This window comes from Arthrobacter sp. JUb115 (assembly GCF_004365035.1).
Taxonomy (GTDB): domain Bacteria; phylum Actinomycetota; class Actinomycetes; order Actinomycetales; family Micrococcaceae; genus Glutamicibacter.
On record NZ_SOBS01000011.1, the window covers coordinates 1 to 56794 of the forward strand.

Sequence of the window (56794 nt, forward strand, 5' to 3'; positions counted from 1 at the left end):
ACCGGTAACGGTACCGGCTAGCAGCACCGTCAGCACGATGCCCAACCCGAGATAGTGCCCGCGGCGGCGGCCGACCAGTCCAGCTTCGGTGACCAACTTTTTGACGTGGAAGAAACTTTGAGGATCACCGGGTTTAACGGTGGGTGCTGGAGCGTCCAGCAGAGAACTGCGAGGCAAATATAATCCTTGATTGAAAGAGCTCGCTGCGTCGTGAACAATAAATTACCCGACCGAGCCTATTACCCCCATTCTACTCAGGTTCACGGCCGCTCTCGCTGTTCTTCCGCTGTCAGATTCTGCTCTTTCACATATTTCTTTGAGTTCTATCCAGCTTTGAGGGCCAGTGACGCTGCGATGCGTGTGAGCGCTTCCTCGTTGCCGATCTGCAGCAGCTCAGCGATCATCGCGACCATTGCTTCACCTAGCCGTGCAAGGATGGCCACGGCTTGCGTGTTGCCTCCTTCCAGCTCGGAGGCGATGATCAGGAAGGCTTCTCGGTCTTGGCGGACCAGTGATGTCAGTAGTGCGATACCTAGTGCTGCTTCAGGGCTGTTGCCCATGAGATATTCCCATCGATGAAGATAAATTCGGATGTTTCTTCCGTACACGCGGCGCAACGTCGGCAGCATCTTGAGCCTAGCAGGGTATTGAGGGAGCAGCTTCTCGTAATACAGCGCCTGCCAAGCGCCCAGCGCTGGATCCCGAATAATCGATCGCAGTAGGGCCCATGGAGCAACTGTAGTAACTCTGTGAAACTTCCAGTGCCTCTGAAGTGCCCGGGCCCACTGCTTCAAAGCTGTGATATTAGTGGCTTAGGGGCATGACTCTCCTTGATTAGCGAGCACGGACCTGACGACCAGTGCGGCCCTGAAAGTTCGTTATTCGAAAGTGCGAGCGAGTGATTGATGCCAAGTAATTGGTCCTTTGCTGGAGTAGCAGACGGGCCTACTCGATACTAAAGTGGCAACGCGACAGCCCTAGGGAACCTGTTTTTCATCTTGGGGAAATGAACGAGTCGACACCTAGCAGTTGGGTGTGGACATGGAGCAAAAGATTCTGGACCGGGTTTGTTGTCAGAGGTGCGAGCAACTTCTGGGCGCCAGTATTGTCGGCAGTTTTACACGGCATGACCTGCTTACTTGCCAGATTGAATGTGCCAATAAGAGTGGGCGGCGACAGGTGCTCCCTGACGACTCCGGTAAGTTCTGCCTCTAATCGGTTGCCATCATGATCCCAACCCAATCCCGGTCGCAGCTCCCACTGGCTATGGAAAAGCTGGGACAAGACATCATGTCGAGATTGGCCGGCCGACAGCCCTATGTTCCTCAGGGATAAGGTGCTGTCGAGAACATAGCTGGGGAGCACGATCAGGGGCTTACCTTGGCTTTTCCTCCCAATGGTGGTTATATCCCGGGGATGCTGGCACGATCATCCTACTGCCACTATTGCTGACCGTGCGATCAGCGTGAACAAAGGAGCATCATGCATCTGCCCGTACCCCGCGGAGACCTGTCCCAAGCGCTGAACAATGCGTTGCTGTGCAACCCCTCGGAGGAATACGCAGCCTATTTGGCAACGGTCGCAACTGATCGGTTGGCTGCGGCTTCGGATGTGCTGGATGACGGGGACCTGCAGCTGAGCCTTTTCGTGCTCTACGAACTGCACTATCGGGGATTTGAAGAAGTCGATGACCGCTGGGAATGGGACCCCGGGCTCCTTTCGCTTCGGGCCCGGATCGAGGAGGCTTTCGAGCAAGCGCTGCGCGAGGCGGCAGGCTCGATTCCAAGCGTGGAACCCAGCTCCGCGAAAGTGGCCCAAGCCCTGTTCGAGCTTGCTGCTGATGATGCTGGGCCGTCGGTTTCGAAGTTCATCCAGCGCAAGGCCACTGCCGGCCAAGCACGCGAATTCCTGATACTGAAGTCGATTTACCAGCTCAAGGAAGCTGATCCGCATACCTGGGCGATCCCGAAACTCGAAGGCCGTGCAAAAGCCGCCATGGTGGAGATCCAGGCTGATGAATACGGAAATGGGCAGCTGCCGCGAATGCATAGCGAGCTGTTCAGGCAGACCATGAAGGGCGTGGGGTTGCGTGATGATTTCGGCGCGTACGTGGACCGCATACCGGCGGTGACGCTGGCGGCAGTGAACATGATTTCGCTCTTCGGCATGCACCGGCGCCTTCGGGGAGCCATCACTGGCCACCTGGCACTGTACGAGATGACTTCCTCAATACCCCAGGCCGCTTATGCCCGCGGGTTCCGGCGCCTGGGATATGAATCCCCGGTGACCGATTACTTCGATGAGCATGTGGAAGCTGATGCTGTCCATGAGCAAATTGCCGGCCGCGACCTCGCGGGCGGACTGGCTGAAGACGAACCGGATCTGGTGCCCGACATACTCTTCGGAGCCCAAGCCGCGGCAGCGGTTGACGCGTTGGCAGGCGCGAAGTACTTGGACGCGTGGGAAGCTGGAAGGTCGGCGTTGCATGCCGGAGCGGGGGCAGTGGTATGAGCGAGGGGCGCAGCGCTTCGGAAGCGGCCATGATTACTGTTTGCCCGCAGGGCCCATTGCTGCTCAGGGGAGAATTTGAAATCGTGGATGCCGAGGGGCAATCCATCGAGGCCCGGAAAGGGCCGGTCGCGCTATGCCGTTGCGGGGGCTCTGCCATCAAGCCTTTTTGCGATGGCACGCACAAGCTGATGAAGTTCGAGCGCCCGAAGTAGGACACTGGCTCCTGAAACGGGCTATTGCGCATCCGGTCCGCAGCGGGCCGGCACTGCCGGGACCTGCAGCGTTTGATGCCGTTCGCCGAGCTGCCTGCGCGGACGCGGGAATGCGGCTAGTTGGTGGATCCCGGGTGGCGCGATCCCAGCCGCCTGGAATGCAGTTGCGGCAAGCCTGCGTAGGGTTTGGCCGTCAAGCTGGCGCCCAGGGATTCCAAAGCGTCAGGGACGACGGAGCAGTCCTGATCATTGTGGGGCTGGCCCGCTGCATCGCCATGGTGTTCATCTGGAATGATCTGGCCTGCGGGGACCGGGAAGCGGCCGCGGTGCTGGTGGCCATCAACTCGGTCTTCCAGGTCATCGCCTTCGGTGCCCTGGGCTGGTTCTACCTGCAGCTGCTGCCATCGTGGCTGGGGCTGGAAACCACCAGCGCCGAGTTCTCCATTGCCGCGATCACCGCCTCGGTGCTGGTCTTCCTGGGCATTCCGCTGGTGGCCGGCTACCTGACCCGTACCCTGGGCGAAAAGGCCAAGGGCCGCGACTGGTACGAGGGAAAATTCCTGCCGAAAATCGGGCCGTGGGCACTGTACGGGCTGCTGTTCACCATCGTGCTGCTCTTCGCGCTGCAGGGCGATAACATCATCTCCAAGCCCCTGGATGTGCTGCGCATGGCGATCCCGCTGCTGATCTACTTCGTGGTGGTCTTCGGTGCCGGAATGCTCATCGGCCACTGGCTGAAGCTGGGCTACCCGCGCACCACCACCTTGGCGTTCACTGCCGCCGGCAACAACTTCGAGCTGGCCATCGCGGTAGCCATCGCCACCTTCGGTGCCACCAGCGGCCAGGCCTTGGCCGGGGTGGTGGGTCCGCTGATCGAGGTGCCGATCCTGGTTGCCTTGGTCTACGTGGCCCTGTGGTCCCGGAAATTCTTCCCGGCTGTAAGCACTTCGACTACTTCTGCCTAAGGACAACACCCATGACTGCTGCCGAAAAGCCTTCAGTTCTCTTTGTCTGCGTGCACAACGCGGGACGCTCCCAGATGGCCGCGGCCTTCCTCTCCCACCTCTCCGGAGGGCGCATTGAGGTCCGCTCGGCCGGTTCCGCCCCAGCCGACTCGGTCAACCCGGCCGCCGTTGAAGCCATGAAAGAAGTCGGCATCGACATGTCCGCGGAAATCCCCAAGGTGCTGACCACCGAAGCCGTGCAGGACTCCGATGTGGTGATCACTATGGGCTGCGGAGATGCCTGCCCATTCTTCCCGGGCAAAGAATACCTTGACTGGAAAATCGCCGATCCGCAGGATGTGACATTCGAGAAGACCAGCGAGATCTTCAGCGATATCGAGACTCGCGTTAACGATCTGTGGGAGCGTATCAAGGGCACCTAGTCTCGCTCTTGGCGAGGAGCCAGGCAGGCATGGCTTCCATGCTTCCAGTGAGTCCTAGTTCAACGCCAAAAGGCCTGGCGTCTGCCAGGCCTTTTGGTTTGGAAACCGCAGACTCCCTAGTGCGGATAGTAGAAAGCTTTCGCAGAACCCGGCGCGCAGCACCCAGCTAGTTTGCATGGGCTTCAATTGCAGCTCTTACCGCGAATTTCTGCGCTCAGATCGAGTCCGAGGCGCCGCGGGAAAACGGTGAGGCCACCGGCTGGTAAGCGAGAACCTGCGCCAAGAGCGGTTCGAATTCTTCTAACTGGGCCAACTATCGAGGACCAGTTCAAAACCCCCGCCGAGCATTTGCACGGATTTTTATCGGCAGCCTGGCTGCCCGTGCTTGCCTGCGCCCTCTTAGTGCTCGCCGCCGAGCTTTCCGCCTAGGCGTTCGCGCATCTTCAGGCTGGCGGTATTCAGACCCTCGATCTGAACGGTTTTGCCGTATTTCTCGTACTTCTCCGTAATGGCATCCAGCGATGCGATGGTAGAGGCGTCCCACAGGTGCGAGTTGTACATGTCGATGACCACGCGGTCCGGATCCTCGGCGTAGTGGAACTGGGTGTAGAGATCGTTGGAGGAGGCGAAGAAGAGCTCGCCATTGACCTCATACTTGGCGATCTGCTCCCCGAAGTGCTCCGCCAGGCGGCGTTCCACGGTGACCAGATGGGCCACCCGGTTGGCGAAGAGCACCATCGCGGTGAGCACGCCCACCCCGACGCCGATGGCCAGGTTGTGGGTGGCGACCGTGAAAGCCACGGTGATGAGCATGACCGTGGTTTCGCTCTTGGGCATCATGCGCAGCGTGGAAGGGCGGATGCTGTGCCAGTCGAAGGTGGCTATGGAAACGAAGATCATTACCGCGACCAGTGCGGCCATCGGGATCAGCGCCACGATGTCGCCCAGTGCCACGACCAGGATCAGCAGGAAGGTTCCGGCCAGGAAGGTGGAGATGCGGGTGCGTGCCCCGGAGGCCTTGACGTTGATCATGGTCTGCCCGATCATCGCGCAGCCGCCCATGCCGCCGAAGAATCCGGTGATGATATTCGCCGCGCCCTGGCCCCAGGATTCGCGGGTCTTGTTCGAGTGGGTGTCGGTGACGTCATCGACCAGCTTGGCGGTCATCAAGGACTCGAGCAGGCCGACGAAGGCCATGGCCAGTGCGTAGGGGAAGAGCACCTGCAGGGTTTCGAGGTTCAGCGGGATATCCGGGAAGAACAGTGTTGGCAGGGACTCGGGCAGCTGGCCCTTGTCGCCCACGGTGGGTACGGCAACCGAGGCGAATACGGTGATCAGCGTCAGCACCACGATGGCCACCAGCGGGGCGGGGATGGCGGTGGTCAGCTTGGGCAGGCCGAAGACGATCAGCAGGCCCAGGGCCACCAGCGGGTAGACCAGCCAGGGTACGCCGAGCAGCTCGGGGAGTTGGGAGAGGAAGATCAAGATGGCCAGAGCGTTGACGAATCCGACCATGACCTGGCGGGGGATGAAGCGCATCAGCTTGGCCACGCCCAGCAGGGCCAGTACCACCTGGAAGGCGCCTGCCATGATGACTGCGGCGATGAAGTAGTCCACGCCGTGGCTGGCTACCAGCGGTGCGATGACCAGCGCGATGGCGCCGGTGGCCGCGGAGATCATGGCGGGGCGGCCGCCGAAGAACGAGATGGACACCGCCATGGTGAACGAGGCGAACAACCCGATGCGCGGATCGACACCGGCGATGATGGAGAAGGCGATGGCCTCGGGGATCAGGGCCAGGGCCACGACCAGGCCTGCCAGCACCTCTGTTTTCAGCAGCCGCGGTGATTTCAGGGTGCGCAATACCGATTGGCGCTCGGTGGGACTCAGTGCGGAAGGATCCGCTGTGGTGCTGGTGCTCATAGGTGAGCTCCCTTCTTTTCAAGCCAGTAAGCGTGGGGCACGTGCAGTGCGTAGAATTCATGGGATGGGCATCATTGCGCCGCAGACGAGGCAAGAGCTGCCGGAGCGGTCGTAGAACTGATGCCGTCGAATATAACTCTAACCTAACGTAAGGGTAGGGTTGTAATTGGAGGAAACGGAGGACTTCATGGATCAAGCGAAGACCGAAGGTGCGGGCGGTTCGATGCATATCGGTGACATGGTCGAGGCTACCGGCCTGTCGCATCGCACCATCCGCCACTACGACGAGGTGGGGTTGCTGCCGGCGAGCACCCGCAGCGAAGGCGGTTTCCGGATCTATACCGACTCGGATCTGGCCCGCATGCTGGTGATCCGCTCGATGAAGCCGCTGGGCTTCTCGCTGGAGGAAATGGGGGAGCTGCTTGACGCGGTGGACGCGCTCGCGGCAGATCCGCAGGACTCCGTCGCCCGGGCCAAGCTCGATGACTACACCCAGCGTGCCAGCGCCAAGCGCGACAAGCTCGCGCTGAACTTGCAGCGTGCCGAGTCCTTCATCGCGGATCTTCGCACCAAGTAGGCCTGAAGCATGGAGATCCGCTTAGCCGCGATGGCGCAGAACCACTGGGCGGATGTCGCCCGCATCTATGCCAGCGGCATCGAGACCGGCCTGGCCACCTTCGAATCCGAGGTGCCGGCACGCGAGAAGTTCTTCGCGGCGAAAATTCCTGCCTTGTCGCTGGTGGCCATTGCGCCCGATGCCAAGGTTCTCGGCTGGGCTGCGGCCAGCCCGGTTTCGGCCCGCCCGGCCTACCACGGCGTGGTGGAGCACTCGGTGTACATTGATCCGGATCATGCCGGATGCGGCATTGGCACTCGGCTGCTGGCCGAGCTGATCGCCCGGGCAAGGGAAGAAGATTACTGGATGGTGCAGTCGGCAGTCATCGCCGGCAACGAAGCCAGCAGGGTACTGCATGCCAGGGCCGGGTTCCGCGAGGTTGGCCGGCGCGAGCGGATTGCCCGGGGTGCCCGCGGGGCAGTGGCGGGGCAATGGCTGGATACCGTCCTGTATGAGCTCAGGCTCTAGGTAGCGCCCTGCCCAGGTGGGTCTGCGGCCTAGCCCTTGGGTGCCAGGCTGGATCCCAGGGATTCCAGGGCGCCGGGGACCACGGAGAAGTAGGCCCATACTCCGCGCTTTTCGCGGTGCAGGATTCCGGCCTCCACCAGGATTTTCAGGTGGTGCGAGACTGTCGGCTGCTTGAGGCCCAGTGGTTCGGGCAGGTCGCAGACGCACGTCTCGGCCGACTCGCTGGCGGAGACGATGGACAGGATGCGCAGGCGGTTGGGGTCGCCCAGGGCCTTGAAGCGCAGCGCCAGCGCTTCGGCCTGCCCAGCATTGAGGATTGCCTCGCCTTGGGATGGCGTGCAGCAGGCGTCGGCTGCCGGTGCTGGGGAAGTCCCTCCGGCAGGATTCACGGTGGCTGTGCTCACGGGCCTTGGCTCTTTTCTTGGCTGGCGCCAGAGATTGACAAACGTCGATATGTTTCATCATACTCAAAACATCGACAATCGTCGATGCCTATTCTTGGAGTGATGAATCAGTGGCACCCGCGCCTGCGCTAGACACTGCCCCCGTGGCGGCAAAACTTTCCTTCCTGGACCGCTACCTGGCCCTGTGGATCCTGCTGGCCATGGTCGTCGGCTTGGGTCTGGGCCGCATCTTCCCTCAGCTGGGCGAGCTGCTGGACCGCTTCACCGTGGCCGGGGTCTCGGTACCCATCGCCATCGGCCTGCTGGTCATGATGTATCCGGTGCTGGCCAAGGTCCGCTACAACGAAACCGGCCGCGTGCTGGCCGACAAGAAGCTGATGATCACCTCGCTGGTGATCAATTGGGTCCTGGCCCCGGCGTTCATGTTCGTCCTGGCCTGGGTATTCCTGGCAGACCTGCCCGAATACCGCACCGGCCTGATCATTGTGGGCCTGGCCCGCTGCATCGCCATGGTGTTCATCTGGAATGATCTGGCCTGCGGGGACCGGGAAGCGGCCGCGGTGCTGGTGGCCATCAACTCGGTCTTCCAGGTCATCGCCTTCGGTGCCCTGGGCTGGTTCTACCTGCAGCTGCTGCCATCGTGGCTGGGGCTGGAAACCACCAGCGCCGAGTTCTCCATTGCCGCGATCACCGCCTCGGTGCTGGTCTTCCTGGGCATTCCGCTGGTGGCCGGCTACCTGACCCGTACCCTGGGCGAAAAGGCCAAGGGCCGCGACTGGTACGAGGGAAAATTCCTGCCGAAAATCGGGCCGTGGGCACTGTACGGGCTGCTGTTCACCATCGTGCTGCTCTTCGCGCTGCAGGGCGATAACATCATCTCCAAGCCCCTGGATGTGCTGCGCATGGCGATCCCGCTGCTGATCTACTTCGTGGTGGTCTTCGGTGCCGGAATGCTCATCGGCCACTGGCTGAAGCTGGGCTACCCGCGCACCACCACCTTGGCGTTCACTGCCGCCGGCAACAACTTCGAGCTGGCCATCGCGGTAGCCATCGCCACCTTCGGTGCCACCAGCGGCCAGGCCTTGGCCGGGGTGGTGGGTCCGCTGATCGAGGTGCCGATCCTGGTTGCCTTGGTCTACGTGGCCCTGTGGTCCCGGAAATTCTTCCCGGCTGTAAGCACTTCGACTACTTCTGCCTAAGGACAACACCCATGACTGCTGCCGAAAAGCCTTCAGTTCTCTTTGTCTGCGTGCACAACGCGGGACGCTCCCAGATGGCCGCGGCCTTCCTCTCCCACCTCTCCGGAGGGCGCATTGAGGTCCGCTCGGCCGGTTCCGCCCCAGCCGACTCGGTCAACCCGGCCGCCGTTGAAGCCATGAAAGAAGTCGGCATCGACATGTCCGCGGAAATCCCCAAGGTGCTGACCACCGAAGCCGTGCAGGACTCCGATGTGGTGATCACTATGGGCTGCGGAGATGCCTGCCCATTCTTCCCGGGCAAGCGCTATGAAGATTGGAAGCTGGAAGACCCGGCAGGGCAGGGCATTGACGGTGTGCGGCCAATCCGTGATGAAATCCGTGCCCGGATTGAGAACCTCATCGCCGACCTGCTGCCGGCCAGCTAAGCGCAGACCGTCTCCAGAATTCCAGTAGCCAAGGAGAAACCCATGCAGGAGAACCTTCCAGTCATCGTCATCGGCGCCGGCCCCATCGGCCTAGCCACCGCCGCCCACCTGCGCGAACGCGGGCAGGAAGTGCTTGTCCTGGAAGCTGGGGACAGCGCAGGCGCCGCAATAGCCCAGTGGTCCCACATCAAGCTCTTCTCCCCATGGCGCTTCAATATCGATGCGGCCGCCCGCCGGCTGCTGGAAACGCGCAGCGAGGGATACGCCGGAGGCTGGGAAGCACCGCGGATCACCAAGCTTCCCACCGGCGCGGAGTTGGTCAGCGAATATCTCCAACCGCTGGCCGCCCACCCCCAACTGTCACCGCGCATCCGCTACGGCCACCGCGTGGCGAAAATCAGCCGCGTGCTGGCCGACGGCCGCGGTGCCGACAAGGCACGCACCGCGCACCGCGATGAAGCCCCGTTCCTGGTGCGCACCGAAACTCCTGGCGGCCCGGTGGATCTTCTCGGTCGTGCCGTGGTTGATGCCAGTGGCACCTGGAACCAGCCAAGCCCGGTAGGCCGGGCCGGAATCCAGGCCATCGGCGAAGCGCAGGCGCACGAGCGCGGCTTGCTCATCTGCGGGCTGCCTGATCCGCTGGGCGCCGATGAGCAGGAGCTCGCGGGCAAGAAATTGCTGGTGCTTGGCGCCGGGCATTCGGCGGCGAATACCGTCATTGCCCTGGGCCGGTTGCAGAAGAAGTTCCCGGACACCCGGATCCTCTGGGGCCTGCGCGGGGCGGCCAACCCGATCCGGCTCTACGGCGGCGGAGCTGCTGACCAGCTCCCAGCCCGGGGCCAGCTGGGCACGTCGCTGCGCCGGCTGGTGGAGAACGGCAACGTGGAGCTGCTGGAAAATGTCTCCGTCGCTTCGATGAGCGCCGGCGAGCAGCTATCCGTGTCACTGGCTGACGGGCGCGAGCTGGGCGTCGACCGCATTATCGCTGCCACTGGTTTCCGCCCGGACCTGCAGATGCTCTCCGAACTGCGTCTGGACCTGGATGAATGCGTTGAAGCCCCGCGCCAGCTCGGGCCATTGATCGACCCGGAATTCCACAGCTGCGGAACGGTCAGCGCGCACGGCGAAAAGCAATTGGCGCACCCGGAAAAGAACTTCTACATCGTTGGAATGAAGAGCTATGGACGGGCTCCGACGTTCCTGATGGCTACCGGCTACGAGCAGGTGCGCTCCATTGCCGCTGGCTTGTCCGGCGATGCCGACGGGGCGGGCCGGGTTGAACTGGATCTGCCGGAAACCGGGGTCTGCTCCACGGATCTGGGCGGTTCCTGCGATGCCCCCGCGGCCAGCGACACCGCCTGCGGAACCGAGCCCGCCGAAGCTGCCAGCTGCTGCACCTCGCCGCAGCCGGTGAGCCTGGGATTAGCCACGGGAACACTGCACGGCAACAGCGAAGCGGCCGCCCAGTAAGCCAGCTTGGGCAAGGGGCGATCGCCACGGAAACTCGATGGAGCCAAGGGGCAGCGCGGCATAAGTCGCGCTGCCCCTTGGCTCCATTTTTCCCTCCAGGCCCGGGATAGGACCGCGTATCAGCTCACCGGGACCGGTGTGTTCCTGGCCGCCGGATCCTGCTGGGCTGCCGTGCCTCGGGTACCGGCACGCTGCGGGGCCGGCATTCCGGCGAGCGCCACCGCGCACACGGAAGTGAGCACCAGTGCGGTAGCCGGGGCGATGGCAGTCCACGGAGCCCGCTCGACATAGCCGATGCCTTCGGCCAGCAGCAGGCCCCACTCCGGGGTGGGCGGCTGCGCCCCGAGCCCGAGGAATCCGAGGGCAGCCAAAGCCAGTGCCACCCCGGGCAGCCGCAGCATCCCGTGCCTCAGCAGGGCCGGAAGCACCGCGGGCAGCAGATGCTGGACCCAGATCCGGCCGCGCGGCACCCCGGAGAGCGGAAGCCAGCGGATATGCGGCATGGCCCGGGCTTCGTCGAGCAGCGAGGCAGCATGCGTGGCCAGCGGAGGCCAGCTCACCCAGAGCACGGCCAGCGCCGCACCGCCCACCGAGGGGCCCAGCAAGGCCGCGATGACCACCCCGGCCAGAATCGGCGGAGTCGCGTTGGCGATTACCGCCGGCCCGCGCGAGATCTCGCCTGCTGCCGCGAGCAGCAGGCCGATCAGGATTGCGCAGGCCACGATTCCCAGCGCTGGGCCTACCGTGCCCAAGGTTCCGTGGGCCACGCGGGCCAGCAGATCCCGTCCGCTGGAATCGGCGCCGAATGGCAAACCGGCCCCCGGGGCTTGCAGCCTCTGGAAGGCAAGGGTGTAGGGGTCGCGCGGCAGTCCGAAAGCCAGGATGGCCAGCAGCGCGGTGCAGGTGATCGCCGCAGTCCAGCGCTGGATCCTGCCGTTGCCGCGCGCCTCGGGCGGGGCTGGCAGCGACCCGGCGGGCAGGGTGCCGCCGCGCAGAGCGCGCCGGGCCGCTGCGGTGAGCATTCCGATCAGCAGCGCCGATCCCGCCATCAGCAGCAGGCCGGCCTGCAAGGCGGGAATATCCTGCGCATTGGCCGCCCCGAGCAGGTAGCGGCCAAGCCCGGGCACCGCGAAGACCTGTTCTACGGCCACGGCGCCGCCGAGCAAGCCGATGAACACCAAGCCGAGCTGGTCGATGACTGCCGCGGCGGCCCGGCGCAGCACCCCGGAGAGGATGGCCGGCGCCGGAGCTCCGGCCAGGTGCCAGATCCCGGCCCAGCGTTCGGCGGCCACCGAGGCGATGGCATCGGCCAGCAGCCGGCCCAGCAATCCGCCGGCCGGGATGCCCAGGGCCAGTGCGGGCAGGACCGCGGTGTCCAGCCCGGTCCACCCGTAGGGCGGAAGCCATTGCAGCTGCACCGCCACCAGTACCAGCAGCAAGCTGGCCAGCAGGAATTCGGGCAAGGCGGTCAGTGCCACGCCCAGCGGCCCGGAACCGGAATGCGGCCGGTTGCGCAACACGCGCAGCGCGGCGGGCAGCACCAGGGCCAAGGCCACGGCGAGAGCGATGATGGTGGCGAAGGCGGTGAGCGTGGCGGAGACCGACAGCGCCCGCCAGGCGCCGGGAGCGATTTCTGCCCCGCTGACCCAGGAGCTGCCCAGATCCCCGTGCAGCACCCCGGACCACCATTGCAGGCTGGTGGCCAGCGGGCCCTGGTCCAGGCCCAGCTGCGCGCGCACGGAGGCCAACGCCTTCTCGGTGGGTTCCAGTTCGGCATAGCGTGCGCGCAGCACCGCGGCGGCCGGGTCCGTGCGCGAAAGCCAGGGCAGCGCGCCGGCTACCAGCAGCAGGGCCAGCGCGCTGAGCAGGCAGGATGCGAAGGACGGCCAGGAGAGGCGCCGCGCCTTCAGGGCGAACCAGTTCATCAGCGTTGCGGCTCCTGGTCGCTGTCCAGGCGGGTCTGCGCAGTGATCAGCTCGCGTTCGCGCGGATCCTGCGCGGCATCGCGCACGGCGGGACCCTCGCCCTGGATCACGCGTTCGTGCAGCAGCGCGATGGCCGCGTCGGTGCCCAGGATCCGGGCTTCGGCCAGCATGATCTGCTGCTGGCGCTGTTCCCCGGCTTCGGTTTCCGAGGCCCGGGCGATGGCCTGGTCCACGTCCTTGTCGCAGAGCTGGGCGATGGCGAAGCCGCCTTCGCAGGTGAAGTCGGAGGCGAAGTACGCAACCGGGTCCCCGGAATCAAGCACGGTGGCGCGCGAGAGGATGAAGGCATCGAAAGCGCCGTCCAGTGCGTCGGCCTCGATGTACTGGTATTCGCGCACATCCTGCTTCACGATGAATCCGGCCGCTTCCAGCTGCTGCTCCAGGATCACCGCGACTTCTGGCAGTTCGGCGCGGTCGGTGAAGGTGCCCAGGGTGATTTCCACGTCCTTGACCTTGGCTGGTTCGGCACGCTGGGCCAGCAGCTGCCGGTATTCTCCAGAATCGCGCAGCCTGGCGGCGTAGGGCAGGGCCGGGCCGAGCAGGCCCTCGGCTATATCGGCGCGGTTCTCGTACACCGACTCCACGATGGCCGTCCGGTCGATGGCTTCGCGGGCCGCGGCGCGCACCGCCGGGTCGGCGAACGGGCCCTTTTCGGTGTTCAGGTACAGCGTGTTGGTGCGCGGCATCGGTACTTCGGTGAGCAGTTCCTGGTCCACCGTGGCGGCCTGCCCGGCGGGGATGGCCTCGATGACATCTGCTTCCGAGGTGCGCAGCGCGGCGGCGCGGGCGGTGCCATCGGGCACGAACTTCACGTCGATGCCCGAGGCTGCGGCCTTTTCGCCCCAGTAGCCCTCGTACCGGTCCAGGGTGGCCCCCGAGATCCCGTCCACGTCCACGATCTGGAAGGGGCCGGTGCCGTGGCCGGCTGGATCCACCCCGTTGGCGGTGTAGGCTTCGGCGGCGAAGATGGCCAGCTGCGGGCTGGATAGCCGCTGGGGCAGCAGCGGGTCGGGATCCTCGGTGGCGATCCGCAGTCTGTGCTCCCCGCGCACCGCGACCTTCAATGCGGTTCCGTTCAGGATGCGCGGCACCGGGGTGGCGTCGATGGCCCGCTGCAAGGAGTTCGCCACGGTGTCGGCGGTCAGTGGCTGCCCGTTGTGGAAGCTGACTCCTTCGCGGATCTCGAAGTCCCAGGCAAGCTCGCCGCTGCGCTCCCAGCTGGTAGCCAATGCCGGCTGGGCGTCCCCGGACGCGTCGAGATTGACCAGGGTTTCGGCGGTGGACCAGCGCGAGAGCTTGAACGCGTCGTCGCTGAGCGGGCTGAGCCCGGAGCGGGGCGGCTGCATGTGGGCTACGGAGATGCGGCCGGTGCTTCCGGCCTGCTCGGCGGCCGCGGAGAAGCAGCCGCTGAGGGCAAGTGCCCCGGCCAGCGGGATGGTGAGCAAAGCCAGGGTCTTGGGGCGGGGTCGATTCATGGGTGCGAGGTCCTTGGGGATGGGTGATCGGTGATGGGTGATCAGCTGGTGGGCGGGTTATCGGGACGGTGGGCGGATGGCGATGGTGCGCGAGCATTGCGCGGCCAGCTGCGGGTCATGGGTGATCAGCAGCAAGGCAATGCCCGAGTTGGCGGCGGTGGAGAGCAGCTGGCCGGCGACTGCCTGGGCGGTGTCCGGATCCAGGGCGCTGGTCGGCTCGTCCGCCACCAGCACCGAGGGGTTCACCGCCACGGCGCGGGCCAGCGCGGCCCGCTGCAACTGTCCTCCGGAGAGCTGGTGCGGGCACCGATCCAGCAGCGCCGTGTCGAATTGCGCCAGCTCGGCAGCCCGGTCGATGCCCGTTCCGGGGCCGGCTGGGGGAGCCAACCGGTGGATGGCCTGCTGCAGCGAGGTGCGGATGCTCCAGCGCGGCACGAAGGCGGCGGCAGGATCCTGGGGCACGCCCTGGACCAGCCGGCGGCGTGCTGGCGCGTGGCTGCGCTTCGGTGCGCTCCAGTGCTGGCCCAGCACGCGGATTTCTCCGGAGTCCGGCAGTTCCAGGCCCAGCACGATGTCGGCCAGGGTGGATTTGCCGGCGCCGGACGGCCCGGTGACGGCCACCGATTCGCCCGGGGCCAGCGTGAAGCCAAGGGGCTCCAGGACCAGTCGGCGGGCTGCGCCGTGCCCGCGCAGTGCGCTGAGCGCGGATACTTCCAATGCGGGGATGCTCAAGCCGGTACCCGTTCCAGCCGGGGCGCGCGGGTGCTGGCGATCTTCCCGGAGTCCAGGACTAGGTGCCGGGTGGCCAGCGCCTGGGCAACTGCTGCGTCGTGGGTGACCAGCACCAGGGCCTGCTGCTGGCCCAGCAGGGTGCCCAGCAGTTCCAGGATGAGGTCCCGGGCGGTGTGGTCCAGGGCGCTGGTCGGTTCATCGGCAAGGATCACCGGGGCCTGGCTGAGCACGGCCAGGGCTATGGCGGCGCGCTGTGCTTGCCCTCCGGAGAGTTCTGCGGGACGTCGTGCGAGCAGTTGCGGATCGCCCAGCCCGGCGTCTTGCAGGATGCCGCGGACTTGCTGCGCGCTGGCGCCGGTGGCCTTGCGCAGTTGCCGTCCCAGCGGCAGCAGCGGATGCAGGGCGTCCTGGCCGCGCTGCGGGATGTAGCCGATGCGCGTTGATCCGGGAGTGCGGGTTCCGGTGAATTCCAGTCCGGGTGCCCAGTTCCCGGTGATCATCGACAGCAGCAGCGACTTGCCAGCACCCGACGGGCCGGTGATGACCACGCGCTCGCCGGGAAGAAGCATAAACTCCTCGACGTCGAGCAGCGGGCTGGCGGCGCCGGGCAGTCCCAGGCGCGCGTTACGCAGGCACAAGGCCGGGCTGGGCGGCAGTGGGGCGCGGGGCTGGCGGGCGAGCCCGGGCTCTTCAAGAGTCATAATGAGAATCATTATCACTTAAGTTTTCTCGGCAGCGCAAATCAGCCTGCGGGATCGGCAAGGCGGCCGTGGCGGGCCGCGGCTGCTGGCCAAGCTGGGTGAATTCGCCTAATTTTTCGTGGCCGTACCGAACCTCGGCGCTTGTGCATACCGTGGAATCAGGGTGCGGCAGCAAACTGAGCAAGAGGAGAAAGCGATGATGGAGTCGTTATGGCAGGCGAAGCGTTCTTCCGGTGGCACCGGCCAATTCCAGCCGGGCGCAACCCATGACGCCATCGTCGTGTGCCCTGGGCTCACCGGGTCCGCTACGCAGGACCTCGCTGCCATTGACTCGAGGACTGGCACCGGAGGGGACTAGGTGTCTGGAAAAGCAATTCGACGCCCACGGCGCCCGCCGAGTATTCATCGGCTGTAACCAAGGAATGATTTCGGAAAGTGCAGGGATGATGATTCACTGGAATTTCAAGTTCATCCGCCGTTCACCTTGGACCCCAGGAGAAGTTTTGCGAACCACCGGACCTGCCCGGCCACCTCTGCCTCGAACCGCCGCTTTCACCGCGATTGCCAGTATGGGCCTGGTCCTGCTGCTTTCGGGCTGCGGGTCGGACTACCCGCTGGGAGAAGAGCAGCGCAAGGCCGCTGAATCGAATACCTCTAGCCTCCAAGGCACGCTGACCGGTGGCGGATCCACCGCGCAGAATTCCGCCATGAACGCTTGGACCACCGAATTCTCCACCATGCATCCCCAGGTCCAGGTGCAGTACGCCTCGGTGGGCTCCGGCGCCGGACGTGCCGGGCTCTTGGCAGGCGGCACCGAATTCGCCGGATCCGACGCTTACCTGAAGGAAGAGGAAGTCCAGCGCTCCATCGAGACCTGCGGCCCGCAGGGTGCGATCAATATCCCGGCGTATATTTCCCCGATCAGCATCGCCTTCAACCTGCCGGGCATCAAGGAATTGAACATGGATGCCCCAACGATCGCCAGGATCTTCTCCGGTGAGATCCGCTCCTGGCAGGACCCGGCCATCGCCCAGCTGAACCCGCAGGTCCAGCTGCCCGACCTGCCGATCACCGGGGTGGCGCGCGCCGACGATTCGGGCACGACCGAGAACTTCACCGAGTACCTGCATGCGGTTGCTCCCGAAGCCTGGCCGCACGAGCCGGATGGCGGCTGGCCGGATGCCACCGGCCTGGAGAAGGCCCAGGGCAATGCCGGTGTGGTGACCACCGTGACCCGCGCCGTGGGCGCGGTCACCTATGCCGATGACTCCCTGGTGGATAAGTCGCTGGGCAAGGTGAAGCTGAAGGTCGGCGAGGAATTCGTGGCAGTCAGCGGGGAATCAGCGGCCAAGGCAGTGGCCGAATCGGAACGGGTCCACGGCCGCGGTGAGCACGATATCGCTCTGGAGCTGGACCGCAAGACCACCGCCGCCGGCGCGTACCCGATGGTGCTGGTCTCCTACCTGCTGTTCTGCAGCGGCTACGAGGATCCGCAGACCGTGGAACTGGCCAAGACCTTCGGCCAGTACGTCGTCAGCGACCAGGGGCAGAAGACCGCAGCCGACTCGGCCAAGAGCGCGCCAATGCCGCAGCAGCTGGCCGAAGATGCCCGCGAAGCCATCGATTCGATCTCCGCGCGCTCCTGATTCGGGCGAACAGCCTTGCTGCATCCATCCGCAGGATGGATGCAGCAAGGCTAGCTATGCAGCAGCCTTGGCTGCCGCGCGGTACGCGCGATTTCGCGACCCGAGCAGCGCCGCGCCGATGACCGCGGCTAGCAGCGAGCCGCACAGCACCCCGACCTTCACGTACTGCGCTTCCTCGCCGCCCTGGCCGAAGGCCAGCTCGCCGACCAGCAGGGAGACGGTGAAGCCGATGCCTGCCACGAAGGACAGCCCCAGCACATCAGGCCATTTGATGCTGCCATCCAGCTTGATTCCCGGGAGCCTGGTGACCAGGAAGGTGGCGGCGGTGATGCCCATCGACTTGCCCAGCACCAGGCCGGCAATGATGCCCAGCGCCACCGGGCTGGCCAGCGCTTCTCCCAGTCCGGACAGGCCGCCGACCGGAACACCGGCGGCGAAGAAGGCGAACACCGGAATGGCGATGATGGAGGAGGGAATGGACCACCGGTCCGCGAAGTGGGCGGCCAGGCCTTCGTGGATCGCTTCGCCCTGCTCGGTGCTCCCGGTGCGCACATGCGCCCGCTGGGTGGCAATCACCGGAACCATGAAGCCCAGCAGCACGCCGGCCACCGTGGCGTGGATTCCCGAGGCATGCACCAATGCCCAGACGGTGGCGCCGAGCGGGATCAGGACCCACCAGGCGCGGACCCCGCGCTGCACTGCCAGCGCGAATGCCGCCAGTGGCAGCAGCGCGAGGAGCAGCGGCAGCCAGGCCAGGTCATCGGTGTAGAAAATGGCGATGATGGAAATGGCCAGCAGGTCATCGACCACCGCCAGCGTGAGCAGGAAGGTGCGCAGGGCAGGGGGCAAGAACTTGCCCACCACTGCGATCACGGCGATCGCGAAGGCGATATCAGTGGCTGCGGGGATTGCCCAGCCGTTGATGGCGGAGCTTCCCGATGCGGAGATGACAAGGACGTAGAACAGTGCCGGCAGCGCGACGCCGCCTACGGCTGCGGCCACCGGAACGATCGCCGTGCGCGGATTGCGCAATTTGCCGACAACGAATTCTTCCTTGAGTTCCAAGCCGACAACGAAGAAGAAGATGGCGAGCAGGCCGTCAGCGGCCCAGGCTCCGACCGAGAGATTCAAGTGCAGGGACTCGGGGCCGAAACGGAAGTCGCGCAACCCCTCGTACCATGGGGCTGCAGGGGAATTGGCCAGGACCAAGGCGGCGAGGGTGGCGCAGAGCAGCAGCAGCCCGCCCATCGAGTCCTGCTTGAGGGTTTGGCGGATTCCACGCCACAGGGCGTGGGGTGCTTGGCGGGATACGCCAGTTGAGGGGTATGGCAAAGTAACGGGTCTTTCTGGGATCCGGGAAAAGGGCACGAGGGCGCGCGGAATCCACAGGAGAAAAACCAGGAATCGGGACCGCGCAACTAGTGGCGCGGTGGCGGGCAGCCGGCGATCTCGCCGTGGGCGTTGGTTCCCCAGGAACTCAACCACCCATTGGTGCCGCTGGCTAGCTTGGTCAGCAGTTTTCCCTTGGGGAAAACGGCAGCGAGAAGCCGCTGCGCATGCGTTGAGACAACCAGAGCCATGCTTCCAGTCTACAGACCAGCGATGCATTGGCCTAACTCGAGACGTCCCGGCTGCCGTGGGCCCGACGCTAATGCATCAGGCTGGCGAACATCTTCAAGCGCACCGCCTTGGCGGTGGCCATGTGCGCCTGGATGAGTCCGCTGGCCTTGGCGCTGTCGCGCTCGCGGATGTTCTCCACGATGCGCTGGTGCTCCTCCAGCGCTTCGGTCCACCGCGAGCCAACCGAGAGCGTGGATGTAGGGGCATGGATCTGGTGGGTGGCCAGGCGCTCCAGCAGATCCTCCAGCACCGGGTTGTGCGCGGCGCGCCAGAGCGCGCGGTGGAACTCGATGTTGGTGGCCAAGCGGGTGGCGTCATCTGGTTCGGACAGTGCGCGGTCCCGGTCAACCAGGGCCTGCAGACGCATGAGGTCCACTTCGGTGCGCACCGAGGCGGCTTCCTGGGCGGCCTGGCCCTCGAGCAGGATGCGCAGGTCGTAGACCTGCATGATCTGCTCGGGGTCGATTTCCTTGACGAAAAGACCGCGGGCGCGGCGTTCCAGCAACCCTTCATGCAGCAGGCGGGTCAGGGCTTCGCGCACCGGGGTGCGGGAAACTCCAAAGCGTTCTGCCAGGGCGACCTCGCGCAGGGCATCCCCGGGCTGGAATGCGCCTTGCAGCAAGTCGTCCTTGAGCTGGGCATGGATTGAATCCGAATCGAGCTTGGCCATGATCCCCATTCTCGTCTAAGGCTGGATGGCGGGTAAAACCATTGTTCCGCCAGTACAGGCGTACTGGCGGAACAAGGGGATTTAGTACTTAGGCAAGGTTACCGGCACGCCGGCCGAAGACCACACCGGCAGCCAGGCCGGAACCGCCCGGGTAGTTGGCCGAGAACAGGCCGCCGAGCATTTCGCCGCAGACGTACAGGCCTTGGATGATCTCGCCGTTCTCGTCCAGCACCTGGCCGTCGGTGTTGCCCTTCAGGCCACCGAAGGTGAACGTGATGCCGCAGGTGACCGGGTAGGCGTAGAACGGGCCGGTCTCCAGCGGGTTGGCCCAGTTGCTCTTGGGGGGAGTTACCTTCGCGGCGCGCCCATCGAGCACGTTCGGGTCGTAGGCGATGGAGGTGTCGATGGAAGCATTGAATTCCGAGACGGTCTTGGACAGCGCCGCTGGATCCACGCCGATCTTCTGCGCCAATTCCTCAACGGTGTCGGCGATGACCTCGGAGATCTCCGGCATCTCGTACTCTTCGGCGCGCAGCATCGGACGCAGCGACGCGTCGAAGACCTGGTAGGCGATGGAGTCCGGCTGCTGCAAGATGACCTTGCCGTACTTGGCGTAGGTCAGGTTGCGGAAGTCCGCGCCCTCGTCCAGGAAGCGCTCGCCGCGGTTGTTCACGATGATCCCCAGCGGGTAGGACTGGCGGGTCAGGCGGTTGGTCAGCTCGCGGTTGGATTCGTTCTTCGGGGTCAGCGCGTCCCATTGGACCGAGTGGCAGGTGCTCCAGTCCCCGCCCTTGGCGGCGCCGATTTCCAGGCCGGCGGCCAGCATCTCGCCATTGTTGAATGGGGTGCCGCGGACCTTGGCGTTCTGCCAGCCTTCGCCCAGGTGCTCCTGGCGCCATTGCGGGCTGGATTCGAAGCCGCCAGCGCCGAGGATGACCGACTCGGCGCGCAGTTCCTGCTCTTCGCCGTTGGCGCGGACCTTGACGCCCACCACCTTGCCCTCTTCCACGATCAGGCCGTAGACGTCCTGCTCGAAACGGACTTCGGTGCCCAGCTTCTGGGCTACTTCCAGGTGGTCCTTCATCAGGCCTTCGCCGCCGTCGACGTTGCCCACGTGCAGGCCGCCCCAGAACAGGTAGCCGCCCTCGGGGGTCTTGTAGGCCTGGCGTTCGTACATCAGCCGGTACTTCAGGCCCAGGGATTTGAGCCAGCGCAGGCCGGGTGCTGCTTCCTTGACCAGGACTTCGGTCATTTCCTTGTCGTTGCGGCCTTCGGTTACCTTGGCGATGTCGCCGGCGTAGTCGGCCTTGGAGTAGGGCGGAACTTCGGAGAGCGGGTGGCGCTCATCGAATTCGACCAGGTCCTGCAGGTCTTCCAGGCCGTTGTGCGCGATGCGGGTTGCGCCTGCGGTGTAGTAGCTGTTGCCACCGAACTGGTCGCGGGGTGCCTTCTCCAGGAGCAGTACCTTGCGGCCGCGGGTCACTGCCGCGTGCGCTGCGGTGAAGGCAGCGTTGCCGCCGCCGACCACGATGACGTCTGCGACGTTGGCAGCGGTTTCCTGAGCATGGGTTGTCATGAGATGGCCTTTCGGAAATGAAGACGTGGGAAAACGTGGATCCGAAATTAGTGTATACACTAATGTGCATTAAAAGCCAGTGGAGTGCAGGAAATATAGCCGACCCACGAATACCGGTGCTCGGGACGGCCTGCCGAACCGTAGCGCGGACGCAGCTGGGCCTTGCCCGCCGTGACCAGGAAGTCCAGGTAGCGCCGGGCACTGACCCGGGAGATCCCGCAAATTTCGGCAACCTCCAAGGAAGACAAGGTGCCATCCGGCTGGCCAGGTGCGCTGCGCAAGGCTTCTCCGACCAGTGCCATGGTGGGCGCGGTGAAGCCCTTGGGCAATCGTTCGGTCTGGGCGCCGGTGACGGCCCCGGGGGCCAGTTCGAGGACTTCGGGGATCCTGGCATCCCCTCGTCCACTGGCGGCCTGGAGCAGCTGGTCGATCTCGGCCTGGCCCAGCTCGTCGATCTGCTCCTCTGGCTGCGCCACCGCTTCGGGCTGCGCCGAAACGCGCTGGGCATAGAGCGCCAGACGCTGCTTGAACTCGTCCACGGTGAAGGGCTTGACCAGGTAATCCTCGACGCCGTGGCCCACTGCTTGGCGCACCGCATCGCGTTCATTGTTGGCGGTAATCATGATGACGTGCGCGTCGGACCCAGCTGCGCGCAGCTGGGCCAATACTTCCAGCCCGGTCAGATCCGGCAGGTGCACATCGAGCAAGACCAGATCCACCTGCCCGGATTGCACAAAGGGAACCACGCCGGAACCGCGCTCCAGCACGCCGACCACTTCAAAATGCTCCATGCCCTGCAGGTAGCGGCGATGCAGCCCGGCCACTGCGAAGTCGTCATCGACCACGAGTGTCTTAATCATTGAAGTAATCTCCTTGCGCGGGAACGGGAATGCTCTGCTTAACCATAGGTCGCTTCGACGGAGGCCAGGCGACGATGACCTCGGCTCCGCCCAGATCACTGGACCCGAACTTCAGCACGCCACCGCGCCGGGTCCGGATGCGGTCCACCAGGGCCAGGCCGATGCCCCGTCCGTGGACTGCTCCCGGCGCCCCGGTTTTGCTGCTGTAGCCAAGCTGCACCAGGCGGGCCGCGTCGCCTTCCTTGATGCCCGGGCCGGAATCACTGACCGCGATGCGCATGCCGGTGGGCCCGGCGTTCAAGTGCAATGACACCACGCCGCCATCATCGGCGGCCTCGATGGCGTTGGCCAGCAGGTTCGAGGCGACGGTGATGGCATCGTCGTCAATCGCGGTTCCGGGCACCACCGCGGAGAACGGGTGCAGTTCCAGCCGGACCCCGGCTTCGCTGGCCACGGCCTGCTTGGCAACGAAGAGCGCTGACAGGGTGGGGTCGCCCAGGTGCGTTTCCGGATGCTCGCCGCGAGCGCCGGAGAAACGCTGGATATGCTCCTTGGCTTCTTCGTATTCGCCGATGGACATCAGCCCCGAGAGCAGGTGCAAGCGGTTGGTGAATTCGTGGGCCTGGGCGCGCAGCGTATCGGCCAAGGACCTCTGGCCGCGCAACTCGCGCAAGGTCTCTTCCAGCTCGGTATGGTCGGTCAAGGTCAGGGTGCGTCCATAGTGCTTGGGTCCCAGCATCGCCTCGCGGCGGGTGGCGATCAGCACACGCTCTCCGGAGAGCACGTTCTGCACCGATTCGGCCTCGGGGGAGTCGCTGCGCAGCAGGTCTACCAGGCTCTGGTCCAGGACCTCTTCGGCTTGCTGGCCCACAGTGTCTTCGGGAAGATCCAGCAGCCGGCGCGCTTCTCCGTTGACCAAGGTGAGCCGGCCATTGCCATCCACGCCCAGTACGCCATCGCTGACTCCGTAGAGCACGGCCTGCTGCGCCTGCTTCAGCGAATCCACCTCTTCGGGGTCAACCCGGTAGATCCTGCGGATGGCCCGTTCGACCAGCGCGGCCGCGAGGCTGCCGATGGCCACGGCCAGGATAATCCACGGCGCGAACGCCCAGACGATATCAACCAGGCTGGCGCGCACCTTGCTTTGCAGGATGCCCACGGAGATGGTGCCAACGATCTTCCCCTCCTCGAAGACCGGTTGCTTCACCCGCAGGGTGACGCCCAGGGGGCCTTCCTCCACGCCCCTGAAGGTTTCGCCGTTGCGGATGGATTCATGATCCGAGGAAACCGGCTGGCCGATGGACTCGGGTTCGGGGTGGGCCACGCGAATGCCGTTCAAATCGGCAATGGTCACATAGTCCACTCCGGAGGCCGACTCGGCCAGGTGGGCCAGCGGGGCGACGACTTCGGCTGCGTTTCCGGGATCCTCGGCCAGCGCGTGGCCAATCGGGGCCAGCTGGGCCGTTTCCTCGGCCACCAGGGCGACGCGGCTGAAAGCGCTGTCCTCCACCCGGTTGATCTCGAAGCGCATCACGATCACCGAAACTGCCAGCAGCGTGATCAGCACGATGGCTAATTGCAGGAACAGGATGCGAACCCGGAAGCGCTGGCTGTTCTTTATCCATTGCATGGTGGACCCGCTTGCTCCCGTTGTTTTTATTTTCTTAATTGCCCGTTATGACCAGAACCGCATTCCCGGTGTGTTTCGGCTCACTTTGACTGCACACTGGGAAAGGCCGCACCGGGAATCGGTGAGGTGAATCACTAACAATGAGGTTACGGAAAATGGTGAGCAAACGCATCTTGAGCCGGTCCCTGTACGGCGTTGTCGTCGTGGCGGTAGCGGGACTCGCATTCACCAACGCGGCAGCGTCGGGCGGAGAGTCCTCGGCGCGGAACAAGTTGGTCATCATGGCCCCTGCCTCGCCCGGCGGCGGCTGGGACGGCTTCGCCCGTGAAGCCCAGCAGGCACTGAAGTCCATCGGCGCAGTGAACAACGTGCAGGTCACGAACATCCCGGGAGCTGGCGGCACCATCGGCTTGAGCCAATTCGTGCAGATGACCGGGCGCCACGACATGCTCATGGCCACCGGCGGGGTGATGATCGGCGCAATCGAGCTGGCCAACTCCGAAGCCACCATGAAGGACGTGGAGCTGGTCGCGCGCATGTCTGATGACTACGCGGTGCTGGTAGTGCCGGCCAAGTCCGATATCAAGACCCTGGACGAGTTCATCGCGGCCTGGAAGAAGGACCCGGGGAAAACCTCGATTGCCGGCGGTTCGCTGGGTTCGATTGACCACCTGCTCACCGGTGCGGTGGCCCAGGAAGTGGGCATCGACCCGTCCAAGGCCAACTACATCGCCTACTCCGGCGGCGGCGAGGCACTGACCTCGATGCTGGCAGGCACCACCGTTGGCGGCATGTCCGGCTATAACGAAGTAGCTGACCAGATCGAAGCCGGAAACCTGCGGGCGCTGGCCATCTCCTCCGAAGAACGGCTGCCGGGGGTCGACGTCCCGACCTTCAAGGAACAGGGAGTTGACGCGGTCATGGCCAACTGGCGCGGCTTCGTCGGTGCCCCGGGCATCACCGAAGAGGACAAGCAGGTCTTCGTGGACATGGTCCACGAAATCCATGAATCCGAGCAGTGGAAAGATGCGCTGGAGCGCAATAACTGGACCGACAGCTTCATGATCGGCAAGGAATTCGAAGACTACGTGGACAGCGAAATCGAAGTCACGGAACAAATCGTCAAGGGACTGGGACTATGAGCATTCAAGCACCCCAAGCAACAGAAGGCACCGGCAACGGCACCGGCACCCGCCGTAACGCCGCCCCTGCCCAGAACTTCTTCAGCGGGCGCAGCGAACTGATCGTCCCGGCTCTGGTACTGGCCCTGGCGCTCTTCCTGACTTGGCAGACCGCCACCATGGAGGTACTGGGCAAGTCGGTCCCCGGCCCGCAGTTCTTCCCGACCATTGTGTGCGTGCTGCTCTACGGTGTGGTCATCGCCCACACCATCCAGATTTTCCGCTCCCCGCGCGGCGGCGCAGCCGCGCCGGCCGCGGAAGAAAAGCAGTACAAGACCCAGTCGGACTGGAAGACCATGGGCATGGTGGTTGCCGGCGTCATCGGCTTCATCCTGATCCTGCCCTACGCCGGCTGGATCCTCAGCGCGGCAGCCCTGTTCTGGGTCGTTGCCCGCGCACTGGGCAGCAAGAAGGCGCTCTTCGACGTGAGCATTGCACTGCTCTTCTCCTGCGTGATCCAGTTGGCTTTCAACGCCGGACTGGGATTGAACCTGCCTGCGGGATTCCTGGAAGGACTGCTCTAGATGGAACAGCTCAATCTGCTGCTTGAGGGATTCTCAAACGCACTGACCCCAATGAACTTGCTGTGGGTGCTGCTTGGTGCCCTGCTGGGCACCGCCGTAGGCGTGCTTCCCGGCCTGGGCTCGGCGATGGCCGTGGCGCTGCTGCTGCCTATTACCTTCTCGCTGGATCCCACCGCGGCATTCATCATGTTCGCCGGCGTCTACTACGGCGGGCTGTTCGGCGACTCCACCTCCGGCATCCTGCTCAATACGCCGGGCAATTCCTCGGCGATCGCCTCGACCTTCGAAGGCCACCGGATGGCCCGCAGCGGCCTGGCCGCCAAGGCCCTGGCAACTGCGGCCATGGGCGCCTTCATTGGCGGCCTGCTGGCCACCACCGTCGTGGTGTTCTTCGCCCCGACCCTGGTCAAGCTGGCCACCGCTTTCGGTCCGGCTGAATACTTCGCGCTGGCGGTCTTCGCCTTCCTTGCAATCTCTTCGGTGGTTTCCGACTCGATCGTCAAGGGCCTGGTGGCCCTGGGTATCGGATTGGTCTTGGCCATGGTCGGGGTGGATGGGCCTTCGGGAACCATCCGCTACACCCTGGGCCTGCCTCAGCTCTTTGACGGCATCTCCATTGTGGTGATCACCGTGGGCCTGCTGGCCCTGGGCGAAGTGCTGCACATTGCCTCGCGCATCCACCGCGATCCGGAAGCCGTGAAGATCAAGCCAAGCGGCCGTCCGCGCCTGCACCGCCACGACATCAAGAAGGCCCTGCCGGCATGGCTGCGCGGTACCGCTTTCGGCCTGCCTTTCGGCATCATCCCTGCTGGCGGTTCCGAGGTGCCGACCTTCTTGGCCTACGGCACCGAAAAGCGCCTGGCCAAGCGCCGCGGCGATATCGAATTCGGCCAGATCGGTTCCATCCGAGGCGTGGCTGCTCCGGAAGCCGCTGGCAATGCCACCGCCGGCACCGCCATGGGCGCCTTGCTGGCCCTGGGCCTGCCCACCAGTGCTACCGCGGCCATCATGATCGCCGCCTTCCAGCAGTACGGCATGCAGCCAGGCCCGCTGCTGTTCGAACGCAGCGGCCCCATGGTGTGGACCCTGCTGGCCTCGCTGTTCATCGGACTAGTGATCCTGCTGGTCATGAACATGCAGTTCGCGGTGCTGTGGGCCAAGCTGCTGCTGGTCCCGCGCCACTACCTGTACGCAGGCATTACCGTGCTCTCGGTCCTCGGCGTCTACGCCATCAGCGCCGCGCTGCTGGATCTGTGGATCCTGCTGGGTGTGGGACTGGTTGGATTCGTGATGCGTCGCTACGAGATCCCCTTGGCTCCGGTTCTGATTGCAGTGATCCTCGGCCCGCTGGCCGAAACAGAACTGCGCCGTGCACTGACCGTCTCGGAAGGCGACGCGGGCATCCTGGTTTCCAGCGGAATCACGATTACCCTGTACTCGATCCTCGCATTGACGCTGGCATTCACCGCCTACAAGCACGTGCGTGCTAGCAAGAAGGCCAAGGAAGATGCCCAGCTGATCAACGCCTGATCATCTCCTTTACAGCAAAGCACAGCACAGCACAGCAGGCCTTGCCGCCTCTACCGCGGCAAGGCCTGCTGTGCGCGTTCAAGGCGCGTGGCAGCTCGGCGACGTCCCGATCCGAAGCCGGCGGCTGGACGCTTCCTGACTGCGGCTTGCCTGCGGTAGCTGCCCAGAGCACAGTGGGCTGTGGACGATGAAAGGAGCATGAATATGCCAGACCTAGCAGGCAAGAAAGTTCTTGTGGCAGTTTCCAACCGCGGAGTCGAGCAGGATGAGCTGAAGAAGCCAGTGGAGCACTTGCGCCAAGCCGGTGCGGAAGTGGTGATCGCGGCCCCGGAGGCCGGCCAGGTCAAGTCGCTGGTCGGCGATTGGGATCTGGGGGAGGTCTTCGAAGCCGGTGAAGCGCTGGCGGCAGTGAACGAACAGGATTTCGACCTGCTGCTGATCCCCGGCGGGACGCTGAATGCCGACAATCTCCGCTTGGATGCCGATGCCCAGCGCATTGCCAAGTCCTTTGCCGGTTCGGGCCGGCCGATCGCTTCCATCTGCCATGGGCCATGGCTGCTGGTGGAAACCGGATTGGCCAAGGGCAAGACCTTGACCTCGTACACCTCGATCAAGACCGATGTCGTCAATGCCGGCGGCACCTGGAAGGACGAACAGGTTTTCCGCTGCCCGGCAAACGGCTTCGTGCTGATTACCTCGCGCAATCCAGGCGACCTCGATGCGTTCAACAGCGCCATTGCCGCGGAGCTCAGCTCCTAGCAATTGGCCGCCAGCCGGCCAAGCCGCCGTCGAAGCCAGTCTTCCGGACGGCGGCTTCGCTGCGCTGGACCGGAGCCCGCCATCCAGGGCTTTGGCGGTCGAAGGGCACGCCACCAAGATGTGGTTGTCGCGTATTCTCCCACCTGTGGAGGCAGGAACATGGCTGCAGATTATGACGAGGTTCGTCCGGATTTCGCCGCGGCGTCCGAGAAGACGCTCAAGGACGTGCAACAAGCCGATGCCCCCGACGCGAAGAGCGTTGTGGCCGAGCTTGAAGAAACCGACCTTTCCGATGGCGTGGAGCTCCCTGGCGCCATCGTCGAGGAAGAGCTGAGCGTTGAAGTCCCCCCGCAAGCAGCGGATGAGTTCCACTGCGCCAGTTGCTTCACTATCCGCCATCGCAGCCAAGCCGTGCAGAAGACTGGCCTAGGCGTCATCTGCCGCGACTGCGCCAGCGAACTCGCCTAGATTCCTGGGATTCCAAGAATCCCGGCGTTCGGCCATCCAGGCGTTCCAAGGAATTGGGTATGGCGATGACGCTGAGGACTTTGCCATGGACTGCATGGAAAAGCGGACACCCCGGCATGCCAGGGTGCCCGCCTCAGCAATTCAGCATCTGGTCACGCCGCTTGCGGGTCCCGATGCTGTCCGGTCGCCTTGCGGGAGAGGAGCAATCCCAAGATGATCATGAGCGCACCGAGCCCCAGATGCAGCCAGTTATCGGCATCGTTCAGCGGGATGAAGTTGGCGGCGCTGTCGAAATCAATGACTAGCCCGTAGACCCACAGGGCCAGGTAGATGATTCCGCCGCCAATGAGGTAGCTGCGGGCAGCAGGCACGGTTCGCGCCATCAGGTAGCCGGCAACACCGAAGAGCAGATGCACGGCATTGTGCAGGTACGAGACCTGGAAGATGCCCAGCAGCTTGGCTTCAGAGTGGTGGCCGGCACCAGAGAGCGATTCGTAGTTGGTGGTGATTCCCGGAATGAATCCGAGGACACCGACCAGAAAGAACACGATGCCGACCGCCAGGGCGGCCTTCTGCACCAGCGGACGTGTTGCTATGACAGGATCTTTTGGATGTTCCATGATCTTGCTCCTTCATTCTGGCTGTTGCGATCGGAAGGAAACGTTGGCCCGGTATGCCGGCCGCCGTCATGCTAGCCACGCTAGGGGATTGCCGGCTGGATGGCACGGGAATCTTCCAGTACCTAGGGAACGTCCAGCAACGGAGGTGCGTGGATCGGGGCGGAACCCGGCACCCGCCGGATTCCACCCCGATCACCGCTGCGTGCAGGTTCAGCTCCTGCGCTAAGCCAGCGCGCCGGCGCTAGCGGGTTTGCCGGCCGCCTTCCCAGCCCTCGGCCTGAACCTGTTCCTTGCGCAACTGCGCTTCGAGGCGTTCTTCCTCGATGACTGTTTCCTTTTCCAGGCTGACCCGCTCAACTGGCTCAACAGTCTTCTCTACGACGGGGCGCTCCTCGTGCAAGGTCACCTCCTGCTCGTCTTCAGCCAGTTCTCCGCTGGTGCCAGCGGCTTCGGCATCCGTGATGGGCTCGCGCTCAAGCCTCACTTCCTCATGGCTCACCGGCACCGTGGTAGCCACATCCTCGGTGACCACGTGCTTGCGCAGGCGTACCTTGCCGGTATCCACGCTTTCGGTTCCCACATGCAGCCGCTCCTCGGAACGGATGGCAGAGGCCTGGGAAGTGCCGGCCCCCGGATCACGCACGTCTTCCCGCGCATACTCGGCGCGGGTATCGGTCTCCGGGACGCCGGGCTGCACGGCGGCCTGGTCAGCTTCCTGGTAGGACAGGCTGTAGTAGTGGTAGAGCTCCTGCTCCTGCTCTGGGGTGAGCTGGCCCTCCGGATCGATGTTCGGGGCGTCCTTGACGGTCTGCTTGTTATAGGGCACCGAGAGCGTATCGCCGGCGACGGTTGCCTGGCTGAGCGGAACGAAGCTCTCGGAGAGGCCGAAGAGGCCCGTGCGGACGGTCGCCCATTCCGGCTGCCCGCTGCGGTCGTCAAGGAAAATCTGGCCGAATTTGCCGATCTTCTGGCCGTCGGGGCCAATGACGGTGCCGCCAATTGCGCTGAGTTCCTGAAGTTGTTCTGTGCTGATCATGGGTCTGTCCTCCTGCTGCGTTCGACTTCGGATCAATCCAGTAATTCCAGTCCGGCTGGCCAGTGGCCGGCCGGCTGAAGCTGCGCCTCCAAGTGGGCGTGACGGCCCGCAGCTTGGCTTCTTGCAGTGCATTGACAAGCCGCGGTGATTAGAGCGTGGCACACTTTGCAAGCCCTTGCACTCGGGCTTGTGCTTGCATGGCCGCAAGCTCAGTAGCAGCTGTGAAAAGCAGTCAGCAAGTGCCCGGGGGAGCTATCGGGCGTAGGGCGAGGCGGGTGAACGGGTGACTGAGAACAGCCGCGTCCGCAGCTGCGGCGAAGCTGGAAAATCGCTGGGTTTCCTGCCGGGAACGGCCGTCCCTGGCCAGCTGCCGTCTAATGTTCAGTTCGTATTGCTGCCCAGGGAAGGCGAACCAGCATCCATGACCAGGACCTTTGGGATCGAAGAGGAATTCTTCCTCGTGGATCCGGAAACTGCCGCCCCGGTGCCGATGGCCGATGAGCTCAGCGCCCAGCTGCTTGGCCTCGATCTGCAGGGCACCACGGTCCACCGCGAACTTCTGGCCAGCCAGCTGGAAATCGTCACCGGAATCTGCACCTCTGCGCAAGAAGCCGTGGAAGCGCTGGTGCTGCGGCGCGCCGCCATTGAGCGGATCTGCCGCGAACACCAGGTGCTTCCGCTTGCTTCGGGAACGGCGCTGGGGCTTCCGAGCTCTACGGAGTTCACCAAGGGCCAGCGCTACGCAACCATCCACGAGTTCGTCCCGGGGATCGCCCGCGAGCATTTCATCAACGGACTGCACATCCATGTGCATGTCCCGGATGCCGCCGCCGGAGTCCGGGCGCTGAATGCCTTGCGCGGCTGGTTGCCGCTGATTGCGGGAATGGGCGCGAACTCTCCCATCTGGAACGGGGAGCCGACCGGCTTCGCGTCGTGGCGGACGGTGCACTACCGCAGATGGTCTGCGGCAGGCATCCCGCCGGCGTTTGCGACGGCGCAGGAATACCAGCAGCGCATTGAGGACATGATCACCTCCGGGGCGTTGCTTGATCCGGGACATATCGGCTGGTTTGCCCGCTTATCGGTGAACCATCCGACCATTGAAGTGCGGGCGGCGGACACGCAGATGGCAGCCGGCGAATCCGTGGCCCTGGCTTTGCTCATCCGGGCCATCGTGGATACTGCCTCGGCAACACAGAACCCCGCCAGCACGGCAGCGTCCGAGGTTCTCGACCTGGGCCTGTGGCAAGCGGCGAAGTCGGGGGTGGAAGGCACCTATTTCGATAGCGAAGCCAGGACTCCTGTGCCTGCCAAGGCCATGATGAAGCGGGTGCTCGATTACGCGGGCCGTCAATTGCAGCGCAATGGCGATGAACAGTTCGTGGCCGATTACCTCGACTCGCTCGCGAATCTCGGCAATGGTGCCACGCGCCAACTCGAGAGCTGGAACCAGGGCGGAGCGAAGCAGGTCGTGGCTGATGCCGCCAAGCTGTTCGCGCAAGCCTGACAGGTTTTTGCAGGAGCAACGCGAACAACCAGGGGAGCGGCGCGCATGGAGAAATACCGCTTGTAGCGGGTTCGGCAGAGGCCTACTATCAAGGCAGGGAGTCGATCCTGCATGAACGGCCAGCACTGGGGTGTTGGGGCGGAGGAAAGTGATTCCTGCATACTCGCAACAACGAGGGGGAATCATGAGCACTCCAGCTGCAGTACCCGGGCGCATGACCAAGGAGCAGAAACGCGTCGCGGGAGCGACCATGGTGGGCACCACCGTGGAGTGGTACGACTACTTCATCTACGCCAATGCGGCGGCCCTGGTCCTGGCCCCGCAATTCTTCACTCCCGCCGAAGCGTCGCTGGGCTCCATCATCGCTTTCGCCACCGTCGGCATCAGCTTCCTCTTCCGCCCGTTGGGCGCGATCGTGATGGGCCGGGTGGGCGACAAGTACGGCCGCCGAGCGGTGCTGATCATTACCCTGGTCCTGATGGGCGTCGGCACCACATTGGTGGGCTTGCTGCCCACCTATGCGAGCATCGGCATCTGGGCTCCGATTCTCCTGATCTTCCTGCGCATCGTCCAGGGCTTCTCCGCCGGCGGCGAGTGGGGAGGCGCGGCACTGATGGCAGTGGAGCACGCGCCGGATCATGCCCGCGGCAAATTCGGCGCCTTCCCGCAGCTCGGTGTACCGGCCGGCATGCTGCTGGCCTCCGCGGTCAGCGCCATTATCGCCGCCGTTCTCTCCCCGGAGCAGTTCATGGCCTGGGGCTGGCGCATCCCATTCCTGCTCAGCTTCGTGCTGATCCTCATCGGCTACTACATCCGCCAGCGCGTGGAGGAATCCCCGGTCTTCGAGGAAATGGCCCGGACCAAGCAGACCGAGTCGGCCCCGCTGTCCACACTGTTCAGCAAGCACCCAAAGAAGGTCATCCAGGCGACGTTGGTATTCATGGGCAACAACACTGCCGGGTACATGCTCACCGGCGGCTTCATCCTGGGCTATGCAACGAACAAGCTGGAACTGCAGGCTGGCGACATCCTGAACATCATCACCATCGGCTCGCTGGCCTGGCTGATCTCCACCTGGATCGGCGGAGTGGTCTCGGACCGCATTGGCCGCAAGAAGATGTTCATCATCGGCTGGGTGCTGTTGCTGGCCTGGCTCTTCCCGCTGTTCCTGCTCATCGAGACACGAAACCTGGCCTGGGTCACCGTGTCCCTGGTGGTCTTCGGCGCTTTCATGGGCTTCTCCTACGGTCCGTTGCCGGCGCTGTATGCCGAGCTGTTCCCGGCCCGCATCCGCCTGAGCGGTTCCTCGATCAGCTACGCCCTGGGCTCGGTGATCGGTGGCGCGTTCGCCCCGACCATTGCCGCGGCGCTGGTGGGCCAGTTCAATACCACCGTGGCGGTCTCGACTTACCTGTTCATCTGGGTGGGCGCTTCGCTGATCGCAACCCTGACCTTGAAGGATCGCACCGGAGCTGATTTGTATCCGCAGGAGGGCGCAACCGGAGAATCGGGAGGCCGCACAGAGGTAGCCGGGCCCGAGCATTTGTGAGCAGTGGCGGTGAACGGGCAACTAGCTGCCCGTAACATCTGCGATACAAACTGCTGATATCTTGTCGCTCATGACGTTGCCCATTGAACCCGCAGACTTCCAGGATCCCTCCCTGGGAGCCTTCCTCGAAGCCCACCTTGCTGACATGGCGCCGCAGTCGCCGCTGGAGTCCCAGCATGCCTTGGACTTGGCTGCGCTGCGCCAGCCAACCGTCCGGCTCTGGGCAGCGCGGAAGGACCAGCGCATAGTGGGCACTTGCGCGTTGGCGGTCTTGGAGCCGGGCCACGAGGAGCTCAAGAGCATGCGGACGGACCCGGACTTCCGCGGGCAAGGCGTCGCTTCCCGGTTGCTGCTCCATGCGCTGGAGGATGCAGCAGAGCGCAAGCTATCGCGCATATCCCTTGAAACGGGAGCGATGGAGTTCTTCGCACCTGCACGCGCGCTGTACCGAAAGCACGGCTTCCAGCAATGCCAGCCCTTCGGTTCCTATCTGGAGGACCCTAACAGCATCTACATGACCCGGATCCTCGAACTGGACTAACTCTTGGGCATGGCGATGCCAGGAATTCTTGCGCCCATCGCGGCAAAGGCCATGAAGGACACCAAATTCGGTCGTTTCCGGGCAAGGCTGGAGCGCTGGCGAGGACTGGCTGAATCTAACTTGCTTGCCGACTGTCCATCAGCCCGCCACTTCCGGAGGGTTCCTAGCAGTGGTGGGCTGATGGATTGCTTAATATGATCGCCAGGAGACAGCTGGCTCGGGGTGGCTGGTCGGGGTGTGGACGATATCGAAGTAGACATCGGTCTTTTCAGGATCTGGGAAGACGCGGTAGGTGAATTCTTCGCCGGCGAGCGTGACGATCTGCGAATCGCGGGTGAACAGCACCTTGCCAGCGTCATCCTTGGCGACGATGCTGCGGGTCTTGCCATCGTCGCTGACGGTCCAATCGCCCTGCATCTTGGGAGAGTCATCCAGGTTGTACATGTCGAAGGTGCCATCGGCGCGGAAGTAGGCGTTGCCCACGAAGTTGCTGACATCCTTGTCGGAGAGCTCCACTGCTTCGCCCTGGGCATCCGTGGCACCGGTGGTTTCCCAGGCGGTGGAGGACAGGATCTCGGACGGGGTCATGGTGCCGGTGGCTGCTGCTGCGCCCTGCGTGGCTTCGGCGGTGCTGCCTGCGATGGCCTGCCCGGCCTCGGCGCCGGCGGTGCACCCGGCCAGCAGCCCGATGGCCAAGGATGCGCCGCCCAGCGACATGAGCAGCTTGGAGGTGTTAACGTGCTTCTTCATGGGTTCTGCCTCGATTCACAAAAGATGATGTCCACTAAGGCCCGGTGGGGCTTGGTGATAAATCAATCTTGTCGTTTCAAGCCAGCAAAGACATCGGCCATCAAGCTGGGACTGGCGGCCTGGTGGATGAGTCTTCCAGCGCCTTGCGGTACCTAGCGCATGCCCTCCCGGCGGAGGGCGGTGGTGATCGCCTCGACGCGTGTTTCCACGCCCAGCTTGGCATAGATATGGGCCAGGTGGGTCTTGACCGTAGCTTCCGAGATGAACAGCCGCTGGCTCAGCTCCTTGTTGCCAAGCCCCTCGACCAGCAGGCTGAGCAATTCCGCCTCGCGGGGAGTCAGAGCCTCGTCGGGGTTGCGCAGCCGGCGGAAGAGCTTGGAGGCCACTGGGGCGCTCATCACGCTCTTTCCGTTGGAGGCACCGCGCACGGCGCTGAAGATCTCCTCCGGAGCGGCATCCTTGAGCAGGTAGCCCATGGCGCCGGCATCCACGGCCCGCACGATATCCGCATCCGAATCATAGGTGGTGAACACCAGCACCGCCTGCTTGGCGTTGCGCTGGTGGATTTCCTTGATCGCGTCGATGCCGTCCATGCCCGCGCCCATGGCCAGATCCATGACAACGACATCGGGGGAAAGATTTTCAAGGATCCGCAGGGCGGCCTCGCCGGAGTCGGCCTCGGCGATGACCTCGATATCCGGCTGGGTATCAAGCAGCGCCTTCAGCCCGCTGCGGACCACGAGATGGTCATCGACCAGAAGCACTGAAATTGTTGTCATGAGTTGTTCTCCTCGCTGGGGATCAGCGCGGCGATGATGGTCCCGGAGCGCGGGGTGCTTTCCACCGAGAATTCCCCGCCGAGTTGTTCCACGCGCTGCCTCATGGCGCGTAGCCCGTAGCCGCCGGACTGGGATGGGGCCTGGAGCTTTTCCGGGGTGAAGCCCCGGCCGTTGTCATGGATGTCCAAGGTGACGGTGTCCTGGAGGAAACCGATGGTGACGGTGGCCTGCTCCGCGCCGGAGTGCAGCTTCACGTTGGCAGCGGCGCTTTGCACCACGCGCAGCAGGGCATGGCGGACCTCGGGCGATACCGGGCGCTCGGTGCCAACGACATGCATCTGGAGATCCGGGAGGTAGGCGGACGCGGCTTCGCGGAGCACCTCGGGCAGAGGACCGGTATCCGTCGCCGGCGAGGCCAGGTCGTGGACCAGCCGCCGGGTTTCCATGAGGTTGTGCCTGAGCAATTCGCTGGCCTGGCGGACCTCATCCTGCGAGGAGGTTGTTGGCCAATTCCGGTTGGCGGCTTCCAGCAGCAGCAGGCTGCTGGCCAAGCCCTGGGTTACCGTGTCATGGATTTCCCGGGAGACTCGTGCCCGTTCGGTGATGATCCCGGCGCGGCGCTCGCTGGCCGCGAGCTGCAGCTGCGCACTGGAGATCTCTTCGTTCAGCCGGCGCTGCTCTGCCGCGTCCTGTTCCATCCTGTCGAAGATCAGGGTCAGCATCGCGCCGATGGCGATGGGCCCGAGAAGCATCACGATGTCCCTGTCATCGCTGAACATGAACCAGCTCAACGCCGCGGCCAGGACGGTCAGCCCGCCTGCCAGATACCCGGCCAATCCTCGCAGCGTCCTGCGGCACAGGAAGAAGAGCCCGAAGGAGCACCAAGCAAAGCTCGGGGCGAGGAGCACCAGGACCGAGGAGGTGGCTACCAGCACGATGACCCAAGGTGCCTGCTTGTACTTCCTGTTCACCAAGAACGCGGTGACCAGGTAGAGCGCGCAGACCACGCCGGCGAGCACCATAATCCAGAGATTTTCCACCGGATCATGGCGCAGGACGTAGCGGATGAGTGCGGTGAACATGAGCACGGCAAAGCCGACATGCACCAGGGTGTCGATGTTGGCTCGAGGCGCAAGCATGAATTTAGGGGGAGCAGTAGCGGTAGGAATGGCAAGACCTTTGTCGTGATGTAGATGCTTTCCCCATGGTAGGACCTGGGACAGGTTTTGTGCTCCGCCTTCTGGATGGTTTTCATCGCCTATCGGACGATGCCCGCAGCAGCCGTGGTGTTGGATGATGGGAGGAAGCCCGTTTTCCGGACTACGGGAGATCCCCAGCAAGGAGCGCTCATGAGCAAGAACCAGAACCCGTCAACTGCCACGGAGATCAGGGCTACTGGGCATGGAAGAAGGGCCTTGGGCATCGGGGCGCTGTCTCTTGCGGGTTTGGCTGTTCTCTCGGGGTGCTCCATGGCAGCGTCTGAAGCCAAACTCGTTGGTACTCCGGAACCGTCCAGTACCGAATTCGCATCTCCAGAAACCACGGCACCGGAAGCGAGCCTCACCGCCGTGGAGCAGGATGAATTGGATCAGCGGCTGATCCGCGCGGCCAAAGACAATGACGTGGAACTGGTGCAGGAACTGATCTCCGGGGGTGGGGACGTCAACGCCAAGGATGATCTTGAGGATTCGGCCTTTCTCTATGCCGGGGCCGAGGGGTTCAACGAGGTTCTGGAACTAGCGCTGGAGAATGGGGCGGACGTCGAAAGCCTCAACCGCTATGGAGGGACCGCGCTTATTCCGGCCAGCGAGCACGGATATGTGGAGACCGTGAAGATGCTCATCGAGGCTGGTGTTCCGCTTGACCATGTGAACAATCCCGGATGGACCGCGCTGCAAGAAGCCGTCCTGCTTGGAGATGGAGGACCAAACCAGCAACAGGTCGCCAGGCTGCTGCTGGCCGCCGGGGCAGATCCGGGGATCACCGACCCGCAGGGCCGCACCGCCCTGGAGAATGCGCGCCGGCTCGGATTCGACGAGCTGGCCAAAACCATCGCCGCGCATCAGTAGTTCCCCGGCGCAGGATTGAGCTGATCGCAGGGCTGCCTGGCGGGGTGGTTCCACTCATATTTCTGAAGAGCCAGATTAGTCCGCGATAAGTTCCCGCCCGATTCGCTCAGAAGCATGAACAACGGATATGGGGTCGATGAGGCGCTGCTGGAATTAAGAGGATCTTGCGGCGATCAATCCCGGCTGCCCGAAGTCTCATCTTGCTCGGAATCAAAGTCATCGATTGACTGAAATTCGCTGACGCCGAATCCCGGGCTCGTGGCGATGCCTGGGCGGTATCCCTCCACATAGCCGAAGTAGCTACCGCCGTCCTCATCGGTATCCGTTTCGGATTCTGGATCGCTGGTGCCGCCGAGGAAACTGCGGGTCAGGGCGGCTGAATCATCCATCAACTCGCCCGCGGCTACGCGCAGGTGATGTCCTGTCGGAGTGGCGTCCTGCAAGGCCGCTAGAAGCACCGACCGACGGATCAGTTCGCGGGCAAGAGATGCGGTGGTCCCCTCGATAGTTCCCGCTACCTCGTCCAGGGTTTTGGAATCCAGCCCGATCTTGGAACCATAGAGTTCCAGCAGCTTGCGGCGTCCGGCTAAATCAGGCCGGGGAATCTCCACTGCTAAATCTATGCGCCCGGGACGCTGAACCAGAGCTCGTTCCAGCGACTCAACGCGGTTGGTGGTCAGCAGGAATACAACATCAGCATCAGAATCCAGCCCGTCCATTGCATCGAGCACCTCGAAAAGCAGCGGCTGCGGGCCGTGGCCGAAGGAACGGTCCTCGGCGATCAGATCGCAGTCCTCCAGCACCACCACGGCCGGTTGCAGGGCGCGTGCCATGCGGGCGGCCTCGCTAATGAATTGCAAGGTATTGCCCGAGAGTAGCACCACCGTGTGGTCGGTGGCTTCGGAAACCAGATGCCTGACCGTGTGGGTCTTGCCCGTGCCTGGCGGACCGTAGAGCAGTACCCCGCGCTTCAGATGTGCGCCGTGGCGCAGTAACACCTCGCGCCGGTCTCCGATGCTGGTGACCTGTGTACTGATGCGTTCCAACGTGCCTTCCGGGAGGATCACCTGGTCGGCGGTGACCTGTGGGCGCGGATGGAAGCTGACGCCGGCCACCGACGCCGAGTATTCATCGTTGGAGAAAGAGATGACCTGGCCGCGGAATATGCTGCTGGAACGCAGTCCTTCGCGGAAGCCAGAAAGGAAGCGATCGATGGTTGTGCCGTCGGCGCAGACGATTTCCAAGGTGGCAGCACTGCGTCCGTACTGCGGATTGGCCTGACGCAGCAACAAAACCGTAGGATGCCCGCCCAATGTGAACAGAAAGACGCCAAGGCTCACGAAGCGTTGGTGTTCACCTGGGCCTATGGGTAGCAGAACATAGCCAGGTTCGCCCAACAGGCCCTGTTCGTAGCCCTGTGTGAGCAACTCGGAGAGATCTGAATGGTGTCTTGAATTGCCGGACAGGCCGAGCAACTGGACGTCAGTGGCTGCAGCGAGCAGTCCGTCAATTACATTGTTGGCGTCAGCCAGCCGGTGCGGTCCGAAGGATTCGGTGACCACGGAAAGCGTGGAGGGATCGATGCTCAGATATTCGGCCACTGCCGGGCGTAGCCGGCGGCCAGAAGCCTGCGGCAGTGACTGCTCGGCTAATTTAGCAAGAGATGCAAAGTGCGTGATGAAATCGCTCAGCTGTGGATCCATGTCCTGAAGGCTATCAGTCTAACTGTCCTTTAATCCGTGGGTCACCGAAAGTTTCTTCAAGCTAAGCAGGAGATGCTCTTGCTCGCTCTTAGCTGATCGGAGGGTGCGAAGCCTATGTAGGCGACTCACCATCCAATCGCCATGTTCAGGTTCTTCGCCGAGGCATGCATCCGGCCCCGGTCTGGTCCTGTTACAGCGGCTAGGAGGACGCGGGTATCTTCGATGATTCGGGTTGCCAGCAACATGCTGGCGTTCGGTGCGACCCCTGGAATCGGATCACATGACCGACCAGACGGTCCTGATCGATGGCGGGATCAACTTCTCCTGAGACGCAAATAGGGTAAGGATTCCACCGTGGGGCACCGTTACTCCAGGGTGGAATCCTTGGCTTCATTCGATTGGCGGCCTCGAAACTAAGACAAGGTATGGGCGCTAGGCGTCCGCGGGTCTGAGCCACGACCGGAATTCAGGGTCCAGATTCAGCGTCCGTCAGGGGCATTGCACAATGGTGCTGGTCAGGCGGTTAGACAGGGGATTGGCATGATTATGGGACGCCTCCAGTTAGGTCGGACAGGGTAAGTAACAGATCAGTGTCTCGTGCGGAGCCATAATCCAAAGTACAAGGTCCTGATCGCTTCTCGCACGCTAATGGCCGGTGTGCTTAACTTGCTCATCGATTTCCCTTCATGAGGGTGAAGGTGAACCATGAATGGCATAAAAACAACGTCGGGGGATTCGCCCGGCTACCGGGCTCAGGATCAGATGCGGAATAGGATGGCCTGATGAATCCATCCCCGTATCTGCAAACCCGCCGCCGCCTCGTTGCCGCCGCGCCTTCAGAGATCTTCGAACTGCTCAGGGATCCGGTCATGCACCCGGTCATCGACGGCTCCGGAACGGTGCGGGCCTCGAACGCCGAGGGGAGCAAACTCACGCTGGGCAGCGAGTTCGGCATGCAGATGCGTCTGGGGGTCCCTTACCGGATCAGCAATACGGTGGTGGAATTCGAGCAGGACCGGCAGATCGCCTGGCGGCACTTCAGCGGGCATCGGTGGCGCTACGAGCTGGAAGCTGTCGGGTCGGGGACGCTGGTCAGCGAAACCTGGGATGCGAGCCGGGTGCGGCACCAATGGCTGCTGCGGCTGATGGGCTTCACCCGGAGCACCGGGCCGAATATGGAACGCACCCTGGAACGGCTGGCCGCGCAGTTCCCCGACGCCTCCGAGTAGGGGGCTCTCTGCCCTGAGTAGCTCGTCGATGACAAGGCAAAACACCGTGCAGTGCCACGCGTCACCGTGCGCATCGGCGGTCCGCTGGGAAAACACAGCAATCCGGGGTGGATCAACCCGGACTTCTTCACCATCGAGCGAGTGCTGATGCTCCTCACCGTTGTTGCACCTGTTGTCCGTCCCCTCCAAGAACGCCTACGCCTGAGCCTGCTATTCGGACTGGGTCGCGCTCTTCGGCGCTCGCGGGTTCGCGCCCTTCGCTGCTGGCGCCGAATTCGAATACCCGGTGCTGATGTCCGTTGTCGCCTCGCTGACGGCAGCACTGATCCCGGTCGGCGAATTCGACAGGGCGCTGGTATTCTTCGACCGGAACTTCTTGTTGGTGGTGGGCCTGTGGATCATGGTGGTCGTGGTGACGGCCCGGATCGCCGGGCGCTGGCTCTGGGATGCGGCCATGATGGCGCTAGCCCTCGGGACCATCCTGGCGGCGACAATAAACTGGGACATGTTGGCGGTGACGTTCCTGGCCGGGGTGCTCATCGGCCTGGGGACCACATTGAAGGTCTTTACGCTGCTTTTCTTGGGGGCGGTGATCGTGCTGGCCATCGTTTCCGGCCGGTAGTGGTGTCCGTAGCCGATGCAGACCTCACCGTGGTATTCGGCTACGGAGGTCGTGGTTCCGTCCATTTTCACGGTGGGAATGGCGTTGATGTTCATACCAGATTCAGCAATCTGCGGTCCTATTACATTCCTAGCCGTCTAGATTGTTCGGTGCCTCCGGTCGGAAGCAGAGACGTTTTCTGCGGGTAGGAAGGCAAACTCTTCGTTCCTAGGCGTCTCCCGGGTTTCCGTACTTTTACCAGGGTTTTTTGGGCGCAGAACAGTGAGCGCTTTGTCGCGTCTACCCGGCTAGTCAATGTGCCCCAAATACCATGGTCGATAGACGAGGCCAAGACGGCATACTCCAGCCGCCGTAAAACATGAATCTGTCGGTCGTCGCATTAGGGGTTGATTAACACGCGGGCGTGCCCGAAGAATTTCGCCGGGGGCTCTTTAAAAATGCCTCGCAACTAATGCTGCTGACACTATTCAAGGATCTTAGTTGCAACGCATAGTTGCAAGAATTTTCTACCATCGAGTTTCCAAGGAATTTCAGCTGGGGGACTGAGGTCTGATGAGACGTCTTGCAACCCTTCGGTTGCAAGACGTCTCAGCATGTCATTCATGAGCGTCCAATTCGTCTGGTCACTTCCTGAATGTTGTCAGCTGGGGTTCACCCTTCAGGTTCAAGATACCAAGGTTGGCTGGTACAGCTAGCGGTTCTCAGCACTAGCTCATTTGACTGACGCGCTCTTCCTGACCAAACTCGGGCAGTATCCTCAAACAACGCCAGGAACAAATTTCGGCCAGATTAATTACATTGATCATTCAGGCGAGCGCGGAACATTTGATGCAGAGGCCAGCCAGAAATCTTAGTGTAGGAAAGATGGTGCCACTAGCAGACAATGAGAATGCAGCCGAAGGGTGGAGAGAAAACAAGAAACCGCCGGCTAAGGCTAGCAACCCAATCGCTGCCTCTCTATTTATGGGTAATATCTGGGTGTAAGTATCATTAATTAAAATCAGTAATAGCGGAGAGAACCTTCCACTTCATTCTGAATATTTTTTTAGAGGACGATAGAGTGGTTTTTATGCGTTGCGAATCGAGCGCGGTTCTGTTCTTTATCCATGTCCTTTCTTCCTTCACAACCACCGAGTAGGCAACTTGCTCTCCGACGAAAAATTTGCACATGCGCTTAAGAACATGGCGCGCTATAACCCTGGCCTGCTCGACTCAACTCTTCACCACGGCGAACCCACAATCCTATCGGGAACAAAAACTACGGTGCGAACGCATTATGTTCTCAGCGACGCCAACGGGAACGTTAGGCTATCTCAGCTGGCGGAGGTGCTCGCGGACCAAATCATCTTCTTTTGCATTCCCCGATCAGATATCAAACGTCTCTCCGATCTCCCGGAACATCAGCGGATAGCTGCGAGTAGCAGACTCTACCGACGAGCTAAGGAGACTTTCGCCCAAGCTCAGCCCATGACTGGAGAGGGTTCAGAACTACTTCTGTTTACTCTCCTTGAAAATGTTCTCGAAGTACCTCAACTTATGACAAAGATGTCGCTGAAAACATCTGAGAACGTCCACGTGCACGGCGCTGATGCGGTACATGCTGTCCTCGAAGAAGAAAGTGGCAACCTAGCGCTTTACTGGGGCGAGGCAAAGATGTATGCGGATGTTGGAGATGCCTTGAGCGCGTGCTTTAAGAGCTTGGAACCTTTCCTCAGAATGGACTGGGAGGTCATCCGACGCGACCAGTGGCTTGTCATGCACTATCTAGACACTGCGGATGAAGAAGTAAAGCTTCGTCTTCTCCGTTTTTTTGATCAGGACAATACAGAGTCAGTAAAGGTGGAAGCACGAGGTGCCTGCGTTATAGGATTCGACCACAAAAACTATCCCAAGCTTCCCCACGACATTGTGGCGATCCAAGAGAAAATTGAAGCCAATCTTGCCAGCTGGATTAAGAAGATAAATAGACGACTCAACTCTAGAAAACTGCAGGAGATCGCGATTGAGATTTTCCTTGTTCCCGTTCCTTCCGCGCAGGAATTCCGAAACGCAATCATGACAACGCTTGATATTCCCATTCCGGAGATCCAACCCAAGAAAGCTACAAACGCATGACTGCCAAGATTGATTTCGTCAATGAGGTTCTGGAACTCCCCGGGTTTAAGAAATCACTATCTAATGCAACTGTTATGAATCTTCGGAAAGAATTCGGAATATTCACGCCTGAGTCGGACGTTCCTGACATCGACTGGAACTTCGCCCTAATGTGTGCCAGTGCGTTGACATCCTACGACTCAGAGTCCGCCAATGAAGCAGTGCTGCGCATCGCCCAGTCATGCCTTTTGTCTGGAGAAGTAACGACGAGTGAACAAAAGGCTGCCGCGTTACTTCTTCTACAGCGCGAAGGCAACGTAAGGGCTGCTGCTCTTGCGCAGGCAAAAGGAATTATAGATATTAACGCTATGGGCAGAGCTCCCGTCGAGCTGCGCTTGGACGCTGGTACTCGAGTATCCGAATTGACGATCGACTTAGTCGGAGTGTCTTTTGTCCTTAACACATTCCAAAAAGAGTTCTGGGATGCAGCGCAACAGCTCGGTTGGTTGAGTATCTCTGCACCCACGTCGGCCGGGAAATCTTTTATTGTTCAGGCCTGGATAAAAGAACGCTTGGCGCAGGACCCCGAAATAAAAATTGTTTATTTGGCGCCCACGCGGGCACTCATTGAAGAAGTTGGCACGGGGTTGCGCACAGAATTAGGCTTTAGTGTGTCCATCCAGACCCTTCCCTGGAGTCTTGAGCAAGAGAATGCACCCGAATCTTCCGTTTACATTTTTACTCAGGAACGGTTGCATATCCACCTTACTAGCAATCCAGATTTCCTACCTGATTTCGTTTTTATCGATGAGGCTCAGAATATCGGTAATAGCTCGCGGGGAATCCTTATGTCCCAAGTGATTTCTGAATGTGCTAGTAGGAATGCTGCTGCTCAAATTATTTTCGCTAGTCCGCTTTCTGCAAATCCTGAAATCCTTGTTCAGTCGGCATCAAATGGTGATCCAGGCAGACATATAATTGGCGAGTCCGTTACAGTCAGTCAGAATCTGATTTATGTGAACCAGGTCCACAGAAAACCGCGCGAGTTCGAACTGCGCAATCGGTATAGAGGTGAAGAACAGCACATAGGGACGGTCAAACTCAAAGACGTACCGTCAACGGGTCAACGCTTACCGCGTATCGCCCATGCTCTCGGCGATGCAGGGGGAAATCTGATTTACGCTAACGGGGCGGCAGACGCTGAGAAGTATGCCCGTGAGATCTATAACCTGCTAGGACACGAGGCCGAAAGTAACCTGGATGAGCTTGTCGATCTAGCTGAGTTTATTAGGGAAACTATTCATGAGAAATATTTACTCGCAGACTACGTACTTCGAGGCGTAGCCTTCCACTATGGTGACATACCTCTCAGCCTTAAACTTCGCGTTGAGGATGAATTTAAGAAAGGCAATATTAAGTATCTTGCCTGCACCTCCACCTTGTTGGAGGGCGTAAATCTTCCATGCAGAAACATTTTTGTCCGTGCTCCGAAGAAGGGCGCCCGGAATAACATGACCATTTCTGACTTCTGGAACCTGGCTGGGCGTGCTGGCCGGTGGGGCACAGAGTTTGAAGGCAACATCTTTTGCATCGATACTGATAAGGCTAATGTTTGGAAGAACATCCCTACCGACCGAGTTCGTATGCCAATCACCATCTCAGCCAAGTCCGCACTCGACGCCCCGGACACGCTCCTTGGATATATGCAAGACGGTGCGCCCAAGACAAGCGCCACGACGAAGTACGCGCCAGAAACTGAAGCAGCTTTGAGCTTCATTACGGCAGAGGCTATCGGGGGCCGCTCTGTCGCTTCCATCCCTGGCTTAACAAGCGACGCAACTGTCGCGCATCAAATCGACACACAAGTGGCGTCCATGCTGAAGAGAATTTCTGTAGACCATAGTGTGGTTGCTCGGCATTTTGGCGTCAGTCCTCTATCAATTGAGAGACTAAGGGCGGCTATATCAGAAACGGATCTCGATGCGATCCACCTTGTCGATCCTCGTGCCGACGATGCATTGGACTCCTTCAAAGATGCTTTGGGAATTATAGATGAGCATCTTGGGGGGCCTTTCGGTAATGGTCAGTACAGACTGTTGGTCGCAAACCTCCTAATCAATTGGATGACCGGACGACCTTTGCGAGTAATTATTGAAAATAAGGCAAAATACCGCCGTAGTCGCAATGAAGAAGTCGACTACCCGGGTCTAATAAGGGAGGTTCTCAGCCAAGTCGAACGAGTGGCGCGATATGAAGCTCCAAAATTTCTGTCTTGCTACACTGATGTCCTGAAATCTGAGGCCGCGCGCCGGGGAACGGATATCCCGGATTTGATGGAAGATATTAGGTTGATGCTCGAGCTGGGAGTCACTCGTCGAACCGATATGTCATTGATCGCGAACGGCCTGTCGCGAGCATCCGCTATCCATGTAGGCAATCTCTTCACCGAGCCTGGCCTAGACGAGTCAAGCGTGCGGGACAAGCTCTTGGCGCATGATTTTGACAGGGAGATCCTCCCGTCATTCGTGAGAAAAGAGATTCGAGCTTTGGTAGACCGCATGCGTAGCCGAGCTGCTGAAGCTCAAGAAGCTGACGAGCGGAAAATCTGAACACTATGCTCCATTGCGAAAATCGCTATCCGTTTCCTCCATATCTGGCCTCCACTACTGACTCCGTGAGGCACCGGCGGATCTGCACCTAAAGACGGCGATGCCTATCGGAACTTTTTAGGTGATGAGATCGCTCCGGGTTATGACAATCAGGGTCCGTCGGTGCAGTAGTTCTACGCTTAGCGTTATACCTTTGATCTAGCGCTACGCCATGATTCTGAGACTGGACCAAGTAGTGCCGCTGTATAGTGCTTAGCCCTAAGTTCTGGGCCAAGTTTTGACGTTTCCACACGTCCAAGACTTGGCCCAGAAACTGCTCTTGGTCTGGTGCCATAGCCAAAGGCAAACAGATCAATTCACCGTTTCCTTTGCTCACGCCAGGGCTTTCATGGATGCAAATATCGCAGACTGAATGCATAAAATGCAATGGCTTACTCGAAAAGCCCTAGTCGAAACCCCACTGTAAGTTTATAAGAGATACCCAAACTCCATCGAACTGAATCGTCCCATGGTTCCCGCTTCCATGAATCGATAATCCATGGCTCTTGTGGAGCAGAATGTGATTCCGTCTGGACAGACCGATAGGATCGCAACTATCGGAAGTCGCGATTCGAGATTGACGTCAGAGGAGAATCAGTTTGAAGAAGCAAATCAATGTTGTTGGTGCCGTTATCGTCAGGAACGATGAAATCCTCTGCGCTCAACGAGGCCTAAACGGAAGTCTCGGCGGCATGTGGGAATTCCCTGGTGGCAAAATCGAAGAAGAAGAAACACCTCGTAAAGCCTTAGAGCGCGAGATCCGAGAAGAACTTCTCTGTACGGTCAAAGTAGATTCTGAAGTCACGAGTACCACCTATGAATATGACTTCGGAATTGTCACACTGACAACCTTCTATTGCGAGTTAGTCGAAGGAGAACCGCAGCTAACAGAGCATGAAGATGCAAAGTGGCTCAAACGCGATGAACTCATGTCCCTGGAGTGGGCGCCAGCGGACATTCCCGCGGTGGAAATCATCCAGGCGGCGTAGTGAAGACAAACGCTGATCTCGTTCTTGGTAGCGGTCTCTCTAGAGACGTCACTTTTGGATTCTTAGACGGGAAACAGCAATCTCGCCGCCATCACCACCCTCGTGTCGTATTGAACGCTGACGGAAATACAGTTCTGCGCATCCTTCGCGAAGAGCTTGCCCGTTGTGATGAATTCATTTTCTCCGTCGCTTTTGTAACCCCGAATGCGATTGCTTTACTTAAACAGGAGCTCGTGGAATTTTCGGGTCGAGGAACGATTGTCACCTCCGACTATTTGGGCTTTAATTCGCCATCGGCTTTTAGCGAGTTACTGAACCTTGAAACTCTAGGGATCAACGTTCGAATTCACAAAGCGGGAGCCTTTCACCCGAAGGGTTATATTTTCAAAACCGAGAATATGGTTACGGCCATGATCGGAAGTTCAAATTTGACCGGTAACGCCATCGTGAAAAATTATGAATGGAACTTGAAAGTTTCTGCATCCGAGGGCAGCGATCTAGCTGACCAGCTATCTTTGTTGACCCAGAACCAGCTTGAAGAATCCGAAGCACTGAGCCAACGGTGGATAGATGCGTATGCGGAACAGTACACGCCTCCTCCGATACGTCGGAAAGTAGCAACTGCCCCTCGAACTGACGTTGATGAGCATCTTCTGCCGATAGCGGCTGAACAAGATCTTGAAGTGAGCGGCCAGTCGCCGGATAGTGCTGTGTCGTCCGAGTTGCTCATGCCGATCCTCCCGAATCAGATGCAAACGGAGGCGCTCAAAGCGCTGGAACAGGTTCGGACGAGCGGGGCGTCGAAGGCCATCGTTATTTCGGCTACCGGTACGGGAAAGACGATCCTCTCGGCATTGGAAGTACGGGCAGCTCATCCTGGCCGGTTCTTATTTATCGTTCACCGCGAGCAGATCCTCGATAAAACCATCCAAGAGTACCGCCGCGTCATCGGTAGCGACTACAACGATTTTGGCAAACTTGCGGGTGTCTCCAAACAAAGCGACCGCAAGTTTGTTTTCGCAACGGTGCAGACATTGTCCCAAGATAGTGTGCTGCACGAAATTCAGCCAGACACTTTTGACTACATCATCGTTGACGAGGCGCATCGCGTTGGTTCTCCAACATACAAGAAGGTCCTTGGATACCTCGAACCTACTTTCCTGCTTGGCCTGACAGCCACACCAGAACGTAGCGATGGATTCAATGTTTTTGAGTTTTTCGACTACAACGTGCCGTATGAGATTCGCTTGAATCACGCGTTGGAAGAGAACATGCTGAGCCCATTTCATTACTACGGGATAGCCGACGTAACGCTTGATGACCAGACGATCCTAGACAGCACAGATGATCTGGGACATCTAGTGACGGCGGACCGTGTTCACCACATTATTGACGCGCTGGCTAAATATGGGCAGGCGGGTGTTGCCCCGAAGGGGCTTATTTTCTGTTCTCGTAAAATGGAAGCTGCTGCTCTATCTGCAGCGCTGAACCAGCAGCAACTGCGTGGGAAAACTTTGCGGACGGTGAGTCTCAGCGGTGACGATTCCGTGGAACAGCGAGAACGAGTAGTTGGGCAGCTGGAACGCGGAGAACTCGACTACATCCTCACCGTCGACATCTTCAATGAGGGGGTGGATATCCCCACAGTGAATCAGGTTGTGATGCTTCGCCAAACGCAATCGGCCATAGTGTTCGTGCAGCAGCTTGGACGCGGTTTGCGTAAAGCACCGATGAAGGACTACTTGGTGGTGATCGACTTCATTGGCAACTACGCGAACAACTACATGATCCCGATCGCGCTTTTCGGCGATGAATCGCTGAACAAAGAGTCGCTGAAAGAGAAGCTTATTTCCACCGAACAGGCGGGCGTACTTGCAGGGTTATCGAGTGTTCGATTCGATAAGGTCTCGCAGCAGCGTGTACTTGATTCCATCCGTACAACTGCTCTGGACAGCATTCAAAAGCTCCGCGGTGCGATGCAGTCGATGCAGAACCGCGTCGGACGCGCACCGAAGCTCTTTGATTTTTATCGATTTGAATCGGTCGATCCGGTATTGCTGGCAACGAAGAAGGAAAACTATCCAGCGTTGGTCAAGAGTCTTTTGCGGATTGATCATGAGCTTAGCCAGGATGAGCTCAATGCGTTGTCACTACTATCGCATGAAGTCCTGACGTCGAAGAGAATTCATGAGTTCGTGCTTGTCCGTGAGTTGCTTTCACACGGGTCGGTAACCTTGCCCCAATTCCAAGCAGCGCTCCTCAACGAAGGAATCGACGCGGCCCATCGCGAATTGATGAGCACCGTAGAAACTCTGAATCTTGCTAATCACGGACAAGTTGATCAAAGTCGATATGGAATTCGCTTGGCGAACATCGATGGAGAGTCCATATCGGCTGATCCTGGTTTTCTCAGTTCATATCGTTCACACCGTGCATTCACCAACGAAGTGGACGACATCATACAAACGGGCATGGCCCTAGTGCGAGACCGGTATGTTGCTGGAGATCCGTTTATCGTTGGAGGACAGTATTCCCGAAAGGAAGTGACACGTCTTCTGGGACTGCCACGAAAATGGACGTCGACGCTTTACGGGTACAAAGTCGACCCAGAATCGAAGACCTGCCCGATTTTTGTGACGCTGCACAAATCTGACGATATCTCGGCTAGTACCGCGTACCAGGATGAACTGGTTGATCCTTCCCATCTGCGATGGTTCACGCGATCAAGGCGAACGCTACAGAGCGATGAAGTCCGGCGAATAGTGGATAACGAGGTTGATCTGTACGTCTTCGTTAAGAAAGACGATGCGGAAGGTACCGAATTCTTTTACTTAGGCCAGGCCGATTCACGTAATGCCGAGCAGACTCACATGTCTGGAAAGAACCAAGAGCAGCTTGACGTTGTCACGATGAACCTGCATTTTGAGAAAGCGATCGACAACGCTCTGTACGACTATTTGAGCCCGAATGTAAACCTGACGTAGTCTGGCCGATGATTTTCTAGAGCTTCTAGGAGTGCGATTGAATGCAGTACGATCCGATGCGGAACGGGATGAAGGCGAACCACAGGTTCATCTGCTCATTGATAACGACACAGGTATCGACGATGCCTTGGCGCTCGCGTTCCTGTGCGCCTGCGACCACGTAAAGATAGAGGCCCTCACCAGCACGCCTGGAAATGTCGACGTCGAACAAGTCGCTGCGAATAATCGAGCTCTGCTGGCGCTCTGCGGTCGCCCCGAAGTTCCGGTACTCATTGGTGCACGGGAGCCTCTGCAGATTCCGCTGGTGACCACACCGGAAACTCACGGTACGCAAGGTGTTGGTTACGCGACTCTTCCAGATTCAGAATCCGAATCTTCAACAGATGTTGGCGCAGTGGACTACTGGATTGAAGCAGCCCGAGCTAACCCGGGAGAGCTGACGGTCCTGCTCAGCGCCCCGTTGACTAACTTCGCACTAGCGCTACGCGAAGAACCTAGACTTCCCTGGTTGCTGCGCAAGGTAGTGATCATGGGCGGTGCTTTCTACTACCAAGGGAATACAACACCGACGGCCGAGTGGAACACCCACGTAGACCCGCACGCCGCAAAGGAAGTTTTTGCTGCCTACTCTGCTGCCGCTGAACAAGGATTGGACTCCTCGAAACTGCCGATTGTCTGCTCCCTGGACACCACGGAGAACTTCGAAATGCAGCCGGACTTCCTTACTAGGCTCTCCATTGAAGCTGGATGCGCTGAACCGGAAATAGTCCAGGCCAGCGACCCTGAAGGGACGTTGAGCAAGTCCTCCAATCCGCTGGTGCGATATCTCTCCGATGCACTGCGGTTCTACTTCGAATTCCACCGGCAATACGACCAGGGTTACATCGCCCACGTGCACGACTTCTTTGCCGCCGGTGTTGCCGCCGGGACGCTGGACTACGAGACCCGTCCCGCAACGGTGGACGTCGAGACAGAATCGCCGTTGCTCTTCGGTACCACCGTGGCTGACTTCCGCGGGCTGTGGGGCAAGCCGGCGAATGCCCACGTGGTTGTATCAAACGACCCTGAGGCAGGGTTCGCCGAGCTGGTCCAGCGCCTTGGTGCGCTGGCAAGGAAACTCAACGGGAATTCCTGAGCACAGGCAGGTGGGCTAGAATCGTCTACCGGGTCGAGGTGACATAGACCCGCCATTCGCGCGTTGCGGGAGCAATCCTGCGCGCAATTAACTCGTATCCCCAGGATTGCCTCATCATGTCACCGAATCTTCTTTTGCCTGAAGCATCAGCAGCCCAGCTCCTGCGGCGCAGGGTGCTCGGCGCAGCTGGAACCCTGCTGCTCGTTGGAACCTACCTGTTCCTGGTCATTACCCAACCCACGGGAATCGTCGAAGGCCTGGGCCAGGGTGTCGCCTTGGCAACTTTCGCCGCCTACCTGATCGCTGCCGTCCTGCTGCTGCTCGCAGTCTTGCCAGACCTGCCGGTCTCCGCCCTGACGCTGATCCCAGTCGCCCTGGCACTGAACATCATCCTCGGCCAATTCGTCGGGTCCGTCATGGTCCCGCTCTACCTGGACTCCATCGGCACTGTGCTTGTGGGCTTCCTGGCCGGACGCCGTGCCGGCGCCGCCACCGGTGTGCTCAGCACGCTGATCTGGTCGCTATTTGCTCCCACCGTCTTGCCATTCGCTGCCGGAGCCGCACTGGTTGGCTTCCTCGCGGGAACCGCCGCTCGCTACGGCGCCCTGCGCCGGCCATACCTTGCCCCAATCGCAGGCTTAGTTGCCGGTGTACTGGTTGGCGTAGTGTCCTCCCCGGTGGCTGCCTTCGTCTACGGCGGCACCTCGGGAGTCGGTACCGGCGCAGTAGTTGCGGCCTTCCGCTCCATGGGTGATTCGCTGCTCTCCGCGGTCACCAAGCAGGCCCTGATCTCTGACCCGGGAGACAAGGCAATTGTCTTCCTCATCGCGGCGTTACTGGTCTTCGCCTTGCCGAAGCGCTTGAGCGGTTCTTTCGAATTCATCCGCCGCTACAAGGTGCTGGGCAAGAGCGGAAACAAGTAGGCCACCTATGAAGCGCCGCATCGCTGAGTTGCATCCTTTTACCGTGCTTTGCCTAGCCGTGCTCACCGTTTCGGTGGCCACGGCTGCCAGCCGCTGGTGGCTGAGCTGCGCGGTAATAGCGCTTTGCCTGGCCATTGGCGCGGTTGCGGGCAAGGCCCGCAAACTCGCGGCGCTCAGCGGTGCCATCATGCTCCCGACCCTCCTGTCCTTGCTGATGATCCATGGACTGGCTTCACAGGATTCGTCGGCGGTGATCGCCGCATGGGGGCCAGTCAGCCTGACGCTTGGGGGAGCGGAGATCGCCATGGCCCTGGCCTTGCGCACCGCCGTGCTGGTGGTGGCGGGTTTGCTTTGCGGTCTGCTGATCGACAAGCACCAGCTGGTGGCAGCTATCGACTTGTCTCCGGCTCCGCCGCAGGCGGGATACCTGTTGGCATCCACGCTGTTCCTTCTTCCGCAGATGATGGAAAAGCAGCATGCCATCGGCCAAGCCCAGGCCTTGCGGAAAGCAGGAACCGGCCGGGGTTTGGCCGGGTGGCTGCAGCGCCTGAGGCTGCGATCCGTTCCGCTGGTGCTCTCCTCGGTGCAAGATGCCCATGACCGTTCGGTGCATCTGGCCGCGCGCGGTTTCCCTGCCCGCGGTGAGCACAGCAGATTGCGCCGTGTCGCAGACTCGCAGATCCAGAGGGGCGTCCGCTGGGTTGCCCTGCTGTGTTCGGTGCTGGTGCCGGTAGCGATTCTGGTGCCTCTCGGGGGAGCCTCATGATGGATATGGTTCACCGTGCACCTGCCGGAACCACGGCGGCGCTGCACCTCAGGCTGGGAAGCTTCCGCTACTCCGAGGCGCACGCCGAGGCCTTGCGCGAGATCGAGTTGGAATTCTCCCCGGGTTCCCTGACTGTCATTGCCGGCGACTCTGGATCCGGAAAGTCCACGCTGGGCGGAGTACTCGCTGGCATGCTTCCGCGGCCAGGAGCAGACCAATGCGAGGGAACGGTCAGCCTGGCGGGGCAACGGATCGATTTTTCTCCGGAGCGTTCGCCACGAATCGACGTCGCCGGCTGGGCCAGGCACGTAGGACTGCTGCCCCAGGATGCCGGGCTCTACCTCTCGGGGATTCGCCAGACGGTTGCAGAAGAGCTGGTCTTCGCGCGGGAGAATGAAGGAATGCCCCGTGAAGAGATGGCAGACCTCATTGACGAGCTATCCACGCGGCTTTCCCTGGAACATCTGCTGGAACGCGATCCCGCCAAGCTTTCAGGAGGCCAAGAACGCCTGGTCGCACTGGCCGCGTTGTCCGCAGCCAAACCGTCCATCATTGTGCTCGATGAACCGTTGGCCGGGTTGGATTCCAAGGCAACTCAGGCCGTGACTTCGATGATCACCAGGTTGCGTGCCGAAGGCACTGCACTTGTGGTGCTGAGCCGGACGGCAGAAGCATGGGAGGCCGAAGCGGATTCACTGTGGAACTTGGCGGAAGGAACTTTGCAGCGAGCAACTGCAGGCGCTGCAACCAGTGCGTTGCCTTCCAAATCAAATAGACCATCTGTCCCCGCCGCATCCGCAAAGCCTTTGCTGGACTTTGCCGGCGTGCAACTCGGATACAAAGGCGCCAGCGCCCCGGTCATCTCCAACCTTGACCTCGAAGTCCGTGCCGGTGAATGCGTGGGGCTGGCCGGCGCCAACGGTACGGGCAAGACGACACTGCTCAAAGCCGCAGCAGGGCTAATCAAGCCAACTGCCGGAAAAGTGCTGGTGGCAGGTGATGCTGGGATGCTCCTGCAGAACCCTTCGGACCAGCTTTTCGAGCGTGCAGTTGCCCGGGAGGTCTCCTTTGGCCTTCCCAAGAAGAGCATCCAACGTGACCGCGTGCCGTTGGTGCTTGCACAGCTGGGTCTGGAATCCTTTGCGCAGACCCATCCTTATGAGCTGCCGGCTTCGGCCCGCCGGCTCGTTGCCTTGGCCACCGTTTTGGTGCGCGAACCGCAGCTGCTCCTCCTTGACGAGCCAACCGAAGCGCTGGACTCGGCGGGGCTTCACTGCCTGCACGGGGCCATCGATTCCGTACTCGAACGCGGGGGAGCGGTGCTGTTCTCCTCCCACGATGAGCGGTTCATGTCGTCCACCGCGCACAGGGTGCACCAGCTGTCGTAGCAATTTTTCTGCTGCGGGATAGGCGCCCGCGTCTGGGCCAAGCCTATTCCCGGTGCGCTCCAAGGTAATCAAGTCTCTGCGCCATGCACGCCGTACGGTGAATTCACACCCTTCTGCCCCGGTGGATTGTGGGTACTCGTCTATTCGGTCAGCCATTATTGCACCTCGCGAGCTGAGTCATCATTCCGGCCGTGCAAGGAATTGGTCCCCAAACCAAGGTAAAAACGCAGTCGTAGGTCAGCTCATCGAGAGAACTGCTCCGACTGCTCCGACTGCTCCGCTGGCTCCTCCTCGCACCAACATTCTCTTGGCGTCACCAGATTTCATGCCTTCAATCCCTCGCCTACGCGAAGTGACGTGGAGGAATCCGAAGCGGCTGGCTTTTGCTGCAAAGCCCACCTGCGAGCTTGCTTGTCACAATTGCCGATCCATGTGAAATAGAACTCCTTTACCGCTTGACGGTGTGGCCTTCGACACCCTAGTCTGTGATCACTGAATAAACACATAGTTCATCTAGTGAACACATTGAAGGGATTCAACATGACAAAGGAGATGCGCGTTTTCGCGTTCGACTTCAACGGCCCGGCGCATCTTTCCGCTGGCACATGGCGCCATCCGAAGGACCGGGGTGGTGAATACAAGTCGCTCGGCTACTGGGTCGAGTACGGGAAACTCCTCGAAGCTGCCTGCTTTGACGGGATTTTCTTTGCCGACAACGACGGCTATCACGAGACCTACAAGGGCTCGGTGAATGATTCCCTGAAGGACGGCGCGCAGATCCCGGCCAATGATCCTTCATACCTTATTCCGGCCATGGCCGCGGTAACCAAGCACCTGAGCTTCGGCGTCACCTCCTCCACCGCCTACGACGCCCCGTACAAGCTGGCCCGCAAGTTCTCCACTCTGGATCACCTGACCGATGGCCGAGTGGGATGGAACGTCGTCACCTCTTATACCAACAGCGCAGCGCGGAACATCGCCGGACTCGAAGCCGCCGAAGCCCATGACGACCGCTACGCCCGCGCCGAGGAATTCATCACCGTGGCCATGAAGCTCTGGGAGACTTCGTGGGACGAAGACGCAGTGCTGCGCGATGCCGCGACCTCCACCTACGTGGACCCCAGTCGCGTGCACAATATCGAACACCAGGGCGAGCACTTCAGCGTTCCGGGCATCCACCTTTGCGAACCCTCGCCGCAGCGCACCCCGGTGATCTTCCAAGCCGGCGGATCCCCGCGCGGCGTGGCCCTGGCCGCCAAGACAGCCGAGGCTGTCTTCCTGAACGCGATGACCAAGGAAGCGCTGAAGAAGCAGGTCGACGGGCTGAAGGCCAAGGCGCTGGAATTCGGGCGCAACCCGGAGAACATCGCCACCTTGCAGATGATCACCGTCATCAGCGCTGCCACCGATGAAGAAGCGCAGGCCAAATACGAGGAGTACCTCAAGCTGGTCTCCTACGACGGGGCCATGGCCCGCTACAGCAGCTGGGCCGGGGTGGACTTGTCGGCCTTCGACCCGGATGTCCCGCTGAAGAACATCGATACGAACGCCGGGCAGACCATGCTGAACTTCTTCCTGAAAATGGACCCGTCCAAGGACTGGACCACCCGTGACATCGCCGAGTACATCGGCATCGGCGGCACCTCGCCGGTCATCGTGGGCGGACCGGAAACCTGCGCGGATGAGCTGATTTCCTGGATGGAGCAGACCGGGGCCAGCGGCTTCAACCTGGCCAATGCCATCAAGTTCCAGGACATCAAGGACTTCGCAGAATTCGTCGTTCCCGAACTGCAGCGCCGAGGCGCCATGCGCACCTCCTTCGCCGGGTCCACCCTGCGCGAGACGCTCTTCGGAGAAGGCAACGCCCGGCTGCCCCTGGACCACCCAGGCGCAGCACTGAACCAGCAGACCACCGCACAAGCCAGCTAGGAGTTCCCCATGTCCATCATTGTGACCCCGCAGAACACGGGGATTGATCCGGCCGAATACCGCAAGGTCTTCGGCGCCCTGCCCACCGGCGTCACCGCCATCACCGGCATGACCGCCGCCGGCAAGCCCATGGGCTTCGTCGTGGGAACCTTCATGTCCCTGTCGCTGGAACCGCCACTGGTCACCTTCTGCGTCGACAAGGGTTCGAGCACCTGGCCGACCCTGCGCTCCCTGGGCCGCTTCACCGCGAACATCCTGTCCACCGAGCAGCTTCCGGTCAGCCGGGCGCTCTCCCGCAAGGGCGTGGACAAGTTCGAGGGCATCGACTACGAGATCGGTGCCAACGGCACCCCGCGCATCGCCGGGGCCTCGGCCTGGATCGACTGCGAAGTGCTTTCGGAAGTCGTCGCCGGAGACCACTACATGATTGTCGGCGGAGTGGAAACCATGGAAGCCACAGAGCGCGAAGCGCTGCTCTTCCGCGGCGGAAAATTCGGAGATTTCAACCTTTGGCCGGCACCGGCCCCAACTGCAAAGGCCTAGCATCATGGCATCAATCCTGGAACGCATCACCTCCGCCTGGACCGAGGCGTGGAGCAAGGGCAATACCGCGGCTTTTGCGGATCTGGTATCCGAAGACTACGTGCGCTACTCCAAGACCGGCGAAGAGCGCATCGATGACCTGTTGAACCAGATCACCGAATCCCACCAGGCCTTCAGCGACTTCAACATGGAAATCCTGCGGGCCATCGAGGACGACAACCTGGCAGCAATCCACTGGCGCAGCACCGGGGTGCACACCGGCGAATTCATGGGCGTCCCGCCGACCGGCCGCACGGTGACCGTGACCGGCGCGACCTTCATCAGCCACTGCGATGGCAGGGTCACCGAAGAATCGGTGGTCTGGGATCCACGCGAAATGCTTTCGGCCATGAGCATCTGGCACCTGGGCGACCAGCGGATCAAGAAGTAGCAAGCAGCAGCGACGGGGCGGCAGGCAAGCCGCCGCCCCGTCTGCCCAAGACATTCCGGCGGTCCGCGCCGCCCGAGGTGAGGATGGAGATCCCTTTGCCAATCAACATTACCCAGACTGCCCAGCGCCTGATTTCCGCCAAGGAATCACGCCAGCCATTGGAAAGCCTGATCGATCATTCCGCAGGCCCCACGGTGGCCGATGCCTTCCGCGTGCAGCAGGAGATCATCCGGCTGAATGTCGAAGCGGGAGACAGCATCTCCGGCTTCAAGCTGGGCAACATCGCCAAGGCCATGCAGAGCAAGTTCGGGGTGGATGAACCGGACTACGGCTACCTGCTGGCCAGCCAGTTCTACCCGGAGAACCTGCCGATCAGCGCCGCCGACTTCATCGAGCCTTTCATTGAGCTTGAACCTGGCTTCGTGCTGAAGAAGGACCTGGGCGGCAAGCATGTCACCGCAGCGGACGTCATGGCCGCCACCGACTTCGTGGTGCCCGCACTGGAAATCATCGACTCCCGGATTAAGGACTGGAAGATTGGCCTGTTCGACACCCTGGCCGATAACGGTTCGGTGGGAGGGGTGATTC

General features: G+C 61.4%; 52 protein-coding genes and 1 pseudogene (1 of these 53 cut by a window edge). 34 read left to right on the plus strand and 19 right to left on the minus strand.

The genetic code is table 11. The annotated features are described in order from the left end of the window. Nucleotides 1–323: 323 nt before the first annotated feature. Nucleotides 324–560 (minus strand): hypothetical protein, encoded by a 237-nt coding sequence (locus tag EDF61_RS15880; protein ID WP_105658704.1) that lies wholly within the window; start codon nt 558–560, stop codon nt 324–326. Nucleotides 561–1482: 922 nt separating this feature from the next. On the opposite strand from EDF61_RS15880, the gene EDF61_RS15885 reads away from it, so the two are divergent. The 4 genes and pseudogenes from EDF61_RS15885 to EDF61_RS15900 all read left to right on the plus strand — a co-directional run bounded on the left by EDF61_RS15885 (nt 1483) and on the right by EDF61_RS15900 (nt 4110). After that, entirely contained in the window at nt 1483–2511 is a 1029-nt protein-coding gene (locus EDF61_RS15885) for an iron-containing redox enzyme family protein (RefSeq protein ID WP_166650851.1), read from the plus strand. After that, on the plus strand, nt 2508–2723 hold the full coding sequence (locus EDF61_RS15890) for a CDGSH iron-sulfur domain-containing protein (protein ID WP_133834746.1): 216 nt from the start codon (nt 2508–2510) through the stop codon (nt 2721–2723). Before EDF61_RS15885 ends, EDF61_RS15890 begins: the two co-directional genes overlap by 4 nt. Nucleotides 2724–2965: 242 nt before the next feature. Then, nucleotides 2966–3688, plus strand: a pseudogene (gene arsB, locus EDF61_RS15895) (ACR3 family arsenite efflux transporter); the annotation flags it as partial. 11 nt (nt 3689–3699) lie between these two features. Next, a complete protein-coding gene (locus tag EDF61_RS15900) occupies nt 3700–4110 on the plus strand; it encodes an arsenate reductase ArsC (RefSeq protein ID WP_133834747.1) in 411 nt (136 codons plus the stop codon). A gap of 399 nt (nt 4111–4509) precedes the next feature. Here the strand turns inward: EDF61_RS15900 and EDF61_RS15905 are convergent, their stop codons facing one another. Continuing rightward, nucleotides 4510–6033: a SulP family inorganic anion transporter gene (locus tag EDF61_RS15905; RefSeq protein WP_133834748.1), complete on the minus strand. Its 1524-nt coding sequence runs from the start codon at nt 6031–6033 to the stop codon at nt 4510–4512. 187 nt (nt 6034–6220) lie between these two features. Between EDF61_RS15905 and EDF61_RS15910 the strand changes: the two genes are divergently transcribed. Together EDF61_RS15910 and EDF61_RS15915 are read left to right on the plus strand one after the other, a co-directional pair. Further along, nucleotides 6221–6610: a MerR family transcriptional regulator gene (locus tag EDF61_RS15910; protein ID WP_286172296.1), complete on the plus strand. Its 390-nt coding sequence runs from the start codon at nt 6221–6223 to the stop codon at nt 6608–6610. 9 nt (nt 6611–6619) lie between these two features. Next, on the plus strand, nt 6620–7117 hold the full coding sequence (locus tag EDF61_RS15915; RefSeq protein WP_286172297.1) for a GNAT family N-acetyltransferase: 498 nt from the start codon (nt 6620–6622) through the stop codon (nt 7115–7117). Nucleotides 7118–7146: 29 nt separating this feature from the next. Here EDF61_RS15915 and EDF61_RS15920 read toward each other — a convergent pair whose 3' ends face one another. Further along, nucleotides 7147–7521, minus strand: a complete 375-nt coding sequence (locus EDF61_RS15920; RefSeq protein ID WP_133834749.1) for an ArsR/SmtB family transcription factor — start codon at nt 7519–7521, stop codon at nt 7147–7149. 143 nt (nt 7522–7664) lie between these two features. Here EDF61_RS15920 and arsB (EDF61_RS15925) point away from each other — a divergent pair, with 143 nt between their 5' ends. Genes arsB (EDF61_RS15925) through EDF61_RS15935 form a run of 3 tightly spaced genes read left to right on the plus strand, consistent with a single transcriptional unit; the run spans nt 7665 to nt 10615 of the window. Further along, nucleotides 7665–8720, plus strand: a complete 1056-nt coding sequence (gene arsB, locus EDF61_RS15925; protein WP_502699080.1) for an ACR3 family arsenite efflux transporter — start codon at nt 7665–7667, stop codon at nt 8718–8720. A gap of 11 nt (nt 8721–8731) precedes the next feature. After that, entirely contained in the window at nt 8732–9145 is a 414-nt protein-coding gene (locus EDF61_RS15930; protein WP_133834751.1) for an arsenate reductase ArsC, read from the plus strand. A gap of 42 nt (nt 9146–9187) precedes the next feature. Continuing rightward, complete coding sequence (locus EDF61_RS15935; RefSeq protein WP_133834752.1) at nt 9188–10615, plus strand: FAD-dependent oxidoreductase; 1428 nt, start codon at nt 9188–9190, stop codon at nt 10613–10615. A 119-nt stretch (nt 10616–10734) separates the two neighbouring features. On the opposite strand, the gene EDF61_RS15940 is transcribed toward EDF61_RS15935, so the two are convergent. From EDF61_RS15940 to EDF61_RS15955, 4 genes are read right to left on the minus strand one after another with little or no spacing between them, the layout of a single operon-like run. After that, nucleotides 10735–12540 carry an ABC transporter permease subunit gene (locus EDF61_RS15940; protein WP_133834753.1) on the minus strand — a complete coding sequence of 602 codons (1806 nt, stop codon included), beginning with the start codon at nt 12538–12540 and terminating at the stop codon, nt 10735–10737. Continuing rightward, nucleotides 12540–14075: an ABC transporter substrate-binding protein gene (locus EDF61_RS15945; RefSeq protein ID WP_133834754.1), complete on the minus strand. Its 1536-nt coding sequence runs from the start codon at nt 14073–14075 to the stop codon at nt 12540–12542. The genes EDF61_RS15940 and EDF61_RS15945 overlap by 1 nt, the downstream gene beginning before the upstream one ends. Nucleotides 14076–14132: 57 nt before the next feature. Further along, a complete protein-coding gene (locus tag EDF61_RS15950; protein WP_133834755.1) occupies nt 14133–14807 on the minus strand; it encodes an ATP-binding cassette domain-containing protein in 675 nt (224 codons plus the stop codon). Then, on the minus strand, nt 14804–15508 hold the full coding sequence (locus tag EDF61_RS15955; RefSeq protein WP_105662163.1) for an ATP-binding cassette domain-containing protein: 705 nt from the start codon (nt 15506–15508) through the stop codon (nt 14804–14806). Before EDF61_RS15955 ends, EDF61_RS15950 begins: the two co-directional genes overlap by 4 nt. Before the next feature lie 196 nt (nt 15509–15704). On the opposite strand from EDF61_RS15955, the gene EDF61_RS18850 reads away from it, so the two are divergent. Then, nucleotides 15705–15866 carry a hypothetical protein gene (locus EDF61_RS18850; protein ID WP_166650852.1) on the plus strand — a complete coding sequence of 54 codons (162 nt, stop codon included), beginning with the start codon at nt 15705–15707 and terminating at the stop codon, nt 15864–15866. A gap of 211 nt (nt 15867–16077) precedes the next feature. Then, nucleotides 16078–17154: a phosphate ABC transporter substrate-binding protein PstS gene (gene pstS / locus EDF61_RS15960; protein WP_286172312.1), complete on the plus strand. Its 1077-nt coding sequence runs from the start codon at nt 16078–16080 to the stop codon at nt 17152–17154. 54 nt (nt 17155–17208) lie between these two features. On the opposite strand, the gene nhaA is transcribed toward pstS, so the two are convergent. From nhaA to EDF61_RS15985, 6 genes are all read right to left on the minus strand, one after another. Continuing rightward, nucleotides 17209–18486 carry a Na+/H+ antiporter NhaA gene (nhaA, locus tag EDF61_RS15965; protein ID WP_133834756.1) on the minus strand — a complete coding sequence of 426 codons (1278 nt, stop codon included), beginning with the start codon at nt 18484–18486 and terminating at the stop codon, nt 17209–17211. Between the two features lie 86 nt (nt 18487–18572). Beyond that, nucleotides 18573–18734 (minus strand): hypothetical protein, encoded by a 162-nt coding sequence (locus EDF61_RS18855; protein ID WP_166650850.1) that lies wholly within the window; start codon nt 18732–18734, stop codon nt 18573–18575. Nucleotides 18735–18802: 68 nt separating this feature from the next. Further along, nucleotides 18803–19444 carry a GntR family transcriptional regulator gene (locus tag EDF61_RS15970; protein ID WP_286172299.1) on the minus strand — a complete coding sequence of 214 codons (642 nt, stop codon included), beginning with the start codon at nt 19442–19444 and terminating at the stop codon, nt 18803–18805. Nucleotides 19445–19532: 88 nt separating this feature from the next. Continuing rightward, nucleotides 19533–21020: an FAD-dependent tricarballylate dehydrogenase TcuA gene (gene tcuA, locus EDF61_RS15975; protein ID WP_133834757.1), complete on the minus strand. Its 1488-nt coding sequence runs from the start codon at nt 21018–21020 to the stop codon at nt 19533–19535. A gap of 59 nt (nt 21021–21079) precedes the next feature. After that, entirely contained in the window at nt 21080–21880 is an 801-nt protein-coding gene (locus EDF61_RS15980; RefSeq protein WP_133834758.1) for a response regulator, read from the minus strand. Next, the gene (locus EDF61_RS15985) at nt 21873–23510 is read right to left on the minus strand and encodes a sensor histidine kinase (RefSeq protein ID WP_133834759.1); all 1638 of its coding nucleotides are present in this window, start codon (nt 23508–23510) and stop codon (nt 21873–21875) included. The genes EDF61_RS15980 and EDF61_RS15985 overlap by 8 nt, the downstream gene beginning before the upstream one ends. Before the next feature lie 155 nt (nt 23511–23665). On the opposite strand from EDF61_RS15985, the gene EDF61_RS15990 reads away from it, so the two are divergent. The 5 genes from EDF61_RS15990 (at nt 23666) to EDF61_RS16010 (ending at nt 27972) form a co-directional block, all read left to right on the plus strand. Next, nucleotides 23666–24652, plus strand: a complete 987-nt coding sequence (locus tag EDF61_RS15990) for a Bug family tripartite tricarboxylate transporter substrate binding protein (RefSeq protein WP_105662135.1) — start codon at nt 23666–23668, stop codon at nt 24650–24652. Continuing rightward, nucleotides 24649–25215 carry a tripartite tricarboxylate transporter TctB family protein gene (locus EDF61_RS15995; RefSeq protein ID WP_105662134.1) on the plus strand — a complete coding sequence of 189 codons (567 nt, stop codon included), beginning with the start codon at nt 24649–24651 and terminating at the stop codon, nt 25213–25215. The genes EDF61_RS15990 and EDF61_RS15995 overlap by 4 nt, the downstream gene beginning before the upstream one ends. Next, the gene (locus EDF61_RS16000; RefSeq protein ID WP_133834760.1) at nt 25216–26745 is read left to right on the plus strand and encodes a tripartite tricarboxylate transporter permease; all 1530 of its coding nucleotides are present in this window, start codon (nt 25216–25218) and stop codon (nt 26743–26745) included. Between the two features lie 204 nt (nt 26746–26949). Beyond that, nucleotides 26950–27504, plus strand: a complete 555-nt coding sequence (locus EDF61_RS16005) for a type 1 glutamine amidotransferase domain-containing protein (RefSeq protein WP_133834761.1) — start codon at nt 26950–26952, stop codon at nt 27502–27504. 159 nt (nt 27505–27663) lie between these two features. Continuing rightward, entirely contained in the window at nt 27664–27972 is a 309-nt protein-coding gene (locus tag EDF61_RS16010) for a DUF4193 family protein (protein WP_133834762.1), read from the plus strand. A gap of 152 nt (nt 27973–28124) precedes the next feature. Here EDF61_RS16010 and EDF61_RS16015 read toward each other — a convergent pair whose 3' ends face one another. Both EDF61_RS16015 and EDF61_RS16020 read right to left on the minus strand, forming a co-directional pair. After that, nucleotides 28125–28592: a DUF4383 domain-containing protein gene (locus tag EDF61_RS16015; RefSeq protein WP_133834763.1), complete on the minus strand. Its 468-nt coding sequence runs from the start codon at nt 28590–28592 to the stop codon at nt 28125–28127. A gap of 241 nt (nt 28593–28833) precedes the next feature. Further along, complete coding sequence (locus EDF61_RS16020) at nt 28834–29628, minus strand: YsnF/AvaK domain-containing protein (RefSeq protein WP_133834764.1); 795 nt, start codon at nt 29626–29628, stop codon at nt 28834–28836. A gap of 283 nt (nt 29629–29911) precedes the next feature. Here EDF61_RS16020 and EDF61_RS16025 point away from each other — a divergent pair, with 283 nt between their 5' ends. From EDF61_RS16025 to EDF61_RS16035, 3 genes are all read left to right on the plus strand, one after another. Then, nucleotides 29912–31135, plus strand: a complete 1224-nt coding sequence (locus EDF61_RS16025; RefSeq protein ID WP_133834765.1) for a carboxylate-amine ligase — start codon at nt 29912–29914, stop codon at nt 31133–31135. Between the two features lie 184 nt (nt 31136–31319). Next, nucleotides 31320–32684, plus strand: a complete 1365-nt coding sequence (locus EDF61_RS16030) for an MFS transporter (RefSeq protein WP_208294289.1) — start codon at nt 31320–31322, stop codon at nt 32682–32684. Between the two features lie 70 nt (nt 32685–32754). Beyond that, nucleotides 32755–33225, plus strand: coding sequence for a GNAT family N-acetyltransferase (locus EDF61_RS16035; RefSeq protein WP_133834766.1), 471 nt, complete (start codon nt 32755–32757; stop codon nt 33223–33225). 189 nt (nt 33226–33414) lie between these two features. On the opposite strand, the gene EDF61_RS16040 is transcribed toward EDF61_RS16035, so the two are convergent. From EDF61_RS16040 to EDF61_RS16050, 3 genes are all read right to left on the minus strand, one after another. Continuing rightward, nucleotides 33415–33975, minus strand: coding sequence for a DUF4822 domain-containing protein (locus EDF61_RS16040; RefSeq protein WP_208294290.1), 561 nt, complete (start codon nt 33973–33975; stop codon nt 33415–33417). A gap of 152 nt (nt 33976–34127) precedes the next feature. Then, a complete protein-coding gene (locus tag EDF61_RS16045) occupies nt 34128–34754 on the minus strand; it encodes a response regulator (RefSeq protein WP_133834767.1) in 627 nt (208 codons plus the stop codon). Next, a complete protein-coding gene (locus EDF61_RS16050; protein ID WP_133834768.1) occupies nt 34751–35893 on the minus strand; it encodes a sensor histidine kinase in 1143 nt (380 codons plus the stop codon). The genes EDF61_RS16045 and EDF61_RS16050 overlap by 4 nt, the downstream gene beginning before the upstream one ends. A gap of 210 nt (nt 35894–36103) precedes the next feature. Here EDF61_RS16050 and EDF61_RS16055 point away from each other — a divergent pair, with 210 nt between their 5' ends. Beyond that, on the plus strand, nt 36104–36823 hold the full coding sequence (locus EDF61_RS16055) for an ankyrin repeat domain-containing protein (protein WP_286172300.1): 720 nt from the start codon (nt 36104–36106) through the stop codon (nt 36821–36823). 173 nt (nt 36824–36996) lie between these two features. On the opposite strand, the gene EDF61_RS16060 is transcribed toward EDF61_RS16055, so the two are convergent. Continuing rightward, a complete protein-coding gene (locus EDF61_RS16060) occupies nt 36997–38526 on the minus strand; it encodes an AAA family ATPase (RefSeq protein WP_133834769.1) in 1530 nt (509 codons plus the stop codon). A gap of 782 nt (nt 38527–39308) precedes the next feature. On the opposite strand from EDF61_RS16060, the gene EDF61_RS16065 reads away from it, so the two are divergent. The 14 genes from EDF61_RS16065 to EDF61_RS16125 form a co-directional block, all read left to right on the plus strand. Beyond that, a complete protein-coding gene (locus tag EDF61_RS16065) occupies nt 39309–39755 on the plus strand; it encodes an SRPBCC family protein (protein WP_133834770.1) in 447 nt (148 codons plus the stop codon). Between the two features lie 292 nt (nt 39756–40047). Continuing rightward, nucleotides 40048–40377, plus strand: a complete 330-nt coding sequence (locus tag EDF61_RS16070) for a glycosyltransferase family protein (RefSeq protein ID WP_133834771.1) — start codon at nt 40048–40050, stop codon at nt 40375–40377. A gap of 1143 nt (nt 40378–41520) precedes the next feature. Further along, complete coding sequence (locus tag EDF61_RS16075) at nt 41521–42492, plus strand: HamA C-terminal domain-containing protein (RefSeq protein WP_133834772.1); 972 nt, start codon at nt 41521–41523, stop codon at nt 42490–42492. After that, nucleotides 42489–45080 carry a DEAD/DEAH box helicase gene (locus EDF61_RS16080; protein ID WP_133834773.1) on the plus strand — a complete coding sequence of 864 codons (2592 nt, stop codon included), beginning with the start codon at nt 42489–42491 and terminating at the stop codon, nt 45078–45080. Before EDF61_RS16075 ends, EDF61_RS16080 begins: the two co-directional genes overlap by 4 nt. A 638-nt stretch (nt 45081–45718) precedes the next feature. Beyond that, complete coding sequence (locus EDF61_RS16085; RefSeq protein WP_133834774.1) at nt 45719–46108, plus strand: (deoxy)nucleoside triphosphate pyrophosphohydrolase; 390 nt, start codon at nt 45719–45721, stop codon at nt 46106–46108. Continuing rightward, the gene (locus tag EDF61_RS16090; protein ID WP_166650855.1) at nt 46108–49092 is read left to right on the plus strand and encodes a DEAD/DEAH box helicase; all 2985 of its coding nucleotides are present in this window, start codon (nt 46108–46110) and stop codon (nt 49090–49092) included. The genes EDF61_RS16085 and EDF61_RS16090 overlap by 1 nt, the downstream gene beginning before the upstream one ends. 37 nt (nt 49093–49129) lie before the next feature. Beyond that, on the plus strand, nt 49130–50227 hold the full coding sequence (locus EDF61_RS16095; RefSeq protein WP_286172301.1) for a nucleoside hydrolase: 1098 nt from the start codon (nt 49130–49132) through the stop codon (nt 50225–50227). Nucleotides 50228–50343: 116 nt separating this feature from the next. Further along, nucleotides 50344–51150 carry an ECF transporter S component gene (locus EDF61_RS16100; RefSeq protein WP_133834776.1) on the plus strand — a complete coding sequence of 269 codons (807 nt, stop codon included), beginning with the start codon at nt 50344–50346 and terminating at the stop codon, nt 51148–51150. Between the two features lie 7 nt (nt 51151–51157). After that, complete coding sequence (locus tag EDF61_RS16105; RefSeq protein ID WP_133834777.1) at nt 51158–51916, plus strand: energy-coupling factor transporter transmembrane component T family protein; 759 nt, start codon at nt 51158–51160, stop codon at nt 51914–51916. After that, the gene (locus EDF61_RS16110; RefSeq protein ID WP_133834778.1) at nt 51913–53304 is read left to right on the plus strand and encodes an ABC transporter ATP-binding protein; all 1392 of its coding nucleotides are present in this window, start codon (nt 51913–51915) and stop codon (nt 53302–53304) included. Before EDF61_RS16105 ends, EDF61_RS16110 begins: the two co-directional genes overlap by 4 nt. Before the next feature lie 540 nt (nt 53305–53844). Continuing rightward, entirely contained in the window at nt 53845–55233 is a 1389-nt protein-coding gene (locus EDF61_RS16115) for an LLM class flavin-dependent oxidoreductase (RefSeq protein ID WP_133834779.1), read from the plus strand. 9 nt (nt 55234–55242) lie between these two features. Beyond that, nucleotides 55243–55776 carry a flavin reductase family protein gene (locus EDF61_RS18960; protein WP_208294291.1) on the plus strand — a complete coding sequence of 178 codons (534 nt, stop codon included), beginning with the start codon at nt 55243–55245 and terminating at the stop codon, nt 55774–55776. 4 nt (nt 55777–55780) lie between these two features. Continuing rightward, the gene (locus EDF61_RS18965; RefSeq protein WP_208294292.1) at nt 55781–56206 is read left to right on the plus strand and encodes an ester cyclase; all 426 of its coding nucleotides are present in this window, start codon (nt 55781–55783) and stop codon (nt 56204–56206) included. Between the two features lie 95 nt (nt 56207–56301). Further along, on the plus strand, nt 56302–56794 hold the 5' portion of the coding sequence (locus EDF61_RS16125) for a 2-keto-4-pentenoate hydratase (RefSeq protein ID WP_133834780.1). The gene runs 314 nt beyond the window's last position; the window shows 493 of its 807 coding nt (coding positions 1–493); its start codon is at nt 56302–56304; its stop codon lies beyond the right edge, outside the window.

What these genes read in the sequence shown, in the direction of transcription:
- EDF61_RS15880 (WP_105658704.1), bottom strand. Translation starts at nt 560, where the DNA reads ATGGGCAACAGCCCTGAAGCAGCACTAGGTATCGCACTACTGACATCA.
- EDF61_RS15885 (WP_166650851.1), top strand. Translation starts at nt 1,483, where the DNA reads ATGCATCTGCCCGTACCCCGCGGAGACCTGTCCCAAGCGCTGAACAAT.
- EDF61_RS15890 (WP_133834746.1), top strand. Translation starts at nt 2,508, where the DNA reads ATGAGCGAGGGGCGCAGCGCTTCGGAAGCGGCCATGATTACTGTTTGC.
- EDF61_RS15900 (WP_133834747.1), top strand. Translation starts at nt 3,700, where the DNA reads ATGACTGCTGCCGAAAAGCCTTCAGTTCTCTTTGTCTGCGTGCACAAC.
- EDF61_RS15905 (WP_133834748.1), bottom strand. Translation starts at nt 6,033, where the DNA reads ATGAGCACCAGCACCACAGCGGATCCTTCCGCACTGAGTCCCACCGAG.
- EDF61_RS15910 (WP_286172296.1), top strand. Translation starts at nt 6,221, where the DNA reads ATGGATCAAGCGAAGACCGAAGGTGCGGGCGGTTCGATGCATATCGGT.
- EDF61_RS15915 (WP_286172297.1), top strand. Translation starts at nt 6,620, where the DNA reads ATGGAGATCCGCTTAGCCGCGATGGCGCAGAACCACTGGGCGGATGTC.
- EDF61_RS15930 (WP_133834751.1), top strand. Translation starts at nt 8,732, where the DNA reads ATGACTGCTGCCGAAAAGCCTTCAGTTCTCTTTGTCTGCGTGCACAAC.
- EDF61_RS15935 (WP_133834752.1), top strand. Translation starts at nt 9,188, where the DNA reads ATGCAGGAGAACCTTCCAGTCATCGTCATCGGCGCCGGCCCCATCGGC.
- EDF61_RS15940 (WP_133834753.1), bottom strand. Translation starts at nt 12,540, where the DNA reads ATGAACTGGTTCGCCCTGAAGGCGCGGCGCCTCTCCTGGCCGTCCTTC.
- EDF61_RS15945 (WP_133834754.1), bottom strand. Translation starts at nt 14,075, where the DNA reads ATGAATCGACCCCGCCCCAAGACCCTGGCTTTGCTCACCATCCCGCTG.
- EDF61_RS15955 (WP_105662163.1), bottom strand. Translation starts at nt 15,508, where the DNA reads ATGACTCTTGAAGAGCCCGGGCTCGCCCGCCAGCCCCGCGCCCCACTG.
- EDF61_RS18850 (WP_166650852.1), top strand. Translation starts at nt 15,705, where the DNA reads ATGATGGAGTCGTTATGGCAGGCGAAGCGTTCTTCCGGTGGCACCGGC.
- pstS (WP_286172312.1), top strand. Translation starts at nt 16,078, where the DNA reads ATGGGCCTGGTCCTGCTGCTTTCGGGCTGCGGGTCGGACTACCCGCTG.
- EDF61_RS18855 (WP_166650850.1), bottom strand. Translation starts at nt 18,734, where the DNA reads ATGGCTCTGGTTGTCTCAACGCATGCGCAGCGGCTTCTCGCTGCCGTT.
- EDF61_RS15970 (WP_286172299.1), bottom strand. Translation starts at nt 19,444, where the DNA reads ATGGCCAAGCTCGATTCGGATTCAATCCATGCCCAGCTCAAGGACGAC.
- tcuA (WP_133834757.1), bottom strand. Translation starts at nt 21,020, where the DNA reads ATGACAACCCATGCTCAGGAAACCGCTGCCAACGTCGCAGACGTCATC.
- EDF61_RS15980 (WP_133834758.1), bottom strand. Translation starts at nt 21,880, where the DNA reads ATGATTAAGACACTCGTGGTCGATGACGACTTCGCAGTGGCCGGGCTG.
- EDF61_RS15985 (WP_133834759.1), bottom strand. Translation starts at nt 23,510, where the DNA reads ATGCAATGGATAAAGAACAGCCAGCGCTTCCGGGTTCGCATCCTGTTC.
- EDF61_RS15990 (WP_105662135.1), top strand. Translation starts at nt 23,666, where the DNA reads ATGGTGAGCAAACGCATCTTGAGCCGGTCCCTGTACGGCGTTGTCGTC.
- EDF61_RS15995 (WP_105662134.1), top strand. Translation starts at nt 24,649, where the DNA reads ATGAGCATTCAAGCACCCCAAGCAACAGAAGGCACCGGCAACGGCACC.
- EDF61_RS16000 (WP_133834760.1), top strand. Translation starts at nt 25,216, where the DNA reads ATGGAACAGCTCAATCTGCTGCTTGAGGGATTCTCAAACGCACTGACC.
- EDF61_RS16005 (WP_133834761.1), top strand. Translation starts at nt 26,950, where the DNA reads ATGCCAGACCTAGCAGGCAAGAAAGTTCTTGTGGCAGTTTCCAACCGC.
- EDF61_RS16010 (WP_133834762.1), top strand. Translation starts at nt 27,664, where the DNA reads ATGGCTGCAGATTATGACGAGGTTCGTCCGGATTTCGCCGCGGCGTCC.
- EDF61_RS16015 (WP_133834763.1), bottom strand. Translation starts at nt 28,592, where the DNA reads ATGGAACATCCAAAAGATCCTGTCATAGCAACACGTCCGCTGGTGCAG.
- EDF61_RS16020 (WP_133834764.1), bottom strand. Translation starts at nt 29,628, where the DNA reads ATGATCAGCACAGAACAACTTCAGGAACTCAGCGCAATTGGCGGCACC.
- EDF61_RS16030 (WP_208294289.1), top strand. Translation starts at nt 31,320, where the DNA reads ATGAGCACTCCAGCTGCAGTACCCGGGCGCATGACCAAGGAGCAGAAA.
- EDF61_RS16035 (WP_133834766.1), top strand. Translation starts at nt 32,755, where the DNA reads ATGACGTTGCCCATTGAACCCGCAGACTTCCAGGATCCCTCCCTGGGA.
- EDF61_RS16040 (WP_208294290.1), bottom strand. Translation starts at nt 33,975, where the DNA reads ATGAAGAAGCACGTTAACACCTCCAAGCTGCTCATGTCGCTGGGCGGC.
- EDF61_RS16045 (WP_133834767.1), bottom strand. Translation starts at nt 34,754, where the DNA reads ATGACAACAATTTCAGTGCTTCTGGTCGATGACCATCTCGTGGTCCGC.
- EDF61_RS16050 (WP_133834768.1), bottom strand. Translation starts at nt 35,893, where the DNA reads ATGCTTGCGCCTCGAGCCAACATCGACACCCTGGTGCATGTCGGCTTT.
- EDF61_RS16055 (WP_286172300.1), top strand. Translation starts at nt 36,104, where the DNA reads ATGAGCAAGAACCAGAACCCGTCAACTGCCACGGAGATCAGGGCTACT.
- EDF61_RS16060 (WP_133834769.1), bottom strand. Translation starts at nt 38,526, where the DNA reads ATGGATCCACAGCTGAGCGATTTCATCACGCACTTTGCATCTCTTGCT.
- EDF61_RS16065 (WP_133834770.1), top strand. Translation starts at nt 39,309, where the DNA reads ATGAATCCATCCCCGTATCTGCAAACCCGCCGCCGCCTCGTTGCCGCC.
- EDF61_RS16070 (WP_133834771.1), top strand. Translation starts at nt 40,048, where the DNA reads ATGTCCGTTGTCGCCTCGCTGACGGCAGCACTGATCCCGGTCGGCGAA.
- EDF61_RS16080 (WP_133834773.1), top strand. Translation starts at nt 42,489, where the DNA reads ATGACTGCCAAGATTGATTTCGTCAATGAGGTTCTGGAACTCCCCGGG.
- EDF61_RS16100 (WP_133834776.1), top strand. Translation starts at nt 50,344, where the DNA reads ATGTCACCGAATCTTCTTTTGCCTGAAGCATCAGCAGCCCAGCTCCTG.
- EDF61_RS16105 (WP_133834777.1), top strand. Translation starts at nt 51,158, where the DNA reads ATGAAGCGCCGCATCGCTGAGTTGCATCCTTTTACCGTGCTTTGCCTA.
- EDF61_RS16110 (WP_133834778.1), top strand. Translation starts at nt 51,913, where the DNA reads ATGATGGATATGGTTCACCGTGCACCTGCCGGAACCACGGCGGCGCTG.
- EDF61_RS16115 (WP_133834779.1), top strand. Translation starts at nt 53,845, where the DNA reads ATGACAAAGGAGATGCGCGTTTTCGCGTTCGACTTCAACGGCCCGGCG.
- EDF61_RS18960 (WP_208294291.1), top strand. Translation starts at nt 55,243, where the DNA reads ATGTCCATCATTGTGACCCCGCAGAACACGGGGATTGATCCGGCCGAA.
- EDF61_RS18965 (WP_208294292.1), top strand. Translation starts at nt 55,781, where the DNA reads ATGGCATCAATCCTGGAACGCATCACCTCCGCCTGGACCGAGGCGTGG.